Source organism: Streptomyces sp. NPDC085900 (assembly GCF_044540925.1).
In the GTDB taxonomy this organism is placed as follows: Bacteria; Actinomycetota; Actinomycetes; order Streptomycetales; family Streptomycetaceae; genus Streptomyces; species Streptomyces gilvifuscus.
In genome coordinates, this window is record NZ_JBITSP010000009.1 from 171,844 (window position 1) to 228,985 (window position 57,142).

A 57,142-nucleotide genomic window follows, 5' to 3' on the forward strand; every position below is an offset into this window, starting at 1 on the left:
TTTTCCGAGTTGAGACCTCGCGGAAATATGAGCGCCCTGTGCGCTCCTTGCCGGAAAAGTCCACGACATAAGCCCCGAATGCCACAGGCAACACCCTTGACATCACTGGCCACTTGACCCACTACTGGTCTCTGCGCGGCGAATTTGACAACGTTGTCCAGTGAGCCAGGAAGCAGGGAGGGTGCTGGCCTATGCGGCACAGAGCTCGGCACGGATACGGACCGGCGGTCGTGATCACGGCCGCCTTTGTCATGGCGGTGGGCTCGCAGGGGGCGGCGGTCGCGCTGCCCGGCGCTCCCACCAAGGCCGACCGGGAGTTCGCGTCGTCGTTCGAGACGGGCGATCCGGCTCCGGACTGGCTGAACACGGTCGACACCGGTGCCGACGGCGCCAAGCGGGCCTCGGGCGTCGACGGCGGCTACAGCAGCGGCATCCCGGGCAACGTCAACGACCATGTCACTGACGTCCGCGCGAGCGCCGAGAACACCGGCGGCGGCGAGGTGAAGGAGAACCTCGCGGACGGCGAGGCGGTCACCAAGTGGCTGACCTTCGAGCCGACCGGATGGGCCGAGTTCGACCTCGACAAGCCCATGAAGATCGTGACGTACGCCCTCACCTCGGCCAACGACTACGACGAGCGCGACCCGCGGGACTGGACCCTGCAAGGCTCCACCGACGGCAAGGACTGGAAGACCCTCGACTCGCGCGCCGGCGAGACCTTCTCCGAACGGTTCCAGACGAAGTCCTACGACCTCGCCGAACCGGCCGAGTACCAGCACTACCGGCTGGACGTCACCAAGAACAACGGAGCGGACATCCTGCAGCTCGCCGACCTGCAGCTGTCCACGGGCGGTGGCGGCGGCCCGGTGCCGCAGGACATGCTGTCGCTGGTCGACCACGGACCCAGTGGTTCGCCCACGGCCAAGGCGGCGGCCGGGTTCACCGGAAAGAGGGCCCTGCGTTACGCCGGTCGGCACACGGCGGACGGCCGGGCGTACTCGTACAACAAGGTCTTCGACGTGAACGTGGCGGTCGGCCGCGACACCGAGCTGTCGTATCGGATCTACCCGTCGATGGCGGACGGCGACCGGGACTACGACGCCACGAACGTGTCGGTGGACCTGGCCTTCACCGACGGCACCTACCTCAGCGGCCTCGGCGCGACGGACCGGCACGGGTTCGCGCTCTCCCCGCAGGGGCAGGGCGCCGCCAAGGTGCTCTACGTCAACCAGTGGAACGACGTCGCCTCCCGGATCGGGTCCGTCGCGGCCGGCAAGACCGTCGACCGGATACTGGTGGCGTACGACTCCGCGAAGGGCCCGGCGAAGTTCCGCGGCTGGCTGGACGACATCGCGCTGCGAAGGGTGGCGCCCGAGAAGCCGAAGGCGCACCTCGCCGACTACGCCCTCACCACGCGCGGCACCAACTCCAGCGGCAGCTTCTCGCGCGGCAACAACTTCCCCGCGACCGCGCTGCCGCACGGCTTCAACTTCTGGACGCCGGTGACCAACGCGTCCTCGCTGAGCTGGCTGTACGACTACGCGCGGGCCAACAACGACGACAACCTGCCGACGATCCAGGCGTTCAGCGCGAGCCACGAGCCGAGCCCGTGGATGGGCGACCGGCAGACCTTCCAGCTCATGCCGTCCGCTCAGCCAGGCACCCCGGACACCGGGCGCCAGGCGCGTGAGCTGGCCTTCCGGCACGAGAACGAGACCGCACGGCCGTACTACTACGGGGTGCGGTTCGAGAACGGGCTGAAGGCCGAGATGGCCCCGACCGACCACGCGGCGGCGCTGCGCTTCACCTATCCCGGCGACGACGCGAGCGTGGTCTTCGACAACGTCACCGAGCAGGCGGGGCTGTCGCTCGACAAGGACAACGGGATCGTCACCGGCTACTCGGACGTGAAGTCCGGGCTGTCGACGGGGGCCACCCGGCTGTTCGTCTACGGCGTGTTCGACAAGAAGGCGACCGACGGATCGTCGAGCGGGGTCAAGGGGTACCTGCGCTTCGACGCCGGGGACGACCACACCGTCACCCTGCGCCTGGCCACCTCGCTCATCAGCATCGACCAGGCCAAGGACAACCTCCGCCAGGAGATCCCGGACGGCACCTCCTTCGACACGGTGAAGAACCGCGCCCGGCAGGTCTGGGACAGGCTGCTGGGCAAGGTGGAGGTCGAGGGAGCGACACCGGACCAGCTGACCACGCTGTACTCCAGCATGTACCGGCTGTACCTGTACCCCAACTCCGGTTTCGAGAAAGTGGGTTCGACCTACCAGTACGCCTCGCCCTTCTCGCCGATGCCCGGGCCGGACACCCCGACCCACACCGGCGCGAAGATCGTGGACGGCAAGGTGTACGTCAACAACGGCTTCTGGGACACCTACCGGACCACCTGGCCGGCGTACTCGCTGCTGACGCCCTCCCAGGCGGGTGAGATGGTCGACGGCTTCGTGCAGCAGTACAAGGACGGCGGCTGGACCTCGCGCTGGTCCTCGCCCGGCTACGCGGACCTGATGACCGGCACCTCCTCGGACGTGGCCTTCGCGGACGCGTACGTCAAGGGCGTGAAGTTCGACGCGAAGGCGGCGTACGACGCGGCCCTGAAGAACGCCACCGTGGTGCCCCCGGCCTCGGGCGTGGGCCGCAAGGGCATGGCGACCTCGCCGTTCCTCGGCTACACCAGCACCGACACGCACGAGGGCCTGTCGTGGGCGATGGAGGGCTACGTCAACGACTACGGCATCGCGCGGATGGGCCGGGCCCTGTACGAGAAGACCGGTGAGAAGCGCTACCAGGAGGAGTCGCAGTACTTCCTCAACCGCGCCCAGGACTACGTGAACCTCTTCGACTCCAAGGCCGGCTTCTTCCAGGGCAGGGACGCCAAGGGCGACTGGCGCCTGGACTCGGCGAAGTACGACCCGCGGGTGTGGGGTTACGACTACACGGAGACCAACGGCTGGGGCTACGCCTTCACCGCACCGCAGGACAGCCGGGGCCTGGCCAACCTCTACGGCGGCCGCGGCAAGCTCGCGGACAAGCTCGACGAGTACTTCGCCACCCCGGAGACGGCAGCCCCCGAGTTCGTCGGCTCCTACGGCGGGGTCATCCACGAGATGACCGAGGCGCGGGACGTCCGGATGGGCATGTACGGGCACTCCAACCAGGTCGCCCACCACGTCATCTACATGTACGACGCGGCCGGGCAGCCCTGGAAGGCGCAGAAGAACGTCCGCGAGGCCCTGTCGCGGCTGTACGTCGGCAGCGAGATCGGGCAGGGCTACCACGGTGACGAGGACAACGGCGAGCAGTCGGCCTGGTACCTCTTCTCCGCGCTGGGCTTCTACCCGCTGGTGATGGGCGGCGGCGAGTACGCCGTCGGCTCCCCGCTGTTCAAGAAGGCGACCGTCCATCTGGAGAACGGCCGGGACCTGGTCGTGAAGGCGCCGGACAACAGCGCGGCCAACGTCTACGTACAGGGTCTGAAGGTCAACGGCCGCACCTGGACGTCGACTTCGCTCCCCCACTCGCTGCTCGCCAAGGGCGGGGTGCTGGAGTTCGACATGGGGTCGAAGCCGTCGTCGTGGGGCACGGGCAGGAATGCCGCACCCGTGTCGATCACCCAGGACGACAAGGTTCCGACGCCGCGTGCGGACGTGCTCAAGGGTGACGGGGCGCTGTTCGACAACACGTCGGACACCGACGCCACCGTGACGAGCGTGGACCTGCCGGTCTCCGGACCGGTCAAGGGCGTTCAGTACACGGTGACCTCGTCCGCCGACCACTCCAAGGCGCCGACCGGCTGGACCCTCCAGGCCTCGGCCGACGACGGGACCACGTGGAAGACGGTCGACAAGCGGTCGGGTGAATCCTTCCGATGGGACCGGCAGACACGCGCGTTCACCGTGGGGTCCCCGGGTACGTACGGGAAGTACCGCCTGGTGTTCGACGGCCAGGCGACCGTGTCGGAGGTCGAACTGCTGGCCTGAGCAGTCGCGTTGGGGGTCTCATGCCGCTTCCCGTGCCCGTCCTGCCCGACGGCGTCGACCCGGCCTGGCTTCCTGAGGAGGCGTTCCGGCCGGCCGGCGGCCGGCGGGTCCTGATCCGAGGATCGGGCCCGCTGGTGGAGACGGTGCGCGGGGAGCTGGCGGAGGCCTGCGCCCGGTTCGGCGGCGCTGTCGTGGAGGACGACCCCGAACTCGTCCTGGAGGCGACGGGCGACGACGGGAGCGAGGCGTTCACCCTCGGACGCCGTGACGGACGCACGACCGTCACGGCGTCCGGCGGGCGCGGGCTGCTGTACGGCTTCTTCCACGTCGTACGGCTCGGCGAGGCGGCGTTCCGGGGCGAACGGCGGACGGAGGAGCACCGCCCGGCGCTCGCGCTGCGGATGCTGGACCACTGGGACAACGTGGCCGTGCACCCGGTCATGGGCCAGGTGGAGCGTGGGTACGCGGGCGGATCGCTGTTCTGGGCGGACGGCCGGGCGCGCGGGGAGCTCGAGCGGGTACGGGCGTACGGCAGGCTGCTGGCGGCCTGCGGGATCAACGCCGTGGCCGTGAACAACGTCAACGTGCACGAGACCGAGGCCCGTCTGCTGACCGACCGGATCGGTGAAGTCGCCGACATCGCGGCCGCGTTGAGGCCGTACGGCATCCGGACGCACCTGTCGGTCACCTTCGCCGCGCCGATCGTGCTCGGCGGACCGGAGACGGCCGATCCCCTCGACGACAGCGTGCGGCAGTGGTGGGCCATGGCGACGGCCCGGGTGTACGAGGCGATCCCCGACTTCGGCGGATACGTCGTGAAGGCCGACTCCGAGGGACAGCCCGGGCCGTTCGCCTACGGCCGCACTCACGCGGACGGCGCGAACATGCTGGCCGGGGCGCTCGCGCCGCACGGCGGCACGGTCCACTGGCGGGCCTTCGTCTACGACCACCGCCAGGACTGGCGGGACCGGACGACGGACCGGGCGCGGGCCGCGTACGACCACTTCGTGCCGCTGGACGGGCGGTTCGCGCCGAACGCGGTGCTCCAGGTCAAGCACGGGCCGATGGACTTCCAGGTGCGGGAGCCGGTGTCTCCGTTGATCGGCGCGATGCCGCACACCGCCCTCGCGGTGGAGCTGCAGGCCACACAGGAGTACACCGGCCAGCAGCGCCATGTGTGCTGGCTGGGGCCGATGTGGAGCGAGGTGCTGCGGTTCGGCTCGGCGACGGGGCGCGGCTTCGAGGAGTTGGTGGCCGTCTCCAACGTCGGCGACGACCCCTTCTGGACCGGACATCCCCTCGCCCAGGCCAACCTCTACACCTTCGGGCGGCTGGCCTGGCGGCCGGACGCGGACCCGGGCGCGATCCTGGACGAGTGGATCGGGCTCACCTTCGGCGCCGACGGCCCGGCGAAGGAGCTGCACGCGGTGCTGGACGGCTCGTGGCGCACGTACGAGAAGTACACCGCGCCCCTCGGCGTGGGGTTCATGGTGCAGCCGGGGCATCACTACGGGCCGAGCGTCGACGGGTACGAGTACAGCCCGTGGGGCACCTACCACTTCGCCGACCGGGACGGGGTCGGGGTGGACCGCAGCAGCGCCACCGGGACCGGGTACGCGGGGCAGTACGCGACGCCGTGGGCCGAGACGTACGAGTCGCCCGGGACCTGCCCGGACGAGCTGCTGCTGTTCTTCCACCACGTGCCCTACGGGCACGTCCTGAAGAGCGGCAGGACCGTGATCCAGCACATCTACGACACACACTTCGAGGGCGTGGCGGAGGTGGAGGCGGCGATGGCCGTGTGGGCCTCGCTGAAGGGCCGCGTGGATCCTGCGCGCCACGCGCGGGTGGCGGAGCGGTACGAGGAGCAGCTCCGCAGCGCCCGCGAGTGGCGGGACCAGGTCAACAGCTACTTCTTCCGCAAGTCCGGGGTGCCGGACTTGCGGGGGCGGACCGTCTACTGAAGGCGCAGGACCGCCGCGCCGAGCGGGTCGAGGGTGACGGCGGCGCCCTCCTCCGTCCGCTTGCCGGTCAGCAGGTCGGTCGCCGTGGCGTGCGCGGTCAGGTGAGCCGCCTCCTGGGCGTGGTTGAGGAGGAAGAGCAGTCGGGTGCCGTCCGGGGCGACACGATGTGCGGTCTCCACGGCCGGGTGCCCGGCGTACGGGCCGAGCAGTCCATGCCGGTCGAGGACGCGGCGCACGACCCGGTCCACGCCCTGCCGGTCGAGGGCGGTGGCGACGTACCAGGCCTCGCCCTCGCCGTACTCGTGTCTGGTCACCGCCGGTGTGCCCGCGTAGAAGTCGGTGCCGTAGGTGGCGACGGTCTCGGCGCCGCGCGGCAGGACGAGCTCGAAGACGAGCCGTGCCTCGGCGGACAGTTCGGGGATCGGCTGGACGAACTCCGGCGGCCGGGCGTCCCATTCGTCGACGCGGACCCCCATGAGCGCGGCGAGCGGACCGGGCACGTCGGTCGGGAACGCGCGGTCGTGTACGTCGACGCGGCCGGAGAGGAAGGTGGCCAGGACCGTTCCGCCGCGCCGGGCCACCGCTTCGAGACGTGTGGCGAGGTCGCCCTTGACCATGTGCAGGACGGGGGCGAGGACGACGTCGTACGGCGTGAGGTCCGCGTCCTGCGGTACGACGTCCACGTCGGCGCCGGCCTCGCGGGCGGCCCGGTAGTAGCCGTGGACGGTCTCCTGGTACTTCACGAGCCGGGAGGGGCCGTCGGAGATCTCCAGGGCCCACCAGCTGTCCCAGTCGAAGAGCAGGGCGGTGCGGGCGGGGGTGCGGGCGCCCAGCGTCACGGGACCAAGATCTGTCAACTCCTGCCCCAAAGCGGCCACTTCCGTGAAGACGCGGGTGTCGTCGCGGCCCGCGTGGCCGATGACCGCCCCGTGGTACTTCTCGCAGGCGCCGCGTGAGGCGCGCATCTGGAAGTACAGGGTCGCGTCGGCTCCGTGGGCGATGGCCTGGAAGGTGGCCAGGCGCAGCTCCCCCGGCCGGCGCAGCGGGTTGACGTCACGGCAGGCCGTCGTCGACGGGGTCTGTTCCATCAGCCAGAAAGGGGCGCCGTCCTTGAGGCCCCTCATCAGGTCGTGGGCGAGCGCGGGCCAGGTCGGCGGGGCGTCGAGGGGCGGGTAGCTGTCCCAGGAGGCGAAGTCGAGGTGCGGCGCCCAGCGGTGGTAGTCGAGGGGGCGGAACATGCCCATGAAGTTGGTGGTGACGGGGGTGTCCGGGTCGTGCCGGCGGATCGCCTCCTTCTCGGCGAGGAAGCAGCCGAGCAGGGCGTCCGTGGTGAAGCGGAACCAGTCGAGGGTCGTGCCCTGGAAGGCGGTGTGGTCGGGGCCGTGCCAGTGCTCGGTGAGGGCGCTGGGGGGCTCGATCTCGGCCCAGTCGGTGTAGCGGTGGGACCAGAAGGCGGTGCACCAGGCGTCGTTGAGGGCGTCGAGGGTGCCGTACGTGCCGCGCAGCCGGTCCCGGAACGCATCGGCGCACAGGTCGCAGTAACAGGAGCCGCCGTACTCGTTGTTGATGTGCCAGGAGAGCAATGCGGAGTGTGCGGCGTACCGTTCGGCGAGCCCGGCCGCCATGGCGGTGGCGAGGCGGCGGTAGGCGGGTGAGCTGGGGCAGAAGTTGTGCCGTTGGCCGTAGCGGTGGCGGCGGCCCTCGAAGTCGGTGCGGTTGACGTCCGGGTACTTCCTGGCGAGCCAGGGCGGGAGGGCGGCGGTGCCGGTGGCCAGGCAGACGCTTCTTCCCTCGGCCGCGGCACGGTCGAGAACGCGGTCGAGGCCCGTGAAGTCGTAGGAGTCCTCCGCCGGTTGGGTGAGGGACCAGGAGAAGACGCCGACGGTGAGGGTGTCGATCCCGGCTCGTGTGAACAGGCGGTGGTCCTCGTCCCAGACCTCCTCGGGCCACTGCTCGGGGTTGTAGTCGCCGCCGTACCGGACCTTGCGGGTCATGCGGTGAAGTCCTCCTGGGTCTCGGCGATCACCCGACGGCTGCCGTACAGCAGGGAGAGCAGCAGCGGGGCGGCCAGCAGGGCGGGCAGGGCCTCGGTGAGCAGCGCGGTCAGTCCGGCGGCGAGCACGAGCAGGGAGGCCGCGGCGAGGGTGGCCCTGCCGTGCCGCAGCAGGAAGTACGCGGCGAGGCGGGCGGTGTCGCGGGCGCGGAAGGTGAACAGCGAGGTCAGGACGAGCGCGTGGGCGCCCCAGAGGAGGGAGCCGACGCCGATGGCGGCCAGCAGAGCGGCCCACCAGCCGGGCAGGCCGCTGGCGGAGAAGTGGGTGAGCGTGAAGGCGATCACGGTCAGCCAGGCGAGCAGGGGCGTCCAGAGTCGCAGCACCGGCAGGGCGTTCAGGCGCCAGCCGCGCGCGTAGGCGCGGGCGGGACGGAGGTCGGTGAGGTCCCGGTCGCGGTGGTGGAGGGCGTAGACGGCGGCCGACAGGGCGGGGCCCAGCGGGAGCAGGGCCACGGCGGCGAGGGGGAGGTTGGACGGGTCGGGGCCCAGCATGAACAGGCCGGCCAGGGCCGGTGAGGCGGCCACGAGCAGCAGGGCCTCGACGGTGACGAGGGTGTGCACCAGGGCGACGGCACGGGAGAGGGGGCCGTCGCCGAAGGCGGTCGCCTCTGCGCTCATCGGGGCTCCCTGCGGAAGGCGTCGGCCGGTTCCCCGGGGGTCACCCGTTCTCCTTCTTGAACCGTTCGTAGGCCTTGTTGTGCAGGTCGACGAGCTGCCGCATGTTCTTCGCCTTCAGCTCGCCCAGGTAGGCGTTCCACTCGGACATCGGGCGCTTGCCGAGGACGAACTTGAGCGTGTTCTGGATGGCGTGGTCCTTCAGTGGGGTGTCCCACAGCGTCGCCTGCTCCTGTTCCGCGGACTGCAGCGGGTGGGCGGGGTCGACGGGCAGCTGCCGGCGCTGCGACATGGCGTCCTGGAACTTCTTCTCATCGGGGCCGAAGGAGGAGGAGACCAGCTTCCAGCTGCCGCCGTAGGTGAAGACGCCGTTGAAGAAGCCGTAGTCCTTCTGCAGGTCCTTGGGGGCGTCCGGGGCGGAGCCCATGAGGGAGATGCCGGGCTTGAGGCGGTAGGTGTCACCGGACTTGGTGTAGGTGACGCCCTCGACGCCCCACTTGCAGAACTCCTGGCCCTCGTCCGAGTACCAGAGCCAGTCCACGAACTGCATCATCGCCACGAAGTCGTCGCTCATGAGCGCCTTGCTCGAGATCATGACGCCGTTCTCCAGCCGGACGCCGCTCAGCACGATCGGGCCGGCCGGTCCCAGGGGCACCGGCACCATCTCGATCTTCGCGCCCTTGACCTGCTTCTTCAGGTTGTAGCGGTAGTTCTGCACCAGCTCCTGCGGATTGGCGCTGATGACACAGGACTTCTCGGCGAGCAGCTTCTGCACGGCCTGGTCGTCCTGCTGGGTGAAGCTCTCCGGGTCCAGCAGCTTCTCGGCGACGATCTTTCTCAGGAACTCGACCATCGCGCGGTAGGCGTCCTGGGCGGCGGTGAAGACGAACTGGTTCGCCTTGGTGTCGAAGCTGATGTTGTCGTAGGTCCAGCCGGCCTTGACCCCGTACGCCTGCCCGAGGTAGCTGAACAACGCCCCGCAGGGGAAGGGGGTGTTGGTGCTCCAGCGGTCGGTCCAGGGGTACTTGCCGGGGTACTCCTGCTTGAGTGCCTTCAGGACGTCGTACACCTCGTCCCAGGTCGTCGGCAGGCTCAGGCCGAGCTTGTCGAGGACGTCCGTGCGGAAGGACAGCGAGTAGCCGGCCTTGGGCTTCTCGTGCAGGCCGGGCAGCAGGTAGTACTTGCCGTCGGACTGGCGGATGGAGTCGAGTTCCGGCTCCAGATTCCACTTGCGCACCTTGGCGCGGTAGTTGGGCATCAGGTGCGTGTAGTCGCTGACCGGGAGGATCGCGCCGGAGGAGACGAAGGCGACCTCGGAGGGGTGGTAGGTCTTCGGGATCAGGAAGGGGGCGTCGCCCGCTCCGATGAGGACGCTGCGCTTCTTCTCGTAGTCGGCCAGCGGCACGTCGAGGGGCTGGAGGGTGATCCCGGTGCGCTTGGTGACCTCCTTCCAGAACAGCCAGTCCTTCTTGAGCGGGTAGACCGGGTTGTCGTTGTGGAGCATCGAGAAGGACAGCGGCTTCGTCGCCTTGAACCGCTGTCCGGCCCGGTACTCCTTCATCGCGCCGTTCCGCTTCTTCGACAGGTCCTTGGAGTCCCCTCCGCCGTCCCCGCCGCCGCAGCCGGTGAGGGTGGCGAGACCGGCGAACCCGGCCGCGGCCAGGATCTGCCGGCGCGACAGCTCTCCTGCGTTCTTCACGTGGAACTCCCTTGTTCCGTGGGTGAGTTGCTGGGATCAGCCCTTGACCGCGCCGAGCATCACGCCCGAGACGAAGTAGCGCTGGACGAAGGGGTACACGCAGATGATCGGCAGCGCGGTGAGCACGATGGCGACCGCCTGGATGCTGGCGCCGACCTGGCTGAGCTGCTCGGTGGTGGCGCCGGCGTTGCCGCCTCCGGTGGCGCCCGCGATGAGGTTGCGCAGATAGACGGTGACCGGCATCAGGTCCGTGCTGTCCATGTAGAGGAAGGCGCTGAACCAGGAGTTCCAGAAGGACACCGAGTAGAAGAGCACCATCGTCGCCACGACCGCCTTGGACAGCGGCAGCACGATCCTGAGCAGGATGCCGTAGGTGCTCAGGCCGTCGATCTGCGCGGCCTCCTCCAGCTCGGTCGGCAGGCTCTCGAAGAAGGCCTTCATCACCAGGAGGTTGAACACGCTGATCGCGTTCGGCAGCGCGATCGCCCACACGGTGTTCTTCAGACCGAGGGAGGTGACCAGGATGTAGTTGGGGATCAGGCCGCCGGTGAAGAACATGGTGAACACGGCGACGCCGACGAGCACGGTGCGTCCGCGAAGGTGCCTCTTGGACAGGACGTAGGCGTAGCAGGTCGTCAGGACCATGGCGACGGCGGTCGAGACGACCGTGTAGAAGACGGTGTTGCCGTAGTTCCGCCAGAACATCGAGTCGTGGAAGACGATCCGGTACGTGGTGAGGTTGAACCCCTTGGGCCACAGGGTCACTTCGCCGGCCCGGATCTGCCGCTCGCCGCTGAAGGAGCGGGCGAGGATGTTGACGAAGGGGTACAGGGTCACCACCACGACGAGGGTCAGGACCACCCCGTTGACGACCTGGAAGACCCGGTGGGCACGGCTCGGCTTCACCACAGGCTGGTCCCCACCGTGCGGCGCGAGAGCTGGTTGGCGGAGGTGATCAGGACCAGGCCGATGACCGCCTCGAACAGGCCGATGGCGGCGGCGTAGCTGAAGCTGTTGGACTCGACGCCCGCCCGGTAGACGTAGGTCGAGATCACGTCGGCGGTCGGGTAGGTCAGCGGGTTGTAGAGCAGCAGGACCTTCTCGAAGCCGACCGCCATGAAGGTGCCGATGTTGAGGATCAGCAGCGTGATCATGGTGGGGCGGATGCCCGGCAGGGTGACGTGCCAGATCTGCTGCCAGCGGTTGGCGCCGTCGATGCGCGCCGCCTCGTACAGGTCCTCGTCGATCGTGGTGAGCGCGGCGAGGTAGAGGATCGTGCCCCAGCCGGCGGTCTGCCAGATCTCGGAGCCGACGTAGATGGTGCGGAACCAGTCGGGTTCCTGGATGAAGCGGATCGGGTCGTGGCCGAGCGAGCCCAGGACGTGGTTGACCGGGCCGTCGGTGGCGAGCATCTGCATCGTGACGCCCGCGACGATCACGATCGACAGGAAGTGCGGAAGGTACGACACCGACTGCACGAACCGTTTCAGCGAGCGTCGCCGCACCTCGTTCAGCAGCAGGGCGAGGACGATCGGGATCGGGAAGCAGAAGACCAGCGTGAGCCCGCCGAGCCACAGCGTGTTGCGGAACACCTGCCAGAAGGTCGGGTCGCTGAGGAACATGCGCACATAGCGCAGGCCCACCCACTCCTCGCCGAACATCGAGCCGCCCGGCTCGAAGCGCCGGAAGGCGATGACGTTGCCGATCATCGGCAGATAGCGGAAGACCAGGAAGAACAGCAGCGGCAGGACGGCGAGCGAGTACAGCTGCCAGTCGCGGCGCAGTGCCCGGCGCCGGCCGCCGCGCCCGGCCGGTCGGGCCCCGGGCTCGTGTGCGTTCCGGGTGCCCGGCGGCGGCGCCGTCTTGGTGGTGGTGCTCATGCTCGGTCCTCCCGGGGGCGGAGAAGTGGCCGAAACTTTCGAGCTCTTACCGGTAACTTGGCGCAACTTAGAGGCTGTTAGAAAGCGCTGTCAATGGGTGCTGCAGCAGACTTCTGAGACAGATGAAGGGAGTTGAAAGACGCGGGCGACTGGGTAGGACTCCGCAAGTTTCCATGCCCCGTCCGACTCCTGCGAGGTGGCCGTGCCCGCGTTCGACCTGCCGCTGACCGAGCTGGAGCACTACCGTCCGGACGTCGAGGAGCCCGCCGACTTCGACGAGTTCTGGCTCGGCACGCTCCAAGAGGCCGGCCGGCCGGAGCCGTTGGCGGCGATGACTCCGGTACGGACCGGCCTGCGGCTGACGGAGACCTGGGACGTGACCTTCAGGGGCTTCGCCGGGGATCCGGTGCGCGCCTGGTTCAGCCGGCCGGCCGGGACCCGCGACGCCCTCCCCGCGGTCGTCGAGTACGCCGGGTACGGACGCGGCCGAGGCCTCCCCCACGAGCGGCTGACCTGGGTGAACGCCGGATACGCGCATCTGCTCATGGACAACCGCGGCCAGGGCGACCAGTACGGCTGCGGCGGCGACACCCCGGACCCGCAGGCGGGCTCCTCGCCGGGCGGCCCGGGCGCGGCGGCGCGCGGCCTGCTCGCCCCGCGCGACTACCACTACCGTCGGCTGATCACGGACGCGGTGCGCGCGGTCGCGGCCGTGCGCGCCCTGCCTGGAGTGGACGGCAGCCGTGTCGCGGCCGTCGGGAACAGCCAAGGCGGCGGACTCGCCCTCGCCGTCGCGGGTCTGACACCGGACCTGGCGGCGGTCCTGGTCACCGCCCCCCTCCTGTGCGGCATCCGGCGCGCCCTGGACCTCACCGACGTCGGCCCGTACGGCGAGATCGCGGCCTACCTCGCCGTCCATCGCGGCGCCGAGAAGGCCGCGTACCGCACCCTCTCCTACGTGGAGGGGATCTCCCTCGCGCGCCGCGCCCACGCCCCGGCCCACTTCGGGGTCGGCCTGCGCGACACGGTGTGCCCGCCGAGCGGGGCGTACGCGGCCTTCAACCGGTATGCGGAACGGAGCGGCGCGGACCCCCGCAAGGAGATCCGCGCCTATCCCTACAACGGCCACGAGGGCGGCGACGCGGTGCACGTGCGCCGCCAACTCGACTGGCTGGCCGACAGGTTGGAGGTCAGCCGGTCGCGAGAGTGAACACGTGCAGGTCCGTGTTCTGCGGCAGCTTCACGCTCGCGATGGTCTTCCCCTCCGGCGCCGTGAAGGGCTTGGTGGCGAAGACGTACGTCGCCACCGGGTCCTTGTCGGCGCCGGCGACATTGCGGTACGCGGTCCTGGCGACGACCTCGTTGCCGTACTGGACGGTGCCGCCGCCTCCGCCGACGGTCCAGTCGGTGAAGGACAGGTCGACGGTGTCGGTGCCGCCGTCGGAGTAGGTGACGGTGGCCCGGGTCTGCTGGTTGCCGTTGACGGCACTGCCGACGAAGGACAACTTGCGCACTGGTGCGGGGAGTTGGATGGTCTGGCCGGCGGCGGAGACGTTGTCCGGGCGGCCGCTCGGGGAGTCGGGCCAGGTGAAGGAGAGGCCCTGCACCGTGCCCTGCCCGCCCGGCGTGAGCCCGGCCGCCGCGAGGGCCTGGCGGGAGTAGCTCCAGCCGCCGCCGTCGTAGTCGGCTTCGTCGTGGTCGCCCTCGTCGTCGGAGACGCCGGTGTTGTCGTAGGCGGCGAGCAGGGTGCCGGGGGCCGCGACGGTCAGGGCGACGGGCTGCTCGTAGGAGGTGCCCTGCGAGGTGACGGTGACCTTGACGTCGTAGTAGCCCTGTTTGGTGTCCGCACTCGACGCGAGGGTGATCTCCTGTTTCCCGTCGGCGACCGTCCCTTGGGCGGGTGTCGCGGTGATCCCGTCGGGCGTCTCGACCTTGAACCGCACCTCGGGGCCGGCACCCCCGCTCATCGACAGCGCCCGGATGTCGACCTTCGCGCTCCCGCCCGGTGCGACGGTCGCCGTGGTCGGACCGACGCCGATCTGGTACGGCTGCTCGCCCGCGCGGAAGGAGGGCGGCGCGTCGGACGGGTCGGCGCCCCAGGTCTTGTCCGGCGTGCCGGAGAGCGTGTAGTCCAGCCGTCCGCCGTCCCGCACGAAGGACGCCGGGAGCCAGGGACGCCCGCTGGTACGGCCGTCGACCTTCAGCGAGGTGATGTACGGGGCGTCGGCGGCGGCGCCCGTCGCCCGGACGGAGATGTCGTTGCCGTGCGGGCGGTCGATCTCGATGCGCGGGAACAGCGGTGAGGCCAGGGCGAGTTCGGCGCGGGAGGGGACCTGCGGGTACATGCCGAGGGCGGAGAAGACGTACCAGGAGGACATCGCGCCGAGGTCGTCGTTGCCGGGGATGCCACCGGGCTGGGTGGACCACAGCTGCCTCATCGCCGCGCGGACGGTCTCCTGCGTCCTGTACGGGGCGCCCGCGTAGTCGTACAGGTAGGGCACGTTGATCGACGGTTCGTTGTCCAGCTCGGACTTGTCGCCGCCCCCGCCGGTGAAGGACCAGCCGCCGTCGCTGTCGTGGAAGAAGGCGTCGAGCCGGGCCAGCGCCTTGTCCTTGCCGCCCATCGCCGCGAAGAGGCCGGCCGGATCGTGCTGGACCATCCAGGTGTACTGGGCGGCCGTGCCCTCGACGAAGCCGTTGCCGGTGGACGGGGTGAAGCCGGTGACCCAGCTGCCGTCCGCCTTGCGGTTGGCGATGTAGCCGCCGGTCGGGTCCGCGGCGATGTTGAAGTTGTTCTGCCACCACTGCGCGCGCTCGGCGAAGGCCTTCGAGGTGTCCTTCTCCCCCGCCGCGGCCGCGAGTTGGGAGAGCGAGAAGTCCGCGCCGGACATCTCCAGGGTCTCCGCGGCGCCGCCCCAGGCGTTGGAGACGGACGGCATGTAGTGCAGCTTCAGGTACTTGTCCAGGGAGGGGCGCTGCCCGACCGACAGCACGGGCTTGCCCGCCGGGGACAGGTCCTGCTCGGTCGGCACGGTGGCCGCCCGGACCAGGGACTTCAGCGCACCGCGCAGGTCGAAGTCCGTGCCGCCGAAGGCGCGGATGCCGGCGAGGGCGGTCGGGGACGGGTCGCCGTTCATGACGTGGGTGCCGCTCGCGCCGTGCAGCCAGCGGTCCCAGACACCGCCGTTCTGCCCGGCGAGCTCGTACAGGGACTGGGCGATGTCGGACCCGGTCCGCGGGTCGAGGAGGGTGAGCAGCTGCACCTGGTCGCGGTAGACGTCCCAGCCGGAGAAGGTGCCGTACTGCGCCCGGTGGCCGCCGCCGACGGTGTGCACCTCGCCGTCGCTGCCGCGGTAGCGGCGGTCGGCGTCGCTGATGACGTTCGGGTGCAGGAGGGAGTGGTAGAGCGCGGTGTAGAAGGTGGTGCGCTCGTCGTCGGTGCCGCCGCCCACGCGGATGGCGTCCAGCCGGTCGCGCCAGGCCCGGCGGGCCGCGTCCCGCACCGCGTCGAAGGAGCGGTGCGGCGGGTTCTCGGCGGCGAGGTTCGCCTCGGCGCCCGCCCGGCTGACGTAGGAGATGCCGACCTTGACGCCGACGGGGCCGTCGCCGGGCGCGAACTCGACGTAGCCGCCCGCCCCCTTGCCCGCGACGGGCCGCCCGCCGTGGGAGAAGCCGCCGGTGCCGCCGGAGGCCGAGGTCGAGCCCGGGTTCAGCCTGTCGTCCTGCCAGGTGCCGGTCGCCTTGAACGCGCGGTCGAAGCGGGCGGTGAAGTACAGCGTGTAGTAGGCGCGTTGGCCTTCGGGGTCGAGATAGCCGCAGAAGTTCCCGGAGGTCACCGAACCGGAGACGGTACGGGTCTTCGGGTCGATGGTGACCGAGGAGTCGGTGGAGCCCACCTCGGAGTTGGCGGTGCGGATGAGCAGGGAGGCCGGTTTGTCGGCGGGGTAGGTGAACCGCGCCGAGCCGGTGCGGGCCGTGGCCGTCAGGTCGGCGGTGACCCCCGAGGCGAGGCCGACCTTGTAGTGGCCGGGCTCGGCCGTCTCGTCGGTGTGGCGGAAGTCGGAGGCGTAGACGGCGTCCTTGGTGTCGGCGGCGGGCGAGGAGGTGACCTCACCGGCGTAGGGGAAGAACGGGATGTCGCCGCTGCCGCCCGCGCAGCCCGTGCCGGACATGTGGGTCAGGCTGAAGCCTCTGATGCGGGTGGCGTCGTACTGGTAGCCGCCCGGCGCGGCGGTGCGGGTGGCGTCGCCTCTGGTGTTCTCCGGGCTGAAGGAGAACATGCCGAACGGGGCGACGGCGCCCGGGAAGACGTCCCCGCCGTTCTTGGTGCCGATGAGCGGATCGACGTACGGGGTGGGGTCCTTGAGCAGTTCGGGGGGTGCCGCGGTGGCCGCCAGGGCGGGCGTGGCACCGGTGACCGCCAGAACGGCGGCCAGCAGCAGGGACGCAGGGCGCAGGCGCATGACGCGGCCCCTCCTCCTTCGGACGGGTCGCGCACCACGGGTCGCACAAGCCGCAGGGACAGTAGCGTGCGTCACGCGTATCACGGAAGAGGGCGTCCGCAGGCGGGGGCGCACCGGAAGGGCATCCGTACGGGCCAATCCGGCAGGCCAACTCGATTGACAGCGTTGTCGGTTGACGCGGTAAAGTCATGTGCAGACCAATAGACAACGTTGTCGTCGTCGCACCGCGGCATCGCCACAAGCCAGCACCATCCGGACAGGTACTCCCCCGGCCTGCCCGGCTCGCGGACCCGGTGGAGCGTCATGCCGCCACCGGGTCCGCCCCGAGCCCGAGCGTCTGCCGGGTCGACCGGCCCGAGAGTTCGACCGACCCGGCGGGTTCAAACGACCCGGCGGTTCAACCGACCTGGCAGGGAAGGGTGGTCGCCGTATCACCTCCGTCGCCCCGGACGACGTACCCGAAGGTCGTGCTCTGTCCCGGGCTCAGTGATCCGTTCCAGTCGGCGTTGTGGACCATCACGTCCTGGCCCGTGTAGGTCGCGTTGCCGTTCCACAGGCTCGCCACCGACTGGCCGCCCGGCAGTGTGAAGTCGACCATCCAGCCCAGCATGGGGACGTCACCGGTGTTGGTGACGGTGACCTCGGACTGGTAGCCGCCGCTCCAGTTGCCGGTGGTCCTGCGAGTGGCGGAGCAGGTGCCCGGAACGGGGTCGGTGGGGTTGCCCGGGTCGTGGATGCCGGTCACCTCGCCGTGGCCGCCGTCGAAGACGACGTCGGAGCAGGAGTAGAAGGTCTCCGCGCTGTCCGAGCGCTGCCAGACCATGTAGACGATGTGACGCCCGGACTTGTTGTCGGGGAGCTTGCCGGACCAGGAGTAGTTGGCCTCGACCGTGCCCGGAGTGCCGTTCAGGGGCGGGTGGTCGATCGTGAGGAAGGGCTTGTCCTCGATGTCGTTCCAGGTGAGCGGCTTGGTCGGGTCGAAGCCGTCCTTGGTGATGTAGACGTAGAACCAACCCGGGTGCGCCGCCCAGGCGTTGTAGGAGAAGTCGACGGTCGCGCCCGAGGTGAGGTGGGTGACCGGCCAGTCGCTCCGCGGGAGGTTGAAGCCGGTGAAGTTGGGGTTGCCGCCGCTGCACAGCTCGCCGTCCGGGACGAAGCCGCGGGTGCGGCCGGCGCCGTCGGAGCGCAGCACGGAGAACCAGTTGTAGAACGGCGTGGTGCCGCTGACCTGTTGGGCGGCCTTGCACGCCGGGTTGACCGGCTTGATCTCACCGGTGTCGGTGAGGCCGTCCTGCCAGCACAGGAAGGTGCGGCTGCCGGGTTTCATGGGGGTGCCGTGGGCCTCCGCCCTGCCTCCCGCCGTGACGACGAGGGCGAGGGCCGGGAGCGTGGCGAGGAGGGAGACCAGGACGAGGAAGAGGGCCCGGGTGCGCGCCGAGGACGCTAATCGACCCGTTCTTGGTGTTGACAGGATCATGACAGTTGTCATCCTTCGCGTACGACCGTACGGATGCGGGTGCGGGGTGCGCGTGAGCTGCCGAGCGGGGTGGGAACGGCCCCGAGGGCGGCGGGTTCCGGTCCGTCACCTTTATGGGAGCGCTCCCACCCTGCCTGTGGGGGAAGTTAGCGCTGTCGAGCCCGCTTGTAAACGCCCGGCGCGGCCTGCCACTCGAATACGACGCCGTCTCAGCCGCCGCACCGCCGGAATGTCCGCCGCCGTGAACCCTGAGCGGAGTTCGGGCGCAGACCGTACGGACGCGCTCAGTGCACGGCATGCGTGCCGCTTGGAGACTCCACCGCGAACGGGTCTGCGAGCAGCGGGAGTTGGACGGTGAACTCCGTTAGGCCCGGAGCACTTTCCACGTCGATCAGACCCCCGTGCGCCGAGACGACGGCCCTGACGACCGCCAGCCCCAGTCCGGATCCGCCCTTCGTTCCCGGGGACCGGGTCCGGGAGGAGCCTGCGCGGGTGAAGGGTTCGAAGACCGTCGGCAGCAGTTCGGGCGCGATCCCGGGCCCGTCGTCCCGCACCCGCACCACGCACCGCTCCCCCGTCGCCTCGACCTCGACCAGGACCGTCGTGCCGGCGGGCGTGTGCATGCGCGCGTTGGCCAGCAGGTTGGCCAGCGCCTGGTGGAGCCTCGTCCGGTCCCCGGTGACGAGGGCGGGCGCGTCGTCGAGGTGCAGCGCGAGCTGCCAGTGGTGGTCGTCGTCCGACGCCCGGGCCTGCCACACCGCCTCGGCGGCGACGGCCGCGAGATCGACCTCGGACTGCTCCAGGGGGCGTCCGCCGTCCAGCCGGGCCAGCAACAGCAGGTCCTCCACCAGCCCGGTCATCCGCGCCGACTCCGCCGACACCGTCCGCCAGGCCAGCACCGGCTCGACCCGGTCCGTGCCGCGGTTCATCAGCTCCGCGTAGCCGGCGATGGAGGCGAGCGGGGTGCGCAGTTCGTGACCGGCGTCGGCCAGGAAGCGCCGCATGCGTTCCTCGCTGCGCTGCCGCTCGGCGAGGGAGGTCTCCACATGGTCGATCATCCGGTTGAGGGCGGCCGCGACCTGGCCGGCCTCGCTGCCGAAGTCGGTGTCCCGGACGGGGACCCGGGTCAGGCCGGTGACCTCGCCCTGGTCCAGGGGCACGCTGGTGACCGTGGCGGCGGTGGCGGCGACCCGGCCCAGGGGGCGCAGTTGCCGTCGTATGACCACCGCGCAGACGACGCCCGCGACCGCCAGACCGGCCGCCGCCACCGCGGCCTCCGCCGCCAGGAGTCCGCCGATCGTGTTCCGGACGTCGTCCATCGGCAGTCCGGCCAGGACGCGTACGTCGCCCGACCGCACGGCGGCGATCCGGTAGACGCCGAGTCCGGGCACGGTACGGGTGTGCTCGGACCCGTCGGTCGCGATGCCGCGCAGGGCGGCGCGCTGGTCCGCGGTCAGGTTCCGCGGTGGGGCGTCCTGGCGGACGACGGCCGCCGACACGACGCCGCCTTGCGCGTCCAGCCGGGCGGCGAGCAGGCCGGCGGGATGGCCGTTCTCGGTGAGGAAGGACAGGCTCGTCCGGTCGTGCGGAGACAGCTCGGCCCGGCCCAGGCCGCGGGCCACCTCGTCGCCGACCCGGTCGTCCAACTCGCCCATCAGATACGAGCGTTGGAAGAGCGCCGTGGTGCCCGCCATCGCGGCGCACACGGCGACCAGGGTGGCGGTGACGAAGAGCAGCAGGCGGGTGCGCAGGGAGCGGCCGCGCGGACGGGCGGTCATCTGCCGCCCTCCGCCGGCCTGTTGGCGTGGCGCGCGCCGCGTGCGGAGTGCCTTACGGGCGCCCGGCCCCGGCCTCGCCCGCCTGTGCGGCGCGCACGGCGCCGGGCGGCGTCCGCGACGAGGCCACGGCAGTCGGCAAAGGGCTCGTCGCCCCCGCGATCGCCCCGTCGGCCGCCGCCGTGACCGAGCCCTGCCACGGGCTCCGAGCCGGCGTCCCGCGTGCGGCCTGGTGCCCGCATGCCGTCCGGGCCCGTCGCGGACCCCGAGCCGGCATCCCGCGCGCCACCTGACGCCCACGCGCCGTCCGAGCCCGCCGCGAACCCCGAGCCGGCATCCCGCCTGCCGCCTGGCGCCCGCACGCCCTCCGGGTCTGCCGCGGACCCAGAGTCGGCGCCCCACGCGCCCCCTGGCACCCGCACGCCGTCCGAGCCCGCCGCGAACCCCGAGCTGGCATCCCGCCTGCCGCCTGGCGCCCGCACACCCTCGGCCGGGCAGGGCCGCCGGCGCGCCTCGGCGACGGCGGCAGGTGCGGGCGGCGCGTCGGTGTGGGCGGGCTCGGTGGTGACGACGAGCGCGTGGACGCGGTGGCCGGTGCGGGTCCCCAGGGTGCCTGACATGTCTCGATACTGTCCCGGTCCGCTGTCGGAACCCTGTGTTCAGCCTGAGGGTGGGTGATGACATCGGGCGGATACGACGGAAGGGCCGCACCCCCGACATACGGGGATACGGCCCTTCCGGCACTTAACTGCCCTGCGCCGCCGCTTACTTGCGGATCAGCGAGCGCAGCACGTACTGCATGATGCCGCCGTTGCGGTAGTAGTCGGCCTCACCGGGGGTGTCGATGCGGACGACCGCGTCGAACTCGACACCGGTGTCGGTGGTGACCTTGACCGTGCGCGGCGTGGTGCCGTCGTTGAGCTCCTCGACGCCGGTGAAGGAGAAGGTCTCCTCGCCGGTCAGACCGAGGGACTCGGCGTTCGCACCCTCCGGGAACTGCAGCGGCAGGACGCCCATGCCGATGAGGTTCGAGCGGTGGATGCGCTCGTACGACTCGGCGATGACGGCCTTGACGCCGAGGAGCGCGGTGCCCTTGGCCGCCCAGTCGCGGGACGAGCCGGAGCCGTACTCCTTGCCGGCCAGGACGACCAGCGGGATGCCCTGCTCGATGTAGTTGCGGGAGGCGTCGTAGATGAAGGAGACCGGGCCGCCGTCCTGCGTGAAGTCGCGGGTGTAGCCGCCCTCGGTGCCCGGCGCGATCTGGTTGCGCAGGCGGATGTTGGCGAACGTGCCGCGGATCATGACCTCGTGGTTGCCTCGGCGGGAGCCGTAGGAGTTGAAGTCACGACGCTCCACACCGTGCTCGGTGAGGTACTTGCCGGCCGGGGTGTCGGCCTTGATGGCACCGGCCGGGGAGATGTGGTCGGTCGTCACCGAGTCGCCCAGCTTGGCCAGGACCCGGGCGCCGGTGATGTCGGAGACCGGGGTGGTCTCCATCGTCATGCCGTCGAAGTACGGGGGCTTGCGCACGTAGGTCGACTCGGCGTCCCACTCGAAGGTGTTGCCGGTCGGGATCGGCAGCGCCTGCCACTGGGCGTCGCCGGCGAAGACGTCGGAGTAGGACTTGTTGAACATGTCCTCGCCGATGGCGTTCGCCACGACGTCGTTGACCTCGGCCTCGGAGGGCCAGATGTCCTCGAGGAAGACCGGGTTGCCGTCCTGGTCGGTGCCCAGGGCGTCCTTGGTGATGTCCACCTTCATGGAGCCGGCGAGGGCGTACGCGACGACCAGCGGCGGGGAGGCCAGGTAGTTCATCTTGACGTCGGGGTTGATCCGGCCCTCGAAGTTGCGGTTGCCGGAGAGGACCGACGTCACGGCGAGGTCGTGGTCGTTGACGGCCTTGGAGACCTCCTCCGGCAGCGGGCCGGAGTTGCCGATGCAGGTGGTGCAGCCGTAACCGACCAGGTTGAAGCCGACCTTGTCGAGGTACGGGGTCAGGCCCGCCTTGTCGAAGTAGTCGGTGACGACCTTGGAGCCCGGGGCGAGGGTGGTCTTGACCCACGGCTTGCGGGTCAGGCCCTTCTCGACCGCCTTCTTGGCCACCAGGGCGGCGGCGACCATGACGTAGGGGTTCGAGGTGTTGGTGCAGGAGGTGATGGCCGCGACCGTCACCGCGCCGTGGTCGATCTCGTACGTCGAACCGTCGGGGGCGGTCACCTGGACCGGGTTGGACGGTACGGCACCGGTGCCCTGGCCGTGCTGCGGGGCGCCGGCGCCGTTCTCCTGGTTGCCGTAGGCCGGGGCGTCGGAGGCGGGGAAGGACTCGGCGCTCGCCTCGTCGACCGGGGAGGCCGCGGCGGCGGGGCTCTGCGCGACGGGGGCGTCGACGTAGTTGAGCACGTCCTTGGCGAACTGCTGGGCGGCGTTCGCGAGGACGATGCGGTCCTGCGGGCGCTTCGGGCCGGCGATGGAGGGGACGACCGTGGAGAGGTCGAGCTCCAGCTTCTCGGAGAAGTCCGGCTCGGCCTTCGGGTCCAGCCAGAGGCCCTGCTGCTTGGCGTAGGCCTCGACGAGCGCGAGCTGCTGCTCGGAACGGCCGGTGAGCTTGAGGTACTTGATCGTCTCGTCGTCGATCGGGAAGATCGCGGCGGTGGAGCCGAACTCCGGCGACATGTTGCCGATGGTGGCGCGGTTGGCCAGCGAGGTGGCGGCGACGCCCTCGCCGTAGAACTCCACGAACTTGCCGACCACACCGTGCTTGCGGAGCATCTCGGTGATGGTGAGCACCAGGTCGGTGGCGGTGGTGCCGGCGGGGAGCTCCCCGGTCAGCTTGAAGCCGACGACGCGCGGGATGAGCATGGAGACCGGCTGGCCGAGCATCGCGGCCTCGGCCTCGATGCCGCCGACGCCCCAGCCCAGCACACCCAGGCCGTTGACCATGGTGGTGTGCGAGTCGGTGCCGACGAGGGTGTCGGGGTAGGCCTGGCCGTTGCGGACCATGACCGTGCGGGCCAGGTGCTCGATGTTCACCTGGTGGACGATGCCGGTGCCCGGCGGGACGACCTTGAAGTCGTCGAACGCGGTCTGGCCCCAGCGCAGGAACTGGTAGCGCTCGCGGTTGCGGCCGTACTCCAGCTCGACGTTCTGCGCGAAGGCCTCGTGGGTGCCGAACTTGTCGGCGATGACGGAGTGGTCGATGACCAGCTCGGCCGGGGAGAGCGGGTTGACCTTCGCGGGGTCGCCGCCGAGCTCCTTGACGGCCTCACGCATGGTGGCGAGGTCCACGACGCAGGGCACGCCGGTGAAGTCCTGCATGATCACGCGGGCCGGCGTGAACTGGATCTCCTGGCTGGGCTGGGCCTGCGAGTCCCAGTTGCCGAGGGCGCGGATGTGGTCGGCGGTGATGTTCGCGCCGTCCTCCGTGCGGAGCAGGTTCTCCAGCAGGACCTTGAGGCTGTACGGCAGCCGGGCCGAGCCCTCCACCTTGTCCAGCCGGAAGATCTCGTACGACTCGTCGCCCACCTGCAGCGTGCTGCGGGCGTCGAAGCTGTTCGCCGACACGACAGTCTCCTTCATTGATGTGCGCGTACCACCACGATCCTGCCGCCACGGCATCTCGGCCGATCCGCTAAGGTAAGGCTAAGTTAGGTAACCCTTACTGCCAGACTGATGGCGGCGTGCGACTGCGGTGCTCCTCGGCAGATATCTCGATGTCGAGATAACTCTAGTACATGGGGGCGGGATGGTCATGCCCGGGCCCGGACCCGTCGCGCCCCGATCCGGCGACGCGAGCCATCAGCGAGCCATCAGCGGGCCGACTCGGGGTAACCGGGAGATGTCATGCACCCAGTGAAAGGAGGCGCGATGCCCCTCACGTTCCGCAAGAGTTTCCGGATCCTTCCCGGAGTGCGGCTGAACATCAACCGGCACTCCTGGTCCATCACCACCGGTGGCAAGAACGGACCGCGGCACACGCACAGCAGCACCGGACGTCGTACGACATCGATGGATTTGCCCGGACCTTTCGGATGGCGGCGCACCCGTACGGAGAGGCGGGGTTGACGGGGCATCACCCGAATGGGCCCCCCGGGATGCCCCATCTCATATCTGAGATAGCCTCAACCTCATGTCAGACGACTACCTCGTACGCATCGGCAAGCTCATCCGTGACGCCCGGCAACACCGAGGCTGGACACAGGCGCAACTCGCGGAGGCTCTCGGCACCAGTCAGAGCGCGGTCAACCGCATCGAGCGCGGAAACCAGAACATCAGCCTTGAGATGATCGCCCGAATCGGTGAAGCCCTGGAGAGCGAGATCGTCTCTCTGGGATACGCGGGTCCGATGCATCTGCGTGTGGTCGGCGGCCGTCGGCTGTCCGGGGCCATCGACGTCAAGACGAGCAAGAACGCGTGCGTGGCGCTGCTCTGTGCGTCCCTGCTCAACAAGGGACGCACCGTGCTGCGCCGCGTCGCGCGCATCGAGGAGGTCTACCGGCTGCTGGAGGTCCTCAACTCCATCGGCGTGAAGACCCGCTGGGTCAACGGTGGCGTCGACCTGGAGATCGTGCCGCCGGCCGAGCTGGACATGGCGGCGATCGACGCCGACGCGGCCGTGCGGACGCGGTCCATCATCATGTTCCTCGGCCCGCTGCTGCACCGCATGGACCGCTTCAAGCTGCCGTACGCCGGCGGCTGTGACCTCGGCACCCGGACCATCGAGCCGCACATGATCGCGCTGCGGCGGTTCGGGCTGGACGTCGCCGCCACCGAGGGCCAGTACCACGCCCAGGTGGACCGGGGCGTCCGGCCAGACCGCCCGATCGTGCTGACCGAGCGCGGGGACACGGTCACCGAGAACGCGCTGCTTGCCGCCGCCCGGCACGACGGCGTGACCGTCATCCGCAACGCCTCCTCCAACTACATGGTCCAGGACCTGTGCTTCTTCCTGGAGACGCTCGGCGTCCGGGTCGAGGGCATCGGCACCACGACCCTCACCGTGCACGGCGTGCCCGACATCGACGTGGACGTCGACTACTCCCCCTCCGAGGACCCGGTCGAGGCGATGAGCCTGCTGGCCGCGGCCGTCGTCACCGAGTCGGAGCTGACGGTGCGCCGGGTGCCGATCGAGTTCCTGGAGATCGAGCTCGCGGTCCTGGAGGAGATGGGCCTCGACCACGACCGCACGCCGGAGTACTTCGCCGACAACGGCCGCACCCGGCTGGTGGACCTGACCGTCCGCCCCTCCAAGCTCGAAGCGCCGATCGACAAGATCCACCCCATGCCCTTCCCGGGCCTGAACATCGACAACGTCCCCTTCTTCGCGGCGATCGCGGCCGTCGCCCAGGGGAAGACCCTGATCCACGACTGGGTCTACGACAACCGCGCGATCTACCTGACGGACCTCAACCGCCTCGGCGGCCGCCTGCAACTCCTCGACCCGCACCGGGTCCTGGTCGAGGGCCCGACGCGCTGGCGGGCCGCCGAGATGATGTGCCCGCCGGCCCTGCGGCCCGCCGTGGTCGTCCTGCTGGCGATGATGGCGGCCGACGGCACGTCCGTCCTGCGGAACGTCTACGTCATCAACCGCGGCTACGAGGACCTCGCCGAGCGCCTGAACTCCATCGGGGCGCAGATCGAGATCTTCCGGGACATCTGACGGACCACCGGGACATCCGAGGCGAAGGGGCGCCCCCGATCGGGGGCGCCCCTTCGCGTCGGGCTGTTACTCACTTTCTGATGACGGCGTCCTCGCCGGTGGGGTGGCGAAGACTGGCGGACAGATGCCGTATTCCCGTGTTTTCGGGCATCTTGCGCCCCACATGACGTCAACATGACGCATTCGGCGGGTAAATGGTCTATACAGCCGACAGTTATGGATATCTGTCGGATCTGTAATGAACCCACGCATGTCCCTCATCAGACGTGGGGGTTCGGTGCAGGGTGTGGATGTGCGGCCGACCGGTCGCCACCCGCACAACGCACCTCGCCGGCCTGCGGTTTCATCACCGTGCCGGGGTGTGCACCCACCCTTGCGAAGGGGGACACTCGTGTCCGTTTCTGCTTCCGTCCGTCGTCTGACCGCCGCTGCGGCCGTCGCCGCCGCAGTCGTCGGTGGCGCCGCGCTGCCGGCCGCTGCCGCCGACGCCCAGCCCGGCCGCGCGTACCACGGTTCGGTGTTCATCAGCGCCGTGCACCACGCCTCCCCGTGGCGTGACGGCCGGTCCAACCGGTCGCTGAACCAGGAGTGGGCGGACGTCACCAACGACTCCCGCCGGGCGGTGAACCTGGACCACTGGACGCTGTCCGACCGGGACGGTCACACCTACACCTTCCACCACGTCCTGCTGCAGGGCCGCTCGACCGTCCGTGTCCACACCGGTCTGGGCCGGGACTCCAGGAGCGACGTCTACCAGGACCGCCGCGGCTTCGTCTGGGACAAGAACTTCGACACGGCGACGCTGCGCGACGAGCGCGGCCGGCTGGTCGACGAGACCTCCTGGGGCCGTCACGACCGCGACGGCGACCGACGCGACGGAGACCGCCGCCACGACCACGACGGCTGGGACGGGCGACGCGACCACGACGGGCGGGACGGGCGTCACGACCGCGACGGCCGGCACGACCACGACGGGGACCGCCACGACGGCGACGGGCGGCACGGCGACTTCCGCCGCTGAGCGACCGGCACGCCGGCCTCGCCGGCCGGCTGAATGACCGATTGCGCGCCGCCCCTCGGCTCGGGGCGGCGCGCAATCATGAGGACAGTGTCGTCAGGGGGCGTTCAACACGTGCAACACACTCGACCGGCCGGGGCGTGCGCCGGAGCGTCCGGCAGCACCGACCATTGCCTGCATGACGCAGGTGCTCGACCGGGATGGTCAACGACAAGCGCTCCTCAGGCATTTGACGGCACCGTACTTCGCACCGGCCGGACTGGACGTCTGGGCGGAGGCGATCGACCGGTGTGTGAGGGAGGGGCTGGAGATCTTGGGCGGGCGCGAACGCGCCGATCTGATGGGCGACTTCGCGTTGCCGCTCACGGCGACCGTCGGCGCGCACGTCTTCGGTCTGCCGCCCGCCCACGCGCCGCACATGATGGAGCTCGCCGGGCGGCTGTTCGGCCACGAGGACGCGCAGACCCCCGGCATCCGGGCCGCCCGGCGGGAGTTCGGTGTGCTGGTCGAGGAGGCGCTGCGGGAGAAGGCGGAGCTTCCCGCCGACGACGTGATCGGCGCCCTCGTCCGCGCACGGCACGGCGGCGCGATCTCCGGCCGCGAACTGCGGGAGCAGGCGGCCGGGCTGCTGATCGGCGCGTCGGGCACCACCGCCATCCGTCTCGCCTACGGCGCCGCGCTGTTGCTGCGGCACCCGCAGACCCTCGGGCGCGTGCCGGCCGGGGACCTCGTGCCAATCCTGGAGGAGCTGCTCGGGCCGCGGCTGACGGCTCCGTCCGCCGTCGGCGCCCCGCTCGCCCGCCGGGTGGCCGCGGCCGCGCTGCCCGCGCTGTTCGCCCGGTTCCCCGGCATGCGGCTGGTCGGCGAGCTCACCGACATCGTGTGGCGGGGCGCGATCGGCGACCGGCGGCCGGTGGCCGTACGGGTGCTGCTGGACGTACGCGCATGACGCCGGCCGCCGGGGGCACGCGAGGGACGGCAGTCACGCCGACCGCCGGCGACACGTGAAGGCAGCCGGGGCCACGTGAAGGCCGGCGGGGGCACCGGCCGTCGGCGGCACGTGAGGAACGGCGGGGGCGCCGGCCGCAGCGGCGCCTTCGTGCTCACGCAGGGCTGCCAGTACGTCGGCCGTCGTCAGAGGGTCGGTCATGCGACCACTGTGGCCGCACGGACCGGCCGCCGTCCGCACCGCTACTCCGTTCGGCCCCGGATATCACCCGTGCCCACAGTTCCGCGACGACGGGACTGCGCCGATAGGGGGCGAGCTCGTGCCGGATCCCGGCGACCCGCTGGGCGACCTGCTGGGAGTGGACCCGGGGAGCGTCGTCGAGGCACTGGTGCCACAGCGCGCAGGCCTCGTCGAGGCGGCCCTGCGCGAGGTGCAGTTCGGCCGTGCTCGCCAGGGTGAGCACCCGCGTCCGGTTGCGGTGTGCCTCGCGTTCGCGCAGGGAGAGTTCGTAGGCGTGCAGGGCCGGGCCGGACTCGCCGAGCGCGCGCAGCACCTGGGCCTGCTGGTAGGCGAAGTCGGCGTGGGCGTAGTGCGTGAACGGGCCCGCGGCGCTGTCGGCGCGCTCCAGCCACCGCTCGGCCCGCAGCAGGGTCCGTACCGCCGTGCGCGGCAGCCCGGTCATCGCCTGGCCGAGCGCGCACTGGGTCAGCACATAGGCGTGGGTGCCGGGCGAGGCCGTGCTCGGCACCGTCTCGGCGGCGGTCTCCGCCAGCCGCAGGGCGGAGCCGGGGGCGCCCAGGCGCAGTGCCTGGCCGCTCAGCGCCCGCAGCCCGATGGCGTACAGCCTGCGGTCGCCCGCGTGGGCGGCCAGCGCCAGGGAGACCTCGTGGGCCTGCTGGGCCTGTCCCTCGGCACCCATGTCGGCGGCGGACTGGGCCAGCAGATGGGCGAGTTGGGCCGCACCGGCGAACAGCGCCCGGTGGCCCGGTTCCTCTCCTCGCCGGCGCAGCCAGGGCGTGACGACGTCGGCGAGGTAGCCGGCCAGCACCGTGCGGGTGTAGCCGCCGCCGAAGGCGTCGAGGTGGAAGGCGCAGAAGGCGGCGGTGTCGCGCATGGACCTGATCTCCAGGCCGAGGTCCGCCGGCTCGCGCGGGTCGTCGCGGACGGCGCGCTCGGCGGGCCCGCCGGGCACGGGCGCGCCGGGCCGGAAGGGGACCGCTCGGGCCGCCGCCCGGTAGCGCGGGTCCGCCTCGGCGCCGGCCAGGTCGCCGAGCCGGGCGACGGCGTCGAGGGCGACGGCGTCCCCGCTGTGTGCCTGGGCGTCCTGGAAGCCGGCGTCGAAGGCGGTGACGGGCCGGCCCAGCCGCTCGCTCAGCGCGTGGCAGAGCAGCTCCACGGTGAACGAGCGGGGCCGGGTGCCGGCCAGCCAGTGCGAGACCGAGGTCCGGTCGTAGCGGGTGGCCTGCCCGCGCAGGGCGGCCAGCCGGTTGACGTGCCGGGCGAGCGCCTCGTGCGTCAGGCGGGCCTCGGTGACGAGCAGTCGTAAACGGTGGTTCGGAGAGCGACGGTGCGAGGCCACGGGCATCTCCACGGGTCCGACCAGGTAACCGTCCGGGCTGCTGCGTGTACAGCGCAATGGTAAGCGTGGCCGGTCCGCCCGGTGGCCGCGAGGTGCCGGCCGGCCACTGTCAGTCGCGGGTCAGGGTGACGTCCTGCCGCTGGACCGCGTGGAAGCGGGGCAGGGGCAGGCCGCCCACGGGGCGCAGCTCCATGACCGCGGCCTCGACGCTCGCGGTGCCGGCGTCGAGGGCGTCGGAGGGCTTGCCCGTGTTCTGCCAGCGGTGTTCCTGGCCGTCGCACACGGCGCTGGTGCCGCCGATGCCCTGGCGGACGTCCGGCTTGGCCTGGCTGACGGAGGAGCTGACGAAGGCCGGGCCGGTGTTGCCGAGGCAGCGGTAGGTGCCGGAGAGGGTCACGGTGCCGTCCGCGGCGATGGTGCCGGTGGGTTCGACGGTCACCGTCTCGGACGGGTCCGCGGCCGGCGCGGCGGGGGCGGTGAGCAGGAGCAGCGCGGCACCGGCCGCGAGGCCCAGGGCGGGTCGGACGAACATGGAAACCTCCTGAAGCTGGGGCTTCCACTAGGTACCGGCCGGACCCGCCCCGGGCGGTGACCGTCACCCCTTCGGTGGCGAGTCCGCATCGACGGTCGTGGAACCGTCCGGGAGTTGTCCGGGTGTTGTCACGTTTCCCGCCCGGGCGTTCCGGTGGGTTCGCGTCGGGAGCATGGTCTGTGCAACGGGACCGTACGCAGCGGTCCCGGCCGACGTGGAGGTGCGCCATGTGTTCCCACCAGCCTTCGTGCCCTTCCTCCGACAGCCGCGTCCCGCACATCGTGGCGGCCCACCCCGAGCAGGGCTGGAGCCTTCTGTGCGACGGCGCGATCGTCTTCGACGACTCGGGCGAGCTGACGGCCGACGGCCGCGTCGTCGCCCCGCACCGCGCGCCGGCCGAGCGCCTGGCCGTCGCCGCCTGAACCGCCTGAACGCCGCATCAGGGGAGCACGGCGAAGCCGTCGAGCTCCACCAGCGCCTTCTCGTCCCACAGCCGTACGACCTCGACGACGGCCATCGCCGGGTAGTCCCGGCCCGCCAGGTCGCGCCACACGCGGCCGAGCCGGCCGGCATGGTCGCGGTAGGCGGCGACGTCCGTGGCGTAGACGGTGACGCGGGCCAGGTCGGACGGGGTGCCGCCGGCGGCCGCGAGGGCGGCGAGCAGGTTGCCGAGCGCCTTCTCGAACTGTTCGGGAAGGGTGTCGCCGACCACCTTGCCGTCGGTGTCCAGGGCGGTCTGGCCGGCCAGGAAGACGACGCGGGTGCCGGTGGCGACGACCGCGTGGGAGAAGCCGGTCGGCGGGGACAGCTCACTGGGGTTGATGCGCTCCGCGGTCACCGCGCCTCCCGGTTCCGGTACAACTCCTTTGCGATGATGCCCCGTTGGACCTCGCTGGCGCCCTCGTAGATGCGTGGGGCGCGGACCTCGCGGTAGAGGTGTTCCAGCAGGTGGCCGCGGCGCAGGGCGCGGGCGCCGTGCAGCTGGACCGCCGCGTCGACGACGTACTGGGCGGTCTCGGTGGCGAGCAGCTTCGCCATCGCCGCGCGCGCCGGGACGTCCGCGGCCCCTTCGTCGTACGCCGACGCCGCCGCGTACACCATGAGGCGGGCCGCGTCCGTGCGCAGGGCCATCTCGGCGACCTGGTGGGCGACCGTCTGCAGGTCCCGCAGCTTCCCTCCGAAGGCGTCCCGGCGGGAGGTGTGGGCGAGGGTCGCGTCCAGGGCCGCCTGTGCCATGCCGACGGCGAAGGCGCCGACGCTGGGCCGGAAGAGGTTGAGGGTGCCCATGGCGACCCGGAAGCCCCGGTCGGTCTCGCCGAGCACGTCGTCCGCGGTGACCGGCACCGCGTCGAAGTCGAGGGCGCCGATGGGGTGCGGGGAGAGCATGTCGAGGGCGGTGCCGGTGAGACCGGGGCGGTCGGCGGGCACGAGGAAGGCGGTCACGCCGCGTGAGCGCGCGCCGGGGGTGGTGCGGGCGAAGACGGTGTAGAAGTCGGCCTCGGGGGCGTTGGAGATCCAGCACTTCTCGCCGACGAGGCGCCAGCCGCCTGCTCCGTCGGGTTGTGCGGTCAGCTCCAGGGCCGCCGCGTCCGAGCCGGCTCCCGGCTCGCTGAGCGCGAACGCCGCCACCGCCGTGCCGTCGCCCACCCGGGGCAGCCAGCGCTCACGCTGGGCCGGGGTGCCGTAGGCGTGCACCGGGTGGGCGCCCAGGCCCTGCAGGGCGAGCGCCGTCTCGGCCTCCGTGCAGGCGTAGGCGAGGGACTCGCGCATCAGGCACAGGTCGAGCGCGCCCGAGGTGAACAGCCGGTCCAGGAGCCCGAGCCTGCCGAGTTCGGCGACGAGCGGACGGTTGAGGTGCCCCGGTTCGCCCTTCTCGGCCAGCGGGCGCAGCCGCTCGGCGGTGGCGCGCAGCTCACCGCACCAGGCGATCTGTGCCGGTTCGAGCGAGAATGCGGGCATCGCCGGTCCCCTCTCTGCCGTATCCACCTCGACCGTATCGCGCTCCATTGACTGTCGTCACCAACACGATACGCTCCATTCACGAGCCCGCCAGGACGCCGAACCCGGCATAAGGGGGCGCATCGCCATGACCGACTCGGCCCACGTCGACACCTTCGCGCGCGACCATCTACCGCCCCACGAGGAATGGCCCGAACTCCGCTTCGACCTGCCGGAGCTGCGGTACCCCGATCGGCTGAACTGCGCGGCCGAACTGCTGACGGGCCCCGATCCCGCCCGCCCGGCGTTCCACACCGCCGGCGGCCCGTCCTGGACGTACGGCGACCTGCGCGCCCGCGTCGACCGGATCGCGCACATCCTCACCGACGACCTCGGGGTGGTCCCCGGCAACCGCGTCCTGCTGCGCGGCCCGACCACACCGTGGCTGGCCGCCTGCTGGCTGGCGGTGCTGAAGGCGGGCGGGGTGGCGGTCACGGTGCTGGCGCAGCAGCGGCCGCACGAGCTGGCGGTGATATGTGACATGGCACAGGTCCGGCACGCCCTGTGCGACATCCGCTCCGTCGACGACCTCGTCAAGGCCGAGATACCCGGCCTCAGGATCACCACCTACGACGGCGACACCCCCGACGACCTGCTGCGCCGCCCGGCGGCCGACACCCCGTACCCGGCTGTCGCCACGGCCGCCGACGACGTGGCGCTGATCGCGTTCACCTCGGGCACGACGGGCCGCCCGAAGGGGTGCATGCACTTCCACCGGGACGTGCTGGCGATAGCGGACACCTTCTCCCGGCACGTGCTGCGCCCCACCGCGGACGACGTCTTCGCCGGCAGTCCGCCGCTCGGCTTCACCTTCGGACTCGGCGGCCTGGTGGTCTTCCCGCTCCGCGCGGGCGCCAGCGCCCTGCTGCTCGAACAGGCCCATCCGCGGCAGCTGTTGGCGGCCGTCGCCGCGCACCGCGTCTCGGTGCTGTTCACCGCGCCGACGGCCTACCGCGCGATGCTCGCGGAGCTCGACGCGTACGACGTCGCCTCCCTGCGCCGCTGCGTCTCCGCGGGCGAGAACCTGCCCGCGGCCACCTGGCGGGCCTGGCAGGAGCGGACCGGGCTGCGCATCATCAACGGCATCGGGGCGACGGAACTGCTGCACATCTTCGTCTCCGCCGCCGACGAGCGGATCCGGCCCGGGACGACCGGGGTGCCCGTGCCCGGATGGCAGGCGCGCGTGCAGGACGCGGACGGCAACCCGGTGCCCGACGGTGAGCCGGGTCTGCTCGCCGTGCGCGGGCCCGTCGGCTGCCGCTACCTCGCCGACCCGCGACAGCGCGTGTACGTACGCGACGGCTGGAACATCACGGGCGACACCTACGTCCGCGAGAGCGACGGCTACTTCCGGTACGTCGCCCGCGCCGACGACATGATCATCTCGGCCGGGTACAACATCGCCGGGCCGGAGGTCGAGGACGCGCTGCTGCGCCATCCGGACGTGGTCGAGGCGGCGGTCGTCGGGCGCCCCGACGAGGCCCGCGGACAGGTGGCCGTCGCCCATGTCGTCCTCAGGGAGGGCGCCGTACGGGACGCCGACGCGCTGCGCGCCTTCGTCAAGTCCGAACTGGCGCCCTACAAATGCCCGCGCGAGATCCACTTCGCGGACGCCCTGCCGCGCACCGCGACCGGAAAGCTCCAGCGGTTCAGACTGCGCACCGATGGTGACCAGCAGTGATGCCGACGACCTAAGATGATCAACGTGTCCGACCAGCATGCACCACGGTCTCTCATCGTCACGCTCTACGGCGCCTACGGCCGCTTCGTACCGGGCCCCGTGCCCGTCGCCGAGCTGATCCGGCTGCTCGCCGCGGTCGGCGTGGACGCGCCCTCCGTACGTTCGTCGGTGTCCCGTCTCAAACGCCGCGGGCTGCTGCTGCCCGCCCGCACGGCGCTGGGCGCGGCCGGGTACGAACTGTCGCCGGACGCCCGCCAGTTGCTCGACGACGGCGACCGGCGGGTGTACGCCACCGCCGCGCCCGAGGGCGAGGGCTGGGTGCTCGCGGTGTTCTCCGTGCCGGAGTCGGAGCGGCAGAAGCGGCACGTGCTGCGCTCGCGGCTGGCCGCGCTCGGCTTCGGCACGGCGGCGCCCGGGGTGTGGATCGCACCCGCGCGGCTGTACGAGGAGACCCGGCACACCCTGCGCCGGCTGCATCTCGACCCGTACGTCGACCTCTTCCGCGGCGAGCACCTCGGCTTCGCCGCCACCGTCGAGGCGGTCGCCCGCTGGTGGGACCTGGCCGCGATCGCCAAGGAGCACGAGGCCTTCCTGGACCGCCACGAGCCGGTGCTGCAGCAGTGGCGGCGGCGCGCGGACACCCCGCCCGAGGACGCCTACCGCGACTACCTCCTCGTCCTCGACTCCTGGCGCCACCTGCCCTACGTCGACCCCGGCCTCCCGGCCCGGCTGCTGCCGGAGGACTGGCCGGGGGCGCGGTCGGCGGCGGTCTTCCGGGAGCTGCACGAGCGGCTCCGGGACGCGGGGGCGGTGTTCGCCGGGGTGTGACCTCAGCCACAACTTGAGTCACTCACGGAACCCTCAGCTTCTTCTGTCCCTCTTCTCAAGTTTCTTACCTAGCGTTCGGCGAGCCGACCGCCGGGCCGAGAAAGAGGACTGTTGCGCATGACCACCAAGCCAGGGCCCAGGGCTCAGGGAGCCACCGTCTGGCTCACCGGACTGCCGAGCGCGGGCAAGACGACCATCGCCCGCCACCTGGGCGAACGCCTGGAGGCCGAGGGTCATCGCGTGGAGATCCTGGACGGCGACGAGATACGCCGCTTCCTCTCGGCGGGCCTCGGCTTCTCCCGGGCGGACCGGAACACGAACGTGCAGCGCATCGGCCTCGTCTCCGAGGTCCTCGCCCGCAACGGCGTGCTGTCCGTCGTCCCCGTGATCGCCCCGTACGCCGACAGCCGTGAGGCCGTCCGCAAGCGGCACGAGGCCAGTGCGACGCCGTATGTCGAGGTGCATGTCGCCACGCCGGTCGACGTGTGCAGCGAGCGTGACGTGAAGGGGCTGTACGCCCGCCAGGCCGCCGGCCGGCTGGCGGGGCTCACCGGCGTCGACGACCCTTACGAGCCGCCGGCCGCCCCGGACCTGGTGCTGGCGACGCAGAGCCAGACACCGGAGGAGTCGGCGGACGCGGTGTACGCGGTGCTGGCGGAGCGGGGGCTGGTGTGAGCGGCGCCCTGTCCCATCTGGAGGCCCTGGAATCGGAGTCGGTGCACATCTTCCGCGAGGTGGCGGGCGAGTTCGAGCGGCCGGTGATCCTGTTCTCCGGCGGCAAGGACTCCATCGTCATGCTCCACCTGGCGCTGAAGGCCTTCGCCCCGGCCGCGGTGCCCTTCTCGCTGCTGCACGTGGACACCGGGCACAACTTCCCCGAGGTCCTCCACTACCGCGACCGTGTGGTCGCCGCACATGGGCTGCGGCTCCATGTGGCCTGCGTACAGGACTACATCGACCGCGGTGTGCTGCGCGAACGTCCCGACGGCACCCGCAACCCGCTGCAGACACTGCCGCTCACGGAGAAGATCCAGGCCGAGAAGTTCGACGCGGTCTTCGGCGGCGGACGGCGGGACGAGGAGAAGGCGCGCGCCAAGGAGCGGGTGTTCTCGCTGCGGGACGAGTTCTCGCAGTGGGATCCGCGCCGCCAGCGCCCGGAGCTGTGGAACCTGTACAACGGCCGCCACTCCCCCGGCGAGCACGTCCGCGTCTTCCCGCTGTCCAACTGGACCGAGCTGGACGTGTGGCAGTACATCGCCCGCGAGGCCATCGACCTGCCGGAGATCTACTACGCCCATCACCGCGAGGTCTTCCGGCGCGGCGGCATGTGGCTGACGGGGGGCGAGTGGGGCGGTCCTCGGCCCGGGGAGCAGGTCGAGAAGCGGCAGGTGCGCTACCGCACGGTCGGCGACATGTCCTGCACCGGCGCGGTCGACTCCGACGCCGACACCATCGAGAAGGTGATCGCGGAGATCGCCGCCTCCCGGCTCACCGAGCGCGGCGCGACCCGGGCCGACGACAAGCTCTCCGAGGCCGCGATGGAAGACCGCAAGCGCGAGGGGTACTTCTAGCCATGACCGGTACGACCATCGACACGCTGCGTTTCGCGACGGCGGGCTCCGTCGACGACGGCAAGTCCACCCTCGTCGGGCGGCTGCTGCACGACTCCAAGTCGGTGCTGGCCGATCAGTTGGAGGCCGTCGAGCGCGCCTCCGCGGGCCGTGGCCAGGAGGGTCCCGACCTCGCGCTGCTCACCGACGGACTGCGGGCCGAGCGCGAGCAGGGCATCACCATCGACGTCGCCTACCGCTACTTCGCCACCCCGCGCAGGCGGTTCATCCTCGCCGACACCCCCGGCCACGTGCAGTACACCCGCAACATGGTCACCGGTGCCTCCACCGCCGAGCTGGCGATCATCCTGGCCGACGCGCGCCACGGGGTGGTCGAGCAGACCCGTCGTCACGCCGCCGTGGCCGGTCTGCTGCGGGTGCCGCACGTGGTGCTCGCGGTCAACAAGATGGACCTGGTCGGGTACGAGCAGGACGAGTTCGAGCGGATCGTCGAGGACTTCGCGGGGCACGCGGCGGAGGCGGGACTGCCCGGCTTCACCCCGATCCCCGTCTCGGCGCTGGTCGGCGACAACGTCGTGGACCGCTCGGCGCACATGGACTGGTACGCCGGGCCGGCCCTGCTGGAGTTCCTGGAGAACGTCCCCGTGGGCGCCGAGGCCGCCGACGCGCCGGCCCGCTTCCCCGTGCAGTACGTGATCCGGCACGGCGAACAGCGCCACTACGCGGGCCAGTTGGTGTCGGGCTCGCTGCGCGTCGGCGACCGGGTCACCGTGCACCCGTCCGGCGAGACCTCCGAGATCGCCGCGATCGACGTGCTGGGCACGGCGGCCGAGGCGGCGTACGCGCCCCAGTCGGTCAGCGTGCGGCTCGCGGGCCCGCGGGACGTCTCGCGCGGCGACATGATCACGGCGGGTCCCGACGCCCCCGTACTCACCCGGGACGTCCGGGCGGCCGTGTGCCATCTGGCCGACCGGCCGCTGCGGGTCGGCGACCGCGTGCTGGTGCGGCACACCACCCGTACCGTCAAGGGAATCGTCGAAGACCTGGCCGGGGCCGCCGAGCTGTCGGTCAACGACCTGGGCCGGATCAGGCTGCGCACCGCCGAGCCCCTGGCGCTCGACGACTACGCGGTCTCCCGGCGCACCGGCGCGTTCCTGCTGATCGATCCCGCGGACGGCGCGACGCTGACCGCGGGCATGGTGGATCTCAACCACGCAGGCTGAGACGGGGTTTGGGGGCGTCCGTCCGGCCGGTCTGCGGACGGCGGCTGCCGGCCCGGTAGGGCGCCGGCCAGACGACGCCCGGACCGTCGTACCCCTGCTCGGCGGCCGCGTGCAGCGTCCAGTGCGGGTCGTACAGGTGCGGCCGGGCGAGGGCGCACAGATCCGTACGCCCGGCGAGGATCAGGGAGTTGACGTCGTCCCAGGAGGAGATCGCGCCGACCGCGATCACCGGGACACCCACCCGGTGCCGGATGCGGTCGGCGAACGGCGTCTGGTACGACCGCCCGAACTCCGGGCGTTCGTCGGCCACGACCTGCCCGGTCGACACGTCGATCGCGTCGGCGCCGTGCGCGGCGAAGGCGCGGGCGATCTCCACGGCGTCCTCGGCGGTGTTGCCGCCCTCTGCCCAGTCGGTGGCGGAGATGCGGACCGTCATGGGCCGGTCCCGCGGCCACACGTCCCGGACGGCGTCGAAGACCTCCAGCGGGAAGCGGAGCCGATTCTCCAGGGAGCCGCCGTAGGCGTCGGTGCGGCGGTTGGTCAGCGGGGAGAGGAAGCCGGACAGCAGATAGCCGTGTGCGCAGTGCAGTTCGAGCAGGTCGAATCCGGCGCGGGCGGCCCGCCGGGCGGCGGCGGTGAACTGCTCGCGCAGGTCCGCGAGTTGGGCGGGCGTCAGCTCGCGCGGGACCTGACCGGCGGGCTTGTACGGCAGTGGGGAGGCGGCCACGAGCGGCCAGTTGCCCTCGGGCAGCGGTTCGTCCATGCCCTCCCACATCAGCCGGGTCGAGCCCTTGCGGCCGGAGTGGCCCAGTTGCACGCCGATCGCCGTACCCGGCGACTGGGCGTGCACGAAGTCGGTGATCCGCTTCCAGGAGTCGGCCTGTTCGCCGGTGTAGAGGCCGGTGCAACCGGGAGTGATCCGGCCCTCCTCGCTGACGCAGACCATCTCGGTCATCACCAGCCCGGCGCCGCCGAGGGCGCGCGCGCCGAGGTGGACGAGGTGGAAGTCGCCGGGGACGCCGTCGACCGCCGAGTACATGTCCATGGGCGAGACGACGACCCGGTTGCGCAGGGTCAGACCGCGCAGGCGGAACGGCGTGAACATTGGGGGTGTGCCGGTCGGGCAGCCGAACTCCTCCTCCACGGAGGTGGTGAAGCCGGCGTCGCGCAGCCGCAGGTTGTCGTGGGTGACGCGGCGGCTGCGGGTGAGCAGGTTGAAGGCGAACTGCCGGGACGGCTGATCGACGTACAGGCCGAGGTTCTCGAACCACTCCAGGCTGGCCCGGGCGGCGCGCTGGGTGGAGGCGACGACCGGCTTGCGCTCTTCCTCGTACGCCGCCAACGCGCTCTCCAGCGAGGGCTGTTCCTCCAGGCAGGCGGCGAGGGCGAGGGCGTCCTCGACGGCCAGTTTGGTGCCGGAGCCGATGGAGAAGTGGGCGGTGTGGGCGGCGTCGCCGAGGAGGACGACGTTGCCGTGGGACCAGTGCGCGTTGGTGACGGTGCGGAAGGTCGTCCAGGCCGACTTGTTGCTCCGCAGGGGCTTGCCCTTGAGGGTGTCGGCGAAGATCTTGGCGCAGCGCTCGACGGACTCGGCCGCGTCGAGGTCTGCGAAGCCTGCCGCCCGCCAGACGTCCTCGTGCATCTCGACGATCACGGTGGACGCGTCGGCCGCGTAGGGGTAGCCGTGCAGCTGCATCACCCCGTGCTCGGTCTCGGCGATGTCGAAGCGGAAGGCGTCGAAGGCGAAGTCGGCGGCGAGCCAGATGTAGCGGCAGTGGTGGTGGACCACATGGTGGCCGAACACATGGGCGTGGGCCTCGCGGGTGGTGCTGTTGACTCCGTCGGCAGCAATGACGAGGTCGTGGGTCTCCGCCAGGCCGGCCGGGGCCTCGGTACGGAAGCGGAGGTCCACGCCCAGGTCACGGCAGCGGTCGTGCAGGATCTCCAGGAGGCGTTTCCTGCCGAGCGCGGCGAAGCCGTGGCCGCCGGAGGTGTGCCGTACGCCCCGGTGCACGATGTCGATGTCGTCCCAGCGGACGAAGTGGCGCTGGAGGGCCTCGTAGACGACCGGGTCGGCGTGTTCGATGCCGCCGAGGGTCTCGTCGGAGAGCACCACGCCGAAGCCGAAGGTGTCGTCGGGGGCGTTGCGTTCCCAGACGGTCACCTCGCGGGCCGGGTCCAGGCGTTTCAGCAGCGCCGCCGCGTACAGGCCGCCGGGCCCGCCGCCGATGACCGCCACGCGTAGGGGGTGGCCGGGCTGCGTCGGCGGCTGCGGGATCGTCGTGGCTTCTCGCGCTCGCGCGGTGGTAGCCGCAGTTTCGGCAGCGCCCCGCGCCCCTGAGGTCGGCATCTCTACCGCCCCCTCCATTTGGGCGGGCGCTTCTCCGTGAACGCGGCGTGGAACTCGGCGTAGTCCTCGCCGTTCATGAGGAGGGCCTGGGTGGAGGCGTCCAGTTCGACCGCGGCGGCGAGCGGCATGTCCAGTTCGGCCGTCAGCAGCGCCTTCGTCTGGGCGTACGCCAGGGCCGGGCCGTCGGCCAGGCGGCGGGCGAGGGCCCGCGCGGCCTCGTCGGCCATGCCCTCCTCCGTCAGCTCGCTGATCAGCCCGATGCGCTCGGCCTCCGGTGCGCGCACCGGTTCGCCCAGCATCAGCAGCCGGGTCGCGTGACCGAGCCCGACCACCCTGGGCAGCAGGTACGCCGCGCCCATGTCGCCGCCGGACAGGCCCACCCGGGTGAACAGGAACGCGAACCGGGCCGTGGGGTCGGCGACCCGGAAGTCGGCGGCCAGGGCCAGGACCGCTCCGGCGCCCGCCGCCACCCCGTGCACCGCCGCGATCACCGGGAACGGGCACTCGCGGAGCGCCCGGACGGTCTGGCCGGTCATGCGATTGAAGTCGAGGAGCTGGGCGGTGTCCATGGAGAGGGTCGCGCCGATGATCTCGTCGACGTCGCCGCCGGAGCAGAAACCGCGGCCCTCGCCGGCCAGCACCAGGGCCCGTACGGACCGCTCGCGGGACAGCTCGGCGAGCAGGTCGCGCAGGTCGGCGTAGGCGCCGAAGGTGAGCGCGTTGAGCTTGTCGGGGCGGGCGAGGGTGACGGTGGCGACGGTGTCGGCGAGGTCGACGCGCAGGTGCTCCCAGCGGGAGGTGCGGGCGGCCGAGCCGGTGAAGGGACTCATGACGTGCGGCCTCCTGGGGGACGGGGCGCTGCCGTACCGAGCTCTGCCCTTCGAAGCTATCACCCATCCGTGACTGTCGTCACGAGTGCGCTATATGGCGTGCTCGTTGTGACCCGGCGCCGTCACATCCGTCACGGCTCGTCGACGAAGCGGCAACGGCGGGAGCTGCCGCGCGAGGCAGGCCGTTGTTACGGGTAAGCCGCCCGGCAACGGGGCCGAAGGTCCCGTACGGTGCCCGCCCGACGCCTCTGTGAGCGGGCCCGTAGGATTCATACGGTTGAAAGCAGGACAGCCTGCTGATGAACGGACCCATCTTGCAAGAACGCCCCGCCTCCTCCGCCTCCTGGCGCGCCGCGCTGCCGCATTCCGCCGCGGCCGTGCCCGTGGCCCGCGCGCTCGTGCGTACGGCGCTGGCGGAGCTGGAGCACGGGGCGGACAGCGACACCGCGGAGCTGCTGACGGCGGAGCTGGTCGCGAACGCCGTGGAGCACACAGCGGGGGACGCGCCGATAGAGCTGGTCGTGGAGCTGCTGCCGTCCGGCTGCCGGGTGGAGGTCCACGACCCCGACCCGGCGCCGCCGGGCGATCTGACGACACCGAGCCTGGGGTCGCCCGACCCCTGGCAGGAGCACGGGCGCGGGCTGCTGCTGATCCGCGCGCTCAGCTCGTCCTGCGGGCACCGGGCGACGGGTTCCGGTAAGGCGGTGTGGTTCCGGCTGCCCACGGTGCCCCCGCAGCGCCGGGCCGTGTGACAGCGGGGCACCCCGGGGCACCCCGGCGGGTCAGGCCAGGGTCGCGACCAGGATCGCCTTGATCGTGTGCAGGCGGTTCTCGGCCTCGTCGAAGACCACCGAGTGGGCCGACTCGAAGACCTCGTCGGTCACCTCCAGCGACTCCAGGCCGTGGCTGTCATGGATCTCCTGCCCCACCTTGGTGCCCAGGTCGTGGAAGGCCGGCAGGCAGTGCAGGAACTTGACGTCGGGGTTGCCGGTGGCGCGCAGGACGTCCATGGTCACGGCGTACGGGGCGAGCGCGGCGATCCGCTCGCTCCAGACCTCCTTGGGCTCACCCATGGAGACCCAGACGTCGGTGGCGACGAAGTCGGCGCCCCGGACGCCGTCGGCCAGGGACTCGGTCAGCGTGATCCGGGCGCCGCTGGCCTCGGCGAGCTCGTGCGCCCGGTCGATGACCTCCTGGACCGGCCAGTAGTGCTTCGGGGCCACGATCCGGACGTCCATGCCGAGCAGGGCGCCGGTGACCAGGTAGGAGTTGCCCATGTTGAAGCGGGCGTCGCCGAGGTAGGCGAAGGCGATCCGGTCGACCGGCTTGGCGGTGTGCTCGGTCATCGTGAGCACGTCGGCGAGCATCTGGGTGGGGTGCCAGTCGTCGGTGAGGCCGTTGTAGACGGGCACCCCGGCGTGGGCGGCCAGCTCCTCGACCTTCTGCTGGCTGTCACCCCGGTACTCGATCGCGTCGTACATCCGGCCGAGCACGCGCGCGGTGTCCTTCACGGACTCCTTGTGCCCGATCTGCGAGCCGGACGGGTCGAGGTAGGTCGTCGAGGCACCCTGGTCGGCGGCGGCGACCTCGAACGCGCAGCGCGTGCGCGTCGAGGTCTTCTCGAAGATCAGCGCGATGTTCCTGCCGCCGAGGTACCGCGTCTCGGTCCCGGCCTTCTTGGCCGCCTTCAGCTCCGCGGCCAGCCCGACCAGGCCGAGGAACTCCTCCGCGGTGAAGTCGAGCTCCTTGAGGAAGTGGCGCCCGGCGAGGGCGGTCGGGACTGTCGCCATGGGGCGCTCCAGAGATGCGGGAACAGCGGACCGTGGAAGTCTATACGACCCTCGACATTTCTATGCACATGGATGTACGCCTATACGGCCTCGCGTTCGACCGGGCAGCTCATGCAGCGCGGCCCGCCCCTCCCCCGTCCCAGCTCGCTGCCCGGGATCTCGATGACCTCGATGCCCTGCTTGCGCAGATGGGTGTTGGTGGTGGCGTTGCGCTCGTAGGCGACGACGACGCCCGGTTCGACGGCGAGGACGTTGCAGCCGTCGTCCCACTGCTCGCGCTCGGCGGCGTGCACGTCCTGCGTGGCGGTCAGGACGCGGATCTCGCTCAGACCGAGGGCCGCGGCGATCGCCCGGTGCATGTGCTCCGGCGGGTGGTCGGTGACCTTCAGCTCCTCGCCGACGCCCGGCTCGATGGTGTACGAGCGGAGCATGCCGAGGCCCGCGTACTGGGTGAAGGTGTCGCCGTCGACCATCGTCATCACGGTGTCGAGGTGCATGAAGGCGCGCCGCTTGGGCATGTCGAGGGCGACGATGGTCCGGGCCGAGCCGGCCGCGAAGAGCTTGTGCGCGAGCATCTCGACGGCCTGGGGCGTGGTCCGCTCGCTCATGCCGATCAGGACGGCGCCGTTGCCGATGACCAGGACGTCCCCGCCCTCGATCGTGGACGGGTAGTCGACCTGCCCCTCCGACCAGACGCGGAACGTCTCGTCGCGGAAGAGCGGGTGGTGCCGGTAGATCGCCTCGAAGTGGACCGTCTCGCGCTGCCGGGCAGGCCAGCGCATGGCGTTGACGGAGACACCGTCGTAGATCCAGGCGGAGGTGTCGCGGGTGAAGAGGTGGTTGGGCAGCGGGGCGAGGAGGAAGTCGTCGAGGTCCATGACGTGGAAGCGGACCGAGGTCGGCTCCGGGTGCGCGTCCAAGAACTCGCGTTTGGTCATGCCGCCGACGAGCGCCTCCGCCAGCTCGGCCGGGGGCATGGTCTCGAAGGCGGCTCTGAGGTGGTCGGTGGCGAGGACGCCGTACTCCTTCTCGTCGAAGACCCGGTCCAGGACGAGGGTGCGGGCCGCCGGGATCGCCAGGGCCTCGGTGAGCAGGTCGCCGAAGAGGTGGACGGTGACCCCGCGGTCGCGCAGGACGTCGGCGAACCCGTCGTGCTCGGCGCGCGCCCGGCGCACCCACAGCACGTCGTCGAAGAGCAGTGCGTCCTTGTTGCTGGGGGTGAGCCTTTTGAGCTCGAGATCGGGCCGGTGCAGTATGACGCGGCGCAGCCGCCCGGCCTCGGAGTCGACATGGAATCCCATGCCTCCATCCTGACCACCGGGGGGCGTCTTGACCCGTGGCTCGTGAGTTTCTCCCGCCCTCAATTCTCGTCCTCTTGACGATAACGACGTCTTCCGTTTATCGTCGGGAAGACGAGAACGAGGGGGTTCGATGGCCGACATCACCCGGCGCCTCGGCTGGCGCCATCTCCGAGGCGCGCCGACGGCGCACATACGGCACCACCGGGACGGCAGGCTGCTGCACGACGGACCGGGGCTCAGCTTCTGGTACCGCGCACTGACCGCGGCGCTGTCCGAAGTCCCGGTGGACGACCGGGAGTTGGCGATGACCTTCCATGCCCGTACGTCCGACTTCCAGGACGTGGCGGTGCAGGCGACGGTGACGTACCGGATCAGCGACCCGGCCCTCGCCGCGGCCCGCCTCGACTTCTCGGTCGACCCGGACACCGGGGTGTGGCGGGGCGCGCCGCTGGAACAGCTCGGCACCCTGTTGACGGAGACGGCCCAGCAGCACGCGCTGGACGTCCTGGCCCGTACGTCCCTGGCGTCGGCGCTGGTCGACGGGGTGGCGGCGGTCCGGGAACGGGTCGCGGCGGGGCTCGCGGCCGAACCGCGCCTGCCGGCTACCGGTATCGAGGTGGTCGCGGTGCGCGTGGTCGCGCTGCGCCCGGAGCCGGAGGTCGAACGGGCGCTGCGCACTCCCGCCCGCGAGCAGATCCAGCAGGAGGCCGACCGGGCGACGTACGAGCGCCGGGCCGTGGCCGTCGAGCGGGAGCGCGCCATCGCCGAGAACGAACTGGCCAGCCAGATCGAACTCGCCCGCCGCGAGGAGCAGTTGGTGGAGCAGCGGGGCACGAACGCGCGGCGCGAGGCGGAGGAGCACGCGGCGGCCGACGCGGTCCGCGCCGAGGCCGAGGCGGCACGGACGGTGCGGCTGGCGGAGGCGGAGGCGACGCGGTCGGTGCGGCTGGCGGACGCCGAGGCACAGCGCACCGAGCGACTGGCTGAGGCCGAGGCGACGAAGGCGGTACGGCTCGCCCGCGCGGAGGCCGAGGCGGCGCGCGAGGTCGGCGAGGCGCGGGCCCAGGCCCAGGCCGCCTGGCTGCGGGTGCACGGCGAGGTCGACGTGGCGACGCTGCACGCCCTCACCGGGACACGGCTGGCGGAGAACCTGCCGCGCATCGACAGCGTGACCGTCTCGCCGGACGTGCTGACGGGCCTGCTGGCACGGCTCGGCGGCGGGGAAACGGCGTGAGCCTCGCACCCCGTGCCGTCCTGGTCCACCGCACCACGGAGTACGAGGAGTTGCTGGCCCACCACGGCACCCACGGGCAGGCCGCCTTCTTCCTCTCCTCCCGGGGGCGGGACATCGAGGAGGTCGCCGAGCGGCACCGGCGGGCACGGCGGGCACTCGCCGAGGTGACCGCGGCCATCCCGCTGACGTGGCGTCAGGCGCGGGTGGAGCGTGCCGATCTGGACCGCTTCCTGTTCGGGCCGGAGGACGTCGTGGTGGTCGTGGGCCAGGACGGTCTGGTGGCGAACGTGGCCAAGTACCTCGCCGGACAGCCGGTGCTGGGCATCGACGCGGATCCCGGCCGCAACCCGGGCGTGCTGGTACGGCACCGGCCGCGGGACGCGGCGAAGCTGCTGGCGACGGTCGGGACGAGCGTGGACGAGCTGACGATGGTCGAGGCCGTCGCCGACGACACGCAGCGACTGGTCGCGCTGAACGAGATCTACCTGGGCGCCGCCGGACACCAGACGGCCAGGTACCGCCTGGGCCTCGAGGACGACGGGGGTGTCGTCGAGGCCCAGGCCTCCTCCGGGGTGCTGGTGGGCACCGGGACCGGCGCGACGGGCTGGATCAGGTCGGTGTGGCAGGAGCGGGGCGCCTCGGTGGAGCTGCCCCGCCCCACCGAGCACCGCCTGCTGTGGTTCGTACGGGAGGCGTGGCCCTCGCCCGCCACCGGGACGTCCCTGGTGGCCGGCGAACTCGCCGCCACCGCCCGCCTCCAGGTCACCGTCGAGTCGGAGCGGCTCGTCGCCTTCGGGGACGGGATGGATACGGACGCGCTGGAGCTGACCTGGGGGCAGTCGGTGCGGGTCGGCGTGGCGGGCACGTCACTGCGGCTGGTCGGCTAGCCGGGCCTCCGCCGCCGCCCGCCCTTCGCGCACCGGCGCCCAGGGCGGGGTACCTGTGGGGCACAAGGGCGCCGTGGGCCGCGAGCAGGGCTCAGGAATGGCTCAGAGCCGCGGGTCCACCGGCTCCGACTCCAGTGCCAGCACCCCGAACACCGCCTCGTGCACCCGCCACAGCGGCTCGCCCTCCGCGAGCCGGTCCAGGGCCTCCAGGCCCAGGGCGTACTCGCGGATCGCCAGCGACCGCTTGTGGCCCAGGAAGCGGGTGCGCAGACGGGTCAGGTTGTCGGGGCGCGTGTACTCCGGGCCGTAGATGATCCGCAGGTACTCGCGGCCCCGGCACTTGACACCGGGCTGCACCAGCCGCCCCTCCGGGCTGCGCACGAGGGCGCCGACCGGCTTGACGACCATGCCCTCGCCGCCGCGACCGGTCATCTCCAGCCACCAGTCGACACCCGCCCGCACCGACTCCGGGGCGCCGGTGTCGACGTAGAGCCGGCGGGTGGTCTGCAGCAGGCCGCTGCCGTCGTGTTCCACCAGCCGGTCGATCAGTGCGAGTTGCTCGTCGTGCGGCAGCGCGGCGAGGCTGCGGCCCTGGACCGCCAGGATCTGGAACGGGGCCAGGCGTACGCCGTCCAGGCCGTCCGTCGTCCAGCAGTAGCGGCGGTAGGCCTGCGTGAACGCGGCCGCGTCCGCCGCCCGTTCGCGGTGCCGGGCCAGCAGGCCGGCCACGTCGACGCCCCGTTCGGCGGCGCCCTCCAGCGCGGTGAGCGCACCCGGGAACACCGCCCCGGACGCCGCGCCGACGGCCGCGTACTGCGAGCGCAGCAGCCCGGACGCCTTCAGCGACCAGGGCATCAGCTCGGCGTCCAACAGCAGCCAGTCGGTGTCGAGTTCGGCCCACAGACCCGCTTCGGTGACGGCTTCGCGGACGCGGCCCAGGACCTCCTCCGTGACCGCCCCGTCGTCGAAGAACGGCCGTCCGGTGCGGGTGTACAGCGAGCCCGTCGGGCCGTCGACCCCGAACCGCTTGCGCGCGGCCTCCGCGTCCCGGCACACCAGCGCCACCGCCCGCGAGCCCATGTGCTTCTCCTCGCACACGACCCGCGCGACCCCGTCCGCCGCGTACTGGGCGAAGGCCTCGGCCGGGTGCTCCAGGTAGCCCTCGACGTGACTGGTCGCCGTCGGCGCCATGGTCGGCGGCAGGTACGGCAGCAGCCGCGGGTCCACGGCGAACCGGCTCATGACCTCGAGCGCCGCGGCCGCGTTCTCCTCGCGGACGGCGACCCGGCCGGAGTGCCGCGTCTCCACGACCCGCCGCCCGTGCACGTCGCCCAGGTCGAGCGGCCGCCCGTCGTGCCCGCCGGGTGCCTCGGTGCGCAGCGGGCGCGCCGGCTCGTACCAGACCCGTTCGGCCGGTACGTCGACCAGTTCGCGCTCCGGCCAGCGCAGCGCCGTGAGCTTGCCGCCGAAGACCGCGCCGGTGTCCAGGCAGATGGTGTTGTTGAGCCAGGTGGCCTCCGGTACCGGGGTGTGGCCGTAGACCACGGCCGCCCGGCCCCGGTAGTCCTCGGCCCACGGGTAGCGCACGGGCAGCCCGAACTCGTCGGTCTCGCCGGTGGTGTCGCCGTACAGGGCGTGCGAGCGGACCCGGCCGGAGGTGCGGCCGTGGTACTTCTCGGGCAGACCGGCGTGGCAGACCACGAGCCGGCCGCCGTCGAGGACGTAGTGGCTGACGAGCCCGTCGATGAACTCCCGTACCTCGGCGGCGAACTCCTCGCTCTCGCCCGCCATCTGCTCGATGGTCTCGGCGAGTCCGTGGGTGTGCTGGACCTTGCGGCCCTTGAGATGACGGCCGTACTTGTTCTCGTGGTTGCCCGGCACGCACAGCGCGTTGCCCGACTTCACCATCGACATCACGCGGCGCAGCACGCCCGGGCTGTCGGGGCCGCGGTCGACGAGGTCGCCGACGAAGACGGCCGTTCGGCCCTCCGGGTGGACGCCGTCGGTGTAGCCCAGCTTGCCCAGCAGGGTCTCCAGCTCCGAGGCGCAGCCGTGGATGTCGCCGACGATGTCGAAGGGGCCGGTGAGGTGGGTCAGGTCGTTGAAGCGCTTCTCGGTGACGACGGTGGCGTTCTCGACGTCCTCCGTGCCGCGCAGGACGTGTACCTTGCGGAAGCCCTCGCGCTCCAGCTGTCGTATGGAGCGGCGCAGTTCGCGGATGTGCCGCTGGATGACCCGGCGGGGCATGTCGGCCCGGTCGGTGCGGGCGGCGTTGCGCTCGGCGCACACCTCCTCCGGCACGTCGAGGACGATGGCGACGGGCAGCACGTCGTGCTGCCTCGCCAGGTCGATGAGCTGGCGGCGGGAGTCCTGTTGCACGCTGGTGGCGTCGACCACCGTGCGGCGGCCGGCGGCCAGGCGCTTGCCGGCGATGTAGTGCAGGACGTCGAAGGCGTCCCTGGTCGCGCTCTGGTCGTTCTCGTCGTCGGAGACCAGGCCGCGGCAGAAGTCGGAGGAGATCACCTCGGTCGGCTTGAAGTGCCGGCGGGCGAAGGTCGACTTGCCGGAGCCGGACGCGCCGACGAGGACGACGAGGGAGAGGTCGGTGACGGGCAGGACCCGTCCCTTGTGCTGTGTCGTCTCGGTCATGCCGCCTTCGCCTCCTTCTGGTCGGTGGTGAGCATCCGGAACACGGCCATCTGGGTGGGCGGACCGACCTCCGGGTCGTCCGGCCCCACGGGTACGAACTCCACGTCGTAGCCGTGCCGTTCGGCCACCGTGTGCGCCCAGGCCCGGAACTCCTCCCGCGTCCACTCGAAGCGGTGGTCGCCGTGCCGGACATGGCCGGCCGGGAGGGACTCCCAGCGGACGTTGTACTCGACGTTCGGGGTGGTGACGAGGACCGTGCGCGGGCGGGCCGCACCGAACACCGCGTACTCCAGCGCCGGGAGCCGGGGCAGGTCGAGGTGCTCGATCACCTCGCTGAGCACGGCGGCGTCGTACCCCTTGAGCCGTTTGTCGGTGTACGCGAGCGAGCCCTGCAGGAGGGTGACCCGGGCGGCCTGCCGCTCGCCCATGCGGTCCAGCTTCAGCCTGCGGGAGGCGATGGTCAGCGCCCGCATCGACACGTCGACGCCGACGATCTCGGTGAACCGCGCGTCCTTGAGCAGGGCCTGCACCAACTGCCCCTGGCCGCAGCCGAGGTCGAGCACCCGGGCGGCCCCGGAGGCGCCCAGGGCCTCGATGATCGCGTCCCGTCGCTGCACGGCGAGCGGGGTCGGCTTCTCCTCGGCCCCGGTCTCCTCCTCGACGGCGTTGTCGATGTCCTCGACCTCGCTGTCGTCGGCCTCCGCCAGCCGCACCAGTTCCAGCCGCTCCATCGCCTCCCGGGTCAGCGACCAGCGGCGCGAGAGATAGCGGCTGGTGATCAGCTTCTGTTCGGGGTGGCCGGGCAGCCAGCCCTCGCCGGCCCGCAGCAGCTTGTCGACCTCGTCCGGCGACACCCAGTAGTGCTTGGCGTCGTCGAGGACGGGGAGCAGCACGTACAGGTGGCGCAGCGCCTCGGCGAGGGTCAGCGCCTCGGACTCCAGCAGCAGACGCACGTAGCGCGAGTCGCCCCACTCGGGGAACTCGGTGTCCAGGGCGACCGCCTCGGCGGTGACCGTCCAGCCGAGCGGCTCGAACAGGCGCCGCACGAGTCCCGGGCCGCCGCGGGCGGGCACCGCGGGCACCTCCACGCGCAACGGGCGTGCCTGCCCCGGCAGTTCGGGCCGGGCCCGGCACACGCCCTTCATCGCGCTGGAGAACACGCCGCTCAGCGCCACCGCGAGCAGCGAGGAGGCGGCGTACGGGCGGTCGTTGACGTACTGCGCGAGCGCCGCGTCGGGCGCCCCGCCGCGACCCTTGCCCTTCCCCCGCCGCACCAGCGCCACCGCGTCGACCTCCAGAAGCAGCGCCGCGGTGCAGCGCTGATCGTCCGCCTCCGGGTACAGGACGTGCGCCGTCCCGTAGGAGGTGGAGAACGCCTGCGCCTTGTCGGGGTGCTTGTGCAGCAGGAAGCCGAGGTCGGTGGCGGGGCGTTCGGGGGTACCGGTGGTGGTGATGGTGAGGAACATCGGCAGGGCCTCTCCGGCCGGTGGACGGTTTCGGGTGCCGTACGCGCGAAAGCCCCCAGGAAGGGTGATCCTGGGGGCTCGGCAGGACGACGCTCCCACCTTCGCACACGGCGCCCGGCCGGCGCCCCGGTTTATTTCCTCAGGTCACGACAGCTGCGACTGGACCTGGGCGGAGATCAGCTCCAGGTGGTCCAGGTCGTCCAGGTCGAGGACCTGGAGGTACAGACGGCTCGCGCCGACGGCGGCGTAGCGGCCGATCTTGTCGACGACCTCGGACGGGGTGCCGGCCAGGCCGTTGGCCTTGAGCTCGTCGACCTCGCGGCCGATGGCGGCGGCCCGGCGGGCGACCTCCTGGTCGTCCTTTCCGACGCAGACGACGAGGGCGTTGGAGTAGACGAGGTCGTCGCCCTGGCGGCCGGCTTCCTCGGCGGCGGCGCGGACGCGGGCGAACTGGCGCTCGCTGTCCTCGACCGAGGCGAACGGCATGTTGAACTCGTCGGCGTAACGGGCGGCCAGGCGCGGGGTGCGGGTGGGGCCGTGGCCGCCGATCAGGACGGGGATCTTCGCCTGGGCGGGCTTGGGCAGGGCGGGCGAGTCGGTGAGGTCGTAGTGGGTTCCGTGGAAGTCGAAGGTGTCGCCGGGCTTCGTCTGCCACAGGCCGGTGACGACGGCCAGCTGCTCCTCCAGGCGGGAGAACTTCTCCTTGGGGAACGGGATGCCGTAGGCCTTGTGCTCCTGCTCGAACCAGCCGGCGCCGATGCCGAGTTCGACGCGGCCGCCGGACATCTGGTCGACCTGCGCGACCTGGATGGCGAGGACGCCGGGGAGGCGGAAGGTGGCGGCGGTCATCAGGGTACCCAGGCGGATGCGCTTGGTCTCGCGGGCGAGTCCGGCGAGGGTGATCCAGGCGTCGGTGGGGCCGGGCAGGCCGTCGCCGTCGCCCATCCTCAGGTAGTGGTCGGAGCGGAAGAACGCGTCGAATCCGAGGTCCTCGGTGGCCTTCGCCACGGTGAGCAGGGTGTCGTAGGTGGCCCCTTGCTGGGGCTCGGTGAAGATGCGCAGGTCCATACATCTATCCTGCACACCTTCGTGCCGGTCGACCGCACCGGTACCCGCCGTCACTCCCGTCCCCGGTCGGGTGAAATCGCGTCAACGCGGTGCGCGGGGGGTGCCCGCGCCAGTGACCGGGCCCGGGGGTGATCGTTGCTCGTGCGGAGCCGGACCGCCCGGCGCCCGCACCGGTCGGTCCTCGCCGGGGCGTCACCCGTGTCGGCCTCTGTTGTTGCGGGGCCGGGGGCCGAGGAGGCCGTCAATGTCCGAAGAGTCAACGGTGCCGCCGCAGGGCGGGAGCTCCGGCCGGCCGAAGGGCCTGCTGCAGCAGATGGAGGAGCTGATGGCGGCCCTGAACGCGGATCTGTCCGCCCTGGACGCCGACCTCCAGTCGGCCGGCCGCGGCGCCGAGGACGGCGAGGTCCAGGTCCGCCCCGCGGGGCGGGGGTCCGGCTTCTAGCCCGCCTCTCTCTCGGGCAGCCGCTGCTCCCCCTCCGCCAGTTTGCGGAGCATGTCCCGCACCCGGTCCCGGGACTCGTCGGCCGCGTCGATGGCCTCCATGCACTGCCAGTAGGTGGCCTCGTCGTCCGCGGCGCAGGCGAGGCCCACCAGGGCGATGCCGACCTCGCCGAGGAGGCCGCCGAGGCAGAGCAGGGCCTGGCGGGCGTCGCCCAGTTCGGTCAGCTGGGCCGCGCGCAGGTCGCCCTGGGCGAGCCGCGGGGTGTCCAGGACGCCGCAGCCGCGGCCCGCCAGCTCGGTCAACCCCAGTGCCTCGCCGCGCAGTTCGGGCGGTCCGGCGACCGCGAGGCGGCTGCCTATCGCCTGGGCCAGGGCCTGCGCCTGCCACACCTCCGTCAGGATCTCCGGCGTACCGCCGCCCATCGCCAGGGCGCGCCTGCTGGTCACGATGAGCCGAACAGCGTCCATGCGCTGCCCCCGTCCGTCTTGACGCGCTGCCCACGCGTCCGTCCGCCCGAACTCCGTTGTCCACTACCCAGAGTGAGGGGCTGCGGGACGAAAAGCCAGAGGTGGGCGGAAATCTGTGGACAACAAATCGGTTTCGGACGGGATTTTGACTGCGGAGAGTGAAAACGGATCGAACGGCTCCTTACGGCGCCGGGAACCGCCGCTCGTTGCGGTCGATCTTGGCGTCGAGTGCCGCGAGGGGGTCGATGTCCAGGACGTGGCAGAGCTGGAGCAAGTAGGCGAGGACGTCGGCCACTTCGTCGGTGACCCGGTGCGCGGTGCCGGGGTCGTCCATCACCCGGGCCGACTCCTCCGGCGTCAGCCACTGGAAGATCTCGACCAGTTCGGAGGCCTCCACGCTGAGCGCGGCCACCAGGTTCTTGGGGGTGTGGTACGGCTGCCAGTTGCGGGCGGCGGCGAAGTCGGCGAGCCTGCGCTGCAGTTTCGCCACGTCGAGGGGTTCGCGCGAAGGATCGTTCACGGCTCCAGGTGTACCACCGTGACCCCGTCGGCCCCGGCGGTCCATGACGCGTCGCCGACCCCGGCGACCACGCGGATGTGCCCCCGTTGCCCCATGCGCGCGGCCAGCCGCAGCAGTTCACGGCGCTGGCACGGGTCCAGTGACCGGTCGAAGGCGTCGGCGAGGACGGTGAGCGTCTGCATCGCGGCGGGCACCTCGCCGGCCGCGTCCACCTCCAGCACGCCCGGGCCGGTCAGCAGGACCAGGGCGAGGGCGACGTAGCGCAGTTCGCCGTCGCCCAGCCGCTCGAAGGCCGTCCGGTAGCCGTCGCCCCGGTCGAGCAGGCCGCGGACCGTGCCGTCGCCGAGCGGTTCGGCGAGTACGTCGGTGACCGTCCCGGCGCATCCGGCGCGCACCGCGGCGACGAGCTGCGCGTGCCGGCGCCCGCACTCGGCGCGGGTGCGCCACAGGACGTCGGCGAGGTTGTCGCAGCCGGGCAGGAGCCGGCCGGAGGCCGTCGGCACCGGGAGGCGCATGCGGCCGGGGCGGGGGTCGCAGGCGAAGACGGAGCGCAGGGCGACGACCATCTGTTCGGCGGCGGCGAGCACTTGGCGCTGTCCGTCGGTCTTGCCGGCCACGCGCAGCGGCAGCAGCGCCGTGCCGAGCCGGTCGTCGGGCAGCGGGGCGCGGGTCACCGGGGTCGCGCCGGCCGTGTGCCAGGCGGCCTGGACGACACGGCGGGCGGGGTCGCGCAGGGCGGTCTCCAGCAGGACCAGGCCGCCGGAGGTCAGGCGCTCCCCCACGATGCGCAGTTCGGGCTCGGCCTGTACGGCGACGTCGAGCCGGACCGGTCCCTCGGGGCCGTCGGCCGTGCAGCCGATGCGGAAGCCGCGGCGGCGCTGGGCGTCGGGCCGGGCCCGGTCGGGCACGCAGGCACCCGGGTCGGGGAACACCTCGGCGACGGGCGCTCCGCCGCCGAGCCGGGCGAGCGCCTCGTACGCCCGTAACGCGGTGGTCTTTCCGCAGCCGCTGGGCCCGGCGAACAGGGTGACGGGCCCGATCGCGAACCGCGCGCCGCGGTGACCGGCGAAGGCGGACAGCCGCAGTTCGGTGAGGCAGGGGCGGGCCACCGCGGGCCGGTCGGAGAGCGGTGGCAGAGGGCTGCCCGGCTCCGGTGACACAGATGACACGCTCATGCCCGGACCGTACGGCTCCACGATCCGGGGAACCGTTCCACCTCCACACGCTTCCCACGAACGGGCGACAGATCACCGACCCCTGGCGACCCCTGGGTCAACCGCCGGAGACTCCCGCGCTCTCCATCAGGCCCGTCACCTCCGTGCCGGCCGGGGTGAGGAGGAACACGTTGCGGTCGACGCGGTGCATGCCGCTCGCCAGGCCGAAGACGACTCCGGTGCTGAAGTCGAGGACGCGCTTGGCGACCTCCGTCTCCGCGCCGCTGAGGTCGAGGAGGACCGGGATGCCGGCCATCAGGGTCTCGGCGACCTCGCGGGCGTCGCCGAAGACGTTGACCCGCAGGACGACGAAGCGGCGGCGCGGCTCGGTGACCGCTTCCGGGAGCGAGCGGTGGTCCACCGCGGACGGCCAGGCGTCCCGGCCCCGCAACGGCACGACCTGGGCGAGCCCCTCCCACTGCTCATCGGTGACGTCGTACCTGTTCACCGGTTCCCCCCGAACTGACTCGCCTTCGATACCTGCATCAGCCAATTCTTACGCCAAGTCACCCGTTCGGCCCAACAGCGACACGGTCCGCGACTGCCCCACGGGACGCATCCAGCCACACATTCCAGGTCTTACCGGGCTCACACCGGACTCTTCACCTCCGGCCACACCCCGCTCACCGGGCGGGTCTAGCGTCCGATGACGTGCACTTGGCAGAAATGAAGCAGGTGACACCCGGTCGGCGGACGCAGTCGGCGGTGTCCGCCCTCCCGGAACAGCCCGCGCAGTGGCACCGCGTCCTGACGTTGCTCGCCGACATCAGCCTCTTCATCGGCACCCGCGCGATCTGGACGCAGGCAGAGAGCCACCGCCCGGCCGTCGCCGCGGTCATATCGGTGTGCTACGCCGCGATCCTCGTGAGCGGCGTGCTGACGCTCGTCGTGCGCCGGGCGAGTTCGCTCATGCGGCTGGACGCCGTCGTACTGGTGACCGCCGTGGCGCTCGCCCTGTGCGCGTGGGCGATGAACCACGGCGGCTCGGACGAGGCCGTCCTGACCACCCAGGCGGCCCGGGAACTGGCCGCGGGCCATCCGGTCTACGGGCAGCCGTGGCCATGGCTGTTCACCAAGGGCATCGCCCTGACCACGACGTTCAACGGCGGCTACGACTTCACCTACGGCTACCCCCCGCTCGCCCCGCTGCTCACCGCGCCCCTGTTGTGGATCGGCCACGGGGGCGCCCCGGCGACGGCCGTGAGCACGGGCGCACTGATCGCGGGCACGGTCGTGCTGTGGCGGATGCTGCCCGCGCAGTGGCGATCGGCGGCCACGATGGCGTGCCTCGGCTTCGGCTTCCTGCCCACCTACGCCCGTGAGGGCTACCCGGGGATCACCGCGCTGGCGCTGCTGATCCCGGTGGTGGTGCGCTGGCCGCGGATCGGGCTGGGCGGGCGCCTGGGGGCGTCCGGCGTGGCCAGGGCGGCGTGTCTGGGCGCGGCGTGCGCGGCGCAGCAGCTTCCCTGGTTCCTGGCGCCGTTCCTGCTGGCCGGGATCTACGCGCTGCGCCGGGGCGAGCTCGGCGGGCGGGCCGCGGCGCTGGTGGTGGCGCGGATCGTGGGCGTCGCCGCGATCGTCTGGCTGCTGATCAACACGTACTTCGTCGTGAGCGAGCCGGGCACCTGGGCCACCGGTATCGCGCTGCCGCTGATCCAGGGGGCGACGCTGCACGGGCAGGGCCTGGTCGGGATGTCGCTGTACTACACGCACGGCAGCGACCGGCTCGACTGGTACGGGCACGCGAGCATGCTGCTGGCCGTGGCCCTGCTGGGGCTGCTGGTGCTGTTCATGCGCCGGCTGGGTCCGGCGGCGACCGTGCTGCCGTGGTGCGCGTTCTACCTGGCGACCCGCTCCCAGGACGGCTACTACCTGATGATGACCCCGCTGTGGCTGGCGGCCGCCATCACGGCGCCCCCGACGGAGTTCGCCCGGGCCTGGCAGCCGCGCCCGCGGCTGCTGACCGGCCGGCGGCGGCGTCCGGCGCTGATCGCGACAGCCGTGCTGCTGGTCGCCCCGGCGCTGGTCAGCGCCGTCGTGGCCGTCACGGGAAAGCCGCCGCTCAGGACGGAGATCGCCGCCGTACGCCGGACCGCGAAGGACGCGAACGTCCTGACCCGGCTGACCCTGCGGGTCACCAACACCGACGACAGCGCCCTCGAACCGCACTTCATGCTCACCGTGGGGCAGGGGCTGCGGCAGTACTGGACGACCCTGCGGGGCCCGGCCAGCCTGCCCGCGCACACCACGGCCGACTACGTGATCCGGCCGGCCCACGGCGGGTTCGCCCTGCCGGGGCCGCACGCCCGGCTCCGGCTGCGGGTGTTCACCGCCGACCCGCAGACGCTGTCGAGCAGCGACGTGCATCTGCGCGTGGACGGCCACCACGGCGGCGGGACCGGGCGGTCCGGCCGGTCCCGCTGACCGGCGTCAGGCGGCCGAGCGCACGAAGCGGAGCGTGGCGGTGACCGTCGCCGGGCCGCGCATCATGCCCATCTGGTTCCAGCCGAGCCCGAACTCGGCGCGGTCCACGGTGAACTCCGTCTCCAGGGTCAGCGCGCCGGCGCCGGCGTCCACCAGGCGGGCGGTGACGGACTGCGGGCGGCTGACGCCGCGCACGGTCAGCTGACCGGACACCTCGACGGTGTCGCCGGAGCGCACCTGGGCGTCGCGGACGGCGAAGGTGATCTCGGGGTGGTTCGTCACGTCGAAGAAGTCGGCCGAGCGCAGGTGCTCGTCGCGCTTCTTGTGCTTGGTGTCGAGGGACGCGGCGTCGAGCGTGATCGTTCCGGCGGCGGTCCCGTCGGCGCTCACCTCGCCCCGGCCTCCGACGACACCGAAGGTGCCTTTCACGGTGACCAGGCCCCACATCGTCTTGTGGCGCAGGGCGACGGTGGAGGCGGCGGCGTCGAGCTGCCAGACACCGGTTTCGACGGCGACGGTCATGGTCTTCTCCTGGGAGCGCGGGCGGGCCACCTGGCGGGTCCTGGTGGTTCAAATTTGGATGACTGGCACGCTAGCCCATTATCCAAATCTGGACAACCACCTCGTCCAAAAATGGACAATGGGTAGACTCGACCCATGGCCGACCCCGACGAGCACCTCACCGACCTGCCCGAATGCCCCTCCATGCGGGACGGCGGACTACTGCCCAGGGAGCTGCGGGCCTGGATGGTGATGCTCGCGGCCATGGGCGCGGTCGAGCAGGAGCTGCGCTCGGTCGTCAAGGACCGGCTGGACGTCTCCCACGACGAGTTCCTGATCCTGTGCCTGCTCGCCGAACAGCCGGCATCGGGCCTGCGCATGACGCGCGTCGCCGAGCTCCTGGGCCGCCCCAAGACCCGGCTCACCTACCAGATTGCCTGCCTCCAGCACGCCGGGCTCGTCACCCGCAAGTCGGTCTGCGGCGACAAGCGGGGCATCGAGGTCGCCCTCACCGACAAGGCCCGCCGGCTGCTGCGGGAGGCTTCCGGCGCGCTCGCCGAGACGGTCACCCGGGCCTTGAGCCACGTGATGGGCCCCGACCAGCGCGAAGCCATGCGCGGACTGATGCCGGAGCTCGCCGGGGAGGCCGAGGAGGCGTAGCGGCGGGACGGATGGCCCTCCGCGGCCCGGGTACCCGGCGGTCCCGTGCCGCTGTGCCGTGTCCGAAGGAGGGCGCCATGGGCGCGCTGGACCTGCCCGAACCTGTCGTGCGTCGCGAGGGCGCGGCGCCCCCCGCCGACTCGCCGAGGCTCGAGGCCGCGTTGCGCGACCGGGTCGACGGAGAGGTGCGCTTCGACGCCGGGAGCCGGGCCGCGTACGCCACCGATGCCTCGAACTTCCGGCAGACCCCGATCGGCGTGGTCGTGCCCCGTACGCCCGAGGCCGCCGCCGAGGCGGTGGCCGTGGCGCGTGAGCACGACGCGCCCGTGCTGTCGCGGGGCGGCGGGACCAGCCTGGCCGGGCAGTGCACCAACACGGCCGTG

General features: G+C 71.7%; 45 protein-coding genes (1 of these 45 cut by a window edge). 20 read left to right on the plus strand and 25 right to left on the minus strand.

What is annotated here, in order from left to right; all coding sequences use genetic code 11:
• Nucleotides 1-191 precede the first annotated feature (191 nt).
• Complete coding sequence (locus ACIGDI_RS29145; RefSeq protein ID WP_399902628.1) at nucleotides 192-3,995, plus strand: GH92 family glycosyl hydrolase; 3,804 nt, start codon at nucleotides 192-194, stop codon at nucleotides 3,993-3,995.
• 20 nt (nucleotides 3,996-4,015) lie between these two features.
• A complete protein-coding gene (locus ACIGDI_RS29150; protein ID WP_399902631.1) occupies nucleotides 4,016-5,959 on the plus strand; it encodes an alpha-glucuronidase in 1,944 nt (647 codons plus the stop codon).
• On the opposite strand, the gene ACIGDI_RS29155 is transcribed toward ACIGDI_RS29150, so the two are convergent.
• Genes ACIGDI_RS29155 through ACIGDI_RS29175 form a run of 5 tightly spaced genes read right to left on the minus strand, consistent with a single transcriptional unit; the run spans nucleotide 5,953 to nucleotide 12,206 of the window.
• Entirely contained in the window at nucleotides 5,953-7,953 is a 2,001-nt protein-coding gene (locus ACIGDI_RS29155) for a beta-galactosidase (protein ID WP_399902634.1), read from the minus strand. The genes ACIGDI_RS29150 and ACIGDI_RS29155 overlap by 7 nt on opposite strands.
• On the minus strand, nucleotides 7,950-8,630 hold the full coding sequence (locus ACIGDI_RS29160; protein ID WP_399902637.1) for a hypothetical protein: 681 nt from the start codon (nucleotides 8,628-8,630) through the stop codon (nucleotides 7,950-7,952). The genes ACIGDI_RS29155 and ACIGDI_RS29160 overlap by 4 nt, the downstream gene beginning before the upstream one ends.
• A 40-nt stretch (nucleotides 8,631-8,670) precedes the next feature.
• The gene (locus tag ACIGDI_RS29165; protein WP_399902640.1) at nucleotides 8,671-10,326 is read right to left on the minus strand and encodes an extracellular solute-binding protein; all 1,656 of its coding nucleotides are present in this window, start codon (nucleotides 10,324-10,326) and stop codon (nucleotides 8,671-8,673) included.
• A 36-nt stretch (nucleotides 10,327-10,362) separates the two neighbouring features.
• Nucleotides 10,363-11,235 (minus strand): carbohydrate ABC transporter permease, encoded by an 873-nt coding sequence (locus tag ACIGDI_RS29170; RefSeq protein ID WP_399902642.1) that lies wholly within the window; start codon nucleotides 11,233-11,235, stop codon nucleotides 10,363-10,365.
• Nucleotides 11,229-12,206, minus strand: a complete 978-nt coding sequence (locus ACIGDI_RS29175; RefSeq protein WP_399902645.1) for an ABC transporter permease — start codon at nucleotides 12,204-12,206, stop codon at nucleotides 11,229-11,231. Before ACIGDI_RS29175 ends, ACIGDI_RS29170 begins: the two co-directional genes overlap by 7 nt.
• Before the next feature lie 202 nt (nucleotides 12,207-12,408).
• Here ACIGDI_RS29175 and ACIGDI_RS29180 point away from each other — a divergent pair, with 202 nt between their 5' ends.
• A complete protein-coding gene (locus ACIGDI_RS29180; RefSeq protein ID WP_399902648.1) occupies nucleotides 12,409-13,416 on the plus strand; it encodes an acetylxylan esterase in 1,008 nt (335 codons plus the stop codon).
• Here ACIGDI_RS29180 and ACIGDI_RS29185 read toward each other — a convergent pair.
• From ACIGDI_RS29185 to ACIGDI_RS29200, 4 genes are all read right to left on the minus strand, one after another.
• Nucleotides 13,397-16,669 carry a GH92 family glycosyl hydrolase gene (locus ACIGDI_RS29185; RefSeq protein ID WP_399902651.1) on the minus strand — a complete coding sequence of 1,091 codons (3,273 nt, stop codon included), beginning with the start codon at nucleotides 16,667-16,669 and terminating at the stop codon, nucleotides 13,397-13,399. The two genes, ACIGDI_RS29180 and ACIGDI_RS29185, sit on opposite strands and share 20 nt — an antisense overlap.
• A 397-nt stretch (nucleotides 16,670-17,066) precedes the next feature.
• Nucleotides 17,067-18,146: a lytic polysaccharide monooxygenase gene (locus ACIGDI_RS29190; protein WP_399902654.1), complete on the minus strand. Its 1,080-nt coding sequence runs from the start codon at nucleotides 18,144-18,146 to the stop codon at nucleotides 17,067-17,069.
• A 284-nt stretch (nucleotides 18,147-18,430) separates the two neighbouring features.
• A complete protein-coding gene (locus tag ACIGDI_RS29195) occupies nucleotides 18,431-19,924 on the minus strand; it encodes a sensor histidine kinase (RefSeq protein ID WP_399902656.1) in 1,494 nt (497 codons plus the stop codon).
• A gap of 762 nt (nucleotides 19,925-20,686) precedes the next feature.
• Nucleotides 20,687-23,482 carry an aconitate hydratase gene (locus ACIGDI_RS29200; protein ID WP_399902659.1) on the minus strand — a complete coding sequence of 932 codons (2,796 nt, stop codon included), beginning with the start codon at nucleotides 23,480-23,482 and terminating at the stop codon, nucleotides 20,687-20,689.
• A 303-nt stretch (nucleotides 23,483-23,785) separates the two neighbouring features.
• Here ACIGDI_RS29200 and ACIGDI_RS29205 point away from each other — a divergent pair, with 303 nt between their 5' ends.
• The 4 genes from ACIGDI_RS29205 (at nucleotide 23,786) to ACIGDI_RS29220 (ending at nucleotide 27,544) form a co-directional block, all read left to right on the plus strand.
• The gene (locus ACIGDI_RS29205; RefSeq protein ID WP_351476984.1) at nucleotides 23,786-23,983 is read left to right on the plus strand and encodes a DUF4236 domain-containing protein; all 198 of its coding nucleotides are present in this window, start codon (nucleotides 23,786-23,788) and stop codon (nucleotides 23,981-23,983) included.
• A 64-nt stretch (nucleotides 23,984-24,047) separates the two neighbouring features.
• Nucleotides 24,048-25,577: a helix-turn-helix domain-containing protein gene (locus tag ACIGDI_RS29210; protein ID WP_399902662.1), complete on the plus strand. Its 1,530-nt coding sequence runs from the start codon at nucleotides 24,048-24,050 to the stop codon at nucleotides 25,575-25,577.
• Nucleotides 25,578-25,968: 391 nt separating this feature from the next.
• Nucleotides 25,969-26,598, plus strand: a complete 630-nt coding sequence (locus tag ACIGDI_RS29215; RefSeq protein WP_399902665.1) for a lamin tail domain-containing protein — start codon at nucleotides 25,969-25,971, stop codon at nucleotides 26,596-26,598.
• Between the two features lie 175 nt (nucleotides 26,599-26,773).
• Entirely contained in the window at nucleotides 26,774-27,544 is a 771-nt protein-coding gene (locus ACIGDI_RS29220; RefSeq protein WP_399902668.1) for a hypothetical protein, read from the plus strand.
• Between the two features lie 154 nt (nucleotides 27,545-27,698).
• On the opposite strand, the gene ACIGDI_RS29225 is transcribed toward ACIGDI_RS29220, so the two are convergent.
• Nucleotides 27,699-29,123 carry a hypothetical protein gene (locus ACIGDI_RS29225; protein ID WP_399902671.1) on the minus strand — a complete coding sequence of 475 codons (1,425 nt, stop codon included), beginning with the start codon at nucleotides 29,121-29,123 and terminating at the stop codon, nucleotides 27,699-27,701.
• 109 nt (nucleotides 29,124-29,232) lie between these two features.
• The gene (locus ACIGDI_RS29230; RefSeq protein ID WP_399902673.1) at nucleotides 29,233-29,655 is read right to left on the minus strand and encodes a DUF6299 family protein; all 423 of its coding nucleotides are present in this window, start codon (nucleotides 29,653-29,655) and stop codon (nucleotides 29,233-29,235) included.
• A gap of 227 nt (nucleotides 29,656-29,882) precedes the next feature.
• On the opposite strand from ACIGDI_RS29230, the gene ACIGDI_RS29235 reads away from it, so the two are divergent.
• Nucleotides 29,883-30,077: a DUF5999 family protein gene (locus ACIGDI_RS29235; protein WP_200697939.1), complete on the plus strand. Its 195-nt coding sequence runs from the start codon at nucleotides 29,883-29,885 to the stop codon at nucleotides 30,075-30,077.
• A gap of 17 nt (nucleotides 30,078-30,094) precedes the next feature.
• Here ACIGDI_RS29235 and ACIGDI_RS29240 read toward each other — a convergent pair whose 3' ends face one another.
• Both ACIGDI_RS29240 and ACIGDI_RS29245 read right to left on the minus strand, forming a co-directional pair.
• The gene (locus tag ACIGDI_RS29240) at nucleotides 30,095-30,493 is read right to left on the minus strand and encodes a RidA family protein (protein WP_399902676.1); all 399 of its coding nucleotides are present in this window, start codon (nucleotides 30,491-30,493) and stop codon (nucleotides 30,095-30,097) included.
• Nucleotides 30,490-31,614 carry an acyl-CoA dehydrogenase family protein gene (locus ACIGDI_RS29245; protein WP_399902678.1) on the minus strand — a complete coding sequence of 375 codons (1,125 nt, stop codon included), beginning with the start codon at nucleotides 31,612-31,614 and terminating at the stop codon, nucleotides 30,490-30,492. The genes ACIGDI_RS29240 and ACIGDI_RS29245 overlap by 4 nt, the downstream gene beginning before the upstream one ends.
• Before the next feature lie 127 nt (nucleotides 31,615-31,741).
• Between ACIGDI_RS29245 and ACIGDI_RS29250 the strand changes: the two genes are divergently transcribed.
• From ACIGDI_RS29250 to ACIGDI_RS29270, 5 genes are all read left to right on the plus strand, one after another.
• The gene (locus ACIGDI_RS29250; RefSeq protein ID WP_399902681.1) at nucleotides 31,742-33,334 is read left to right on the plus strand and encodes an AMP-binding protein; all 1,593 of its coding nucleotides are present in this window, start codon (nucleotides 31,742-31,744) and stop codon (nucleotides 33,332-33,334) included.
• A gap of 15 nt (nucleotides 33,335-33,349) precedes the next feature.
• Nucleotides 33,350-34,162: a PaaX family transcriptional regulator C-terminal domain-containing protein gene (locus tag ACIGDI_RS29255; protein ID WP_399902684.1), complete on the plus strand. Its 813-nt coding sequence runs from the start codon at nucleotides 33,350-33,352 to the stop codon at nucleotides 34,160-34,162.
• Between the two features lie 117 nt (nucleotides 34,163-34,279).
• Nucleotides 34,280-34,837: an adenylyl-sulfate kinase gene (gene cysC, locus ACIGDI_RS29260; RefSeq protein ID WP_399902687.1), complete on the plus strand. Its 558-nt coding sequence runs from the start codon at nucleotides 34,280-34,282 to the stop codon at nucleotides 34,835-34,837.
• On the plus strand, nucleotides 34,834-35,733 hold the full coding sequence (gene cysD / locus ACIGDI_RS29265; protein WP_399902690.1) for a sulfate adenylyltransferase subunit CysD: 900 nt from the start codon (nucleotides 34,834-34,836) through the stop codon (nucleotides 35,731-35,733). Before cysC ends, cysD begins: the two co-directional genes overlap by 4 nt.
• Before the next feature lie 2 nt (nucleotides 35,734-35,735).
• Nucleotides 35,736-36,956: a sulfate adenylyltransferase subunit 1 gene (locus ACIGDI_RS29270; protein ID WP_399902693.1), complete on the plus strand. Its 1,221-nt coding sequence runs from the start codon at nucleotides 35,736-35,738 to the stop codon at nucleotides 36,954-36,956.
• On the opposite strand, the gene ACIGDI_RS29275 is transcribed toward ACIGDI_RS29270, so the two are convergent.
• A complete protein-coding gene (locus ACIGDI_RS29275; protein WP_399902696.1) occupies nucleotides 36,940-39,306 on the minus strand; it encodes a bifunctional salicylyl-CoA 5-hydroxylase/oxidoreductase in 2,367 nt (788 codons plus the stop codon). The genes ACIGDI_RS29270 and ACIGDI_RS29275 overlap by 17 nt on opposite strands.
• Nucleotides 39,307-39,308: 2 nt before the next feature.
• On the minus strand, nucleotides 39,309-40,136 hold the full coding sequence (locus ACIGDI_RS29280) for an enoyl-CoA hydratase family protein (RefSeq protein WP_399902699.1): 828 nt from the start codon (nucleotides 40,134-40,136) through the stop codon (nucleotides 39,309-39,311).
• Nucleotides 40,137-40,435: 299 nt separating this feature from the next.
• Between ACIGDI_RS29280 and ACIGDI_RS29285 the strand changes: the two genes are divergently transcribed.
• Nucleotides 40,436-40,888, plus strand: a complete 453-nt coding sequence (locus tag ACIGDI_RS29285) for an ATP-binding protein (RefSeq protein WP_399902701.1) — start codon at nucleotides 40,436-40,438, stop codon at nucleotides 40,886-40,888.
• Between the two features lie 30 nt (nucleotides 40,889-40,918).
• On the opposite strand, the gene argF is transcribed toward ACIGDI_RS29285, so the two are convergent.
• Both argF and ACIGDI_RS29295 read right to left on the minus strand, forming a co-directional pair.
• Entirely contained in the window at nucleotides 40,919-41,926 is a 1,008-nt protein-coding gene (gene argF / locus ACIGDI_RS29290) for an ornithine carbamoyltransferase (protein WP_399902704.1), read from the minus strand.
• A gap of 80 nt (nucleotides 41,927-42,006) precedes the next feature.
• The gene (locus tag ACIGDI_RS29295) at nucleotides 42,007-43,227 is read right to left on the minus strand and encodes an arginine deiminase (RefSeq protein WP_272176335.1); all 1,221 of its coding nucleotides are present in this window, start codon (nucleotides 43,225-43,227) and stop codon (nucleotides 42,007-42,009) included.
• A 130-nt stretch (nucleotides 43,228-43,357) separates the two neighbouring features.
• Here ACIGDI_RS29295 and ACIGDI_RS29300 point away from each other — a divergent pair, with 130 nt between their 5' ends.
• Together ACIGDI_RS29300 and ACIGDI_RS29305 are read left to right on the plus strand one after the other, a co-directional pair.
• Complete coding sequence (locus tag ACIGDI_RS29300; protein WP_399902707.1) at nucleotides 43,358-44,461, plus strand: SPFH domain-containing protein; 1,104 nt, start codon at nucleotides 43,358-43,360, stop codon at nucleotides 44,459-44,461.
• Complete coding sequence (locus ACIGDI_RS29305; protein WP_399902710.1) at nucleotides 44,458-45,348, plus strand: hypothetical protein; 891 nt, start codon at nucleotides 44,458-44,460, stop codon at nucleotides 45,346-45,348. The genes ACIGDI_RS29300 and ACIGDI_RS29305 overlap by 4 nt, the downstream gene beginning before the upstream one ends.
• Before the next feature lie 102 nt (nucleotides 45,349-45,450).
• Here the strand turns inward: ACIGDI_RS29305 and ACIGDI_RS29310 are convergent, their stop codons facing one another.
• The 3 genes from ACIGDI_RS29310 to ACIGDI_RS29320 form a co-directional block, all read right to left on the minus strand.
• Nucleotides 45,451-47,997 (minus strand): polynucleotide kinase-phosphatase, encoded by a 2,547-nt coding sequence (locus ACIGDI_RS29310; protein WP_399902713.1) that lies wholly within the window; start codon nucleotides 47,995-47,997, stop codon nucleotides 45,451-45,453.
• Nucleotides 47,994-49,463, minus strand: coding sequence for a 3' terminal RNA ribose 2'-O-methyltransferase Hen1 (locus ACIGDI_RS29315; protein WP_399902715.1), 1,470 nt, complete (start codon nucleotides 49,461-49,463; stop codon nucleotides 47,994-47,996). Before ACIGDI_RS29315 ends, ACIGDI_RS29310 begins: the two co-directional genes overlap by 4 nt.
• A 144-nt stretch (nucleotides 49,464-49,607) precedes the next feature.
• Entirely contained in the window at nucleotides 49,608-50,531 is a 924-nt protein-coding gene (locus ACIGDI_RS29320) for an LLM class F420-dependent oxidoreductase (protein WP_399902718.1), read from the minus strand.
• 244 nt (nucleotides 50,532-50,775) lie between these two features.
• Here ACIGDI_RS29320 and ACIGDI_RS29325 point away from each other — a divergent pair, with 244 nt between their 5' ends.
• Nucleotides 50,776-50,973 (plus strand): hypothetical protein, encoded by a 198-nt coding sequence (locus ACIGDI_RS29325; protein ID WP_399902721.1) that lies wholly within the window; start codon nucleotides 50,776-50,778, stop codon nucleotides 50,971-50,973.
• On the opposite strand, the gene ACIGDI_RS29330 is transcribed toward ACIGDI_RS29325, so the two are convergent.
• The 4 genes from ACIGDI_RS29330 to ACIGDI_RS29345 form a co-directional block, all read right to left on the minus strand.
• Entirely contained in the window at nucleotides 50,970-51,440 is a 471-nt protein-coding gene (locus ACIGDI_RS29330; protein WP_399902724.1) for a DUF6099 family protein, read from the minus strand. The genes ACIGDI_RS29325 and ACIGDI_RS29330 overlap by 4 nt on opposite strands.
• A 181-nt stretch (nucleotides 51,441-51,621) precedes the next feature.
• Nucleotides 51,622-52,005: a nucleotide pyrophosphohydrolase gene (locus ACIGDI_RS29335; protein WP_272176340.1), complete on the minus strand. Its 384-nt coding sequence runs from the start codon at nucleotides 52,003-52,005 to the stop codon at nucleotides 51,622-51,624.
• A complete protein-coding gene (locus ACIGDI_RS29340) occupies nucleotides 51,957-53,135 on the minus strand; it encodes an ATP-binding protein (protein WP_399902727.1) in 1,179 nt (392 codons plus the stop codon). The genes ACIGDI_RS29335 and ACIGDI_RS29340 overlap by 49 nt, the downstream gene beginning before the upstream one ends.
• A 97-nt stretch (nucleotides 53,136-53,232) precedes the next feature.
• A complete protein-coding gene (locus tag ACIGDI_RS29345; RefSeq protein ID WP_399902729.1) occupies nucleotides 53,233-53,622 on the minus strand; it encodes a cell division protein SepF in 390 nt (129 codons plus the stop codon).
• A 218-nt stretch (nucleotides 53,623-53,840) separates the two neighbouring features.
• On the opposite strand from ACIGDI_RS29345, the gene ACIGDI_RS29350 reads away from it, so the two are divergent.
• Nucleotides 53,841-55,598, plus strand: a complete 1,758-nt coding sequence (locus ACIGDI_RS29350; RefSeq protein WP_399902732.1) for a hypothetical protein — start codon at nucleotides 53,841-53,843, stop codon at nucleotides 55,596-55,598.
• 6 nt (nucleotides 55,599-55,604) lie between these two features.
• Here the strand turns inward: ACIGDI_RS29350 and ACIGDI_RS29355 are convergent, their stop codons facing one another.
• Nucleotides 55,605-56,120 (minus strand): YceI family protein, encoded by a 516-nt coding sequence (locus ACIGDI_RS29355; protein WP_399902735.1) that lies wholly within the window; start codon nucleotides 56,118-56,120, stop codon nucleotides 55,605-55,607.
• Between the two features lie 135 nt (nucleotides 56,121-56,255).
• Between ACIGDI_RS29355 and ACIGDI_RS29360 the strand changes: the two genes are divergently transcribed.
• Together ACIGDI_RS29360 and ACIGDI_RS29365 are read left to right on the plus strand one after the other, a co-directional pair.
• A complete protein-coding gene (locus ACIGDI_RS29360; RefSeq protein ID WP_399902738.1) occupies nucleotides 56,256-56,759 on the plus strand; it encodes a MarR family winged helix-turn-helix transcriptional regulator in 504 nt (167 codons plus the stop codon).
• Nucleotides 56,760-56,836: 77 nt separating this feature from the next.
• Nucleotides 56,837-57,142, plus strand: partial view of an FAD-binding and (Fe-S)-binding domain-containing protein gene (locus tag ACIGDI_RS29365; protein ID WP_399902741.1) — the start only. Its footprint extends 2,817 nt past the window's final position; the window shows 306 of its 3,123 coding nt (coding positions 1-306); it begins with the start codon at nucleotides 56,837-56,839; the stop codon falls past the right edge of the window.

Bases quoted from the DNA above. Each gene is read 5' to 3' on its own strand.
- ACIGDI_RS29145 (WP_399902628.1), top strand. From the start codon at position 192: ATGCGGCACAGAGCTCGGCACGGATACGGACCGGCGGTCGTGATCACG.
- ACIGDI_RS29150 (WP_399902631.1), top strand. From the start codon at position 4,016: ATGCCGCTTCCCGTGCCCGTCCTGCCCGACGGCGTCGACCCGGCCTGG.
- ACIGDI_RS29155 (WP_399902634.1), bottom strand. From the start codon at position 7,953: ATGACCCGCAAGGTCCGGTACGGCGGCGACTACAACCCCGAGCAGTGG.
- ACIGDI_RS29160 (WP_399902637.1), bottom strand. From the start codon at position 8,630: ATGAGCGCAGAGGCGACCGCCTTCGGCGACGGCCCCCTCTCCCGTGCC.
- ACIGDI_RS29175 (WP_399902645.1), bottom strand. From the start codon at position 12,206: ATGAGCACCACCACCAAGACGGCGCCGCCGCCGGGCACCCGGAACGCA.
- ACIGDI_RS29185 (WP_399902651.1), bottom strand. From the start codon at position 16,669: ATGCGCCTGCGCCCTGCGTCCCTGCTGCTGGCCGCCGTTCTGGCGGTC.
- ACIGDI_RS29190 (WP_399902654.1), bottom strand. From the start codon at position 18,146: ATGATCCTGTCAACACCAAGAACGGGTCGATTAGCGTCCTCGGCGCGC.
- ACIGDI_RS29195 (WP_399902656.1), bottom strand. From the start codon at position 19,924: ATGACCGCCCGTCCGCGCGGCCGCTCCCTGCGCACCCGCCTGCTGCTC.
- ACIGDI_RS29205 (WP_351476984.1), top strand. From the start codon at position 23,786: ATGCCCCTCACGTTCCGCAAGAGTTTCCGGATCCTTCCCGGAGTGCGG.
- ACIGDI_RS29210 (WP_399902662.1), top strand. From the start codon at position 24,048: ATGTCAGACGACTACCTCGTACGCATCGGCAAGCTCATCCGTGACGCC.
- ACIGDI_RS29220 (WP_399902668.1), top strand. From the start codon at position 26,774: ATGACGCAGGTGCTCGACCGGGATGGTCAACGACAAGCGCTCCTCAGG.
- ACIGDI_RS29230 (WP_399902673.1), bottom strand. From the start codon at position 29,655: ATGTTCGTCCGACCCGCCCTGGGCCTCGCGGCCGGTGCCGCGCTGCTC.
- ACIGDI_RS29235 (WP_200697939.1), top strand. From the start codon at position 29,883: ATGTGTTCCCACCAGCCTTCGTGCCCTTCCTCCGACAGCCGCGTCCCG.
- ACIGDI_RS29245 (WP_399902678.1), bottom strand. From the start codon at position 31,614: ATGCCCGCATTCTCGCTCGAACCGGCACAGATCGCCTGGTGCGGTGAG.
- ACIGDI_RS29250 (WP_399902681.1), top strand. From the start codon at position 31,742: ATGACCGACTCGGCCCACGTCGACACCTTCGCGCGCGACCATCTACCG.
- ACIGDI_RS29255 (WP_399902684.1), top strand. From the start codon at position 33,350: ATGATCAACGTGTCCGACCAGCATGCACCACGGTCTCTCATCGTCACG.
- cysC (WP_399902687.1), top strand. From the start codon at position 34,280: ATGACCACCAAGCCAGGGCCCAGGGCTCAGGGAGCCACCGTCTGGCTC.
- ACIGDI_RS29270 (WP_399902693.1), top strand. From the start codon at position 35,736: ATGACCGGTACGACCATCGACACGCTGCGTTTCGCGACGGCGGGCTCC.
- ACIGDI_RS29275 (WP_399902696.1), bottom strand. From the start codon at position 39,306: ATGCCGACCTCAGGGGCGCGGGGCGCTGCCGAAACTGCGGCTACCACC.
- ACIGDI_RS29280 (WP_399902699.1), bottom strand. From the start codon at position 40,136: ATGAGTCCCTTCACCGGCTCGGCCGCCCGCACCTCCCGCTGGGAGCAC.
- ACIGDI_RS29285 (WP_399902701.1), top strand. From the start codon at position 40,436: ATGAACGGACCCATCTTGCAAGAACGCCCCGCCTCCTCCGCCTCCTGG.
- argF (WP_399902704.1), bottom strand. From the start codon at position 41,926: ATGGCGACAGTCCCGACCGCCCTCGCCGGGCGCCACTTCCTCAAGGAG.
- ACIGDI_RS29295 (WP_272176335.1), bottom strand. From the start codon at position 43,227: ATGGGATTCCATGTCGACTCCGAGGCCGGGCGGCTGCGCCGCGTCATA.
- ACIGDI_RS29300 (WP_399902707.1), top strand. From the start codon at position 43,358: ATGGCCGACATCACCCGGCGCCTCGGCTGGCGCCATCTCCGAGGCGCG.
- ACIGDI_RS29310 (WP_399902713.1), bottom strand. From the start codon at position 47,997: ATGACCGAGACGACACAGCACAAGGGACGGGTCCTGCCCGTCACCGAC.
- ACIGDI_RS29315 (WP_399902715.1), bottom strand. From the start codon at position 49,463: ATGTTCCTCACCATCACCACCACCGGTACCCCCGAACGCCCCGCCACC.
- ACIGDI_RS29320 (WP_399902718.1), bottom strand. From the start codon at position 50,531: ATGGACCTGCGCATCTTCACCGAGCCCCAGCAAGGGGCCACCTACGAC.
- ACIGDI_RS29325 (WP_399902721.1), top strand. From the start codon at position 50,776: ATGTCCGAAGAGTCAACGGTGCCGCCGCAGGGCGGGAGCTCCGGCCGG.
- ACIGDI_RS29330 (WP_399902724.1), bottom strand. From the start codon at position 51,440: ATGGACGCTGTTCGGCTCATCGTGACCAGCAGGCGCGCCCTGGCGATG.
- ACIGDI_RS29335 (WP_272176340.1), bottom strand. From the start codon at position 52,005: ATGGACCGCCGGGGCCGACGGGGTCACGGTGGTACACCTGGAGCCGTG.
- ACIGDI_RS29340 (WP_399902727.1), bottom strand. From the start codon at position 53,135: ATGAGCGTGTCATCTGTGTCACCGGAGCCGGGCAGCCCTCTGCCACCG.
- ACIGDI_RS29350 (WP_399902732.1), top strand. From the start codon at position 53,841: ATGAAGCAGGTGACACCCGGTCGGCGGACGCAGTCGGCGGTGTCCGCC.
- ACIGDI_RS29355 (WP_399902735.1), bottom strand. From the start codon at position 56,120: ATGACCGTCGCCGTCGAAACCGGTGTCTGGCAGCTCGACGCCGCCGCC.
- ACIGDI_RS29360 (WP_399902738.1), top strand. From the start codon at position 56,256: ATGGCCGACCCCGACGAGCACCTCACCGACCTGCCCGAATGCCCCTCC.